The sequence below is a fragment of the Ruegeria sp. BHSB196 genome (assembly GCF_059613135.1).
Window position 1 is genome coordinate 1 of sequence record NZ_JBXWRY010000033.1, and the last position, 42851, is coordinate 42851.

Annotated in this window: 42 protein-coding genes; 22 read left to right on the forward strand and 20 right to left on the reverse strand. The window is 65.1% G+C overall.

Annotated elements, in window-relative coordinates:
- The 7 genes from thrC to coxB form a co-directional block, all read right to left on the reverse strand.
- Positions 1 to 984 (reverse strand): threonine synthase (gene thrC / locus AC2FNJ_RS15085; protein ID WP_496765384.1); only part of this gene is annotated, 984 nt, incomplete at its 3' end.
- A 5-nt stretch (positions 985 to 989) separates the two neighbouring features.
- Positions 990 to 1658, reverse strand: coding sequence for an SURF1 family protein (locus AC2FNJ_RS15090; protein ID WP_496765385.1), 669 nt, complete (start codon positions 1656 to 1658; stop codon positions 990 to 992).
- 174 nt (positions 1659 to 1832) lie between these two features.
- Entirely contained in the window at positions 1833 to 2648 is an 816-nt protein-coding gene (locus tag AC2FNJ_RS15095) for a cytochrome c oxidase subunit 3 (protein ID WP_496765387.1), read from the reverse strand.
- Between the two features lie 22 nt (positions 2649 to 2670).
- Positions 2671 to 3246 carry a cytochrome c oxidase assembly protein gene (locus AC2FNJ_RS15100; RefSeq protein ID WP_496765388.1) on the reverse strand — a complete coding sequence of 192 codons (576 nt, stop codon included), beginning with the start codon at positions 3244 to 3246 and terminating at the stop codon, positions 2671 to 2673.
- The gene (locus tag AC2FNJ_RS15105; protein WP_496765390.1) at positions 3246 to 3407 is read right to left on the reverse strand and encodes a cytochrome c oxidase system small membrane protein; all 162 of its coding nucleotides are present in this window, start codon (positions 3405 to 3407) and stop codon (positions 3246 to 3248) included. The genes AC2FNJ_RS15100 and AC2FNJ_RS15105 overlap by 1 nt, the downstream gene beginning before the upstream one ends.
- Entirely contained in the window at positions 3404 to 4348 is a 945-nt protein-coding gene (gene cyoE / locus AC2FNJ_RS15110) for a heme o synthase (RefSeq protein WP_496765392.1), read from the reverse strand. Before cyoE ends, AC2FNJ_RS15105 begins: the two co-directional genes overlap by 4 nt.
- An 89-nt stretch (positions 4349 to 4437) precedes the next feature.
- A complete protein-coding gene (gene coxB, locus AC2FNJ_RS15115) occupies positions 4438 to 5274 on the reverse strand; it encodes a cytochrome c oxidase subunit II (RefSeq protein WP_496765393.1) in 837 nt (278 codons plus the stop codon).
- A 177-nt stretch (positions 5275 to 5451) separates the two neighbouring features.
- On the opposite strand from coxB, the gene tldD reads away from it, so the two are divergent.
- From tldD to topA, 3 genes are all read left to right on the forward strand, one after another.
- Positions 5452 to 6873, forward strand: coding sequence for a metalloprotease TldD (gene tldD, locus AC2FNJ_RS15120; RefSeq protein WP_496765395.1), 1422 nt, complete (start codon positions 5452 to 5454; stop codon positions 6871 to 6873).
- A 240-nt stretch (positions 6874 to 7113) separates the two neighbouring features.
- Positions 7114 to 8268 (forward strand): DNA-processing protein DprA, encoded by a 1155-nt coding sequence (gene dprA / locus AC2FNJ_RS15125; protein ID WP_496765396.1) that lies wholly within the window; start codon positions 7114 to 7116, stop codon positions 8266 to 8268.
- A gap of 252 nt (positions 8269 to 8520) precedes the next feature.
- Positions 8521 to 11154, forward strand: a complete 2634-nt coding sequence (topA, locus tag AC2FNJ_RS15130; RefSeq protein WP_496765398.1) for a type I DNA topoisomerase — start codon at positions 8521 to 8523, stop codon at positions 11152 to 11154.
- On the opposite strand, the gene AC2FNJ_RS15135 is transcribed toward topA, so the two are convergent.
- On the reverse strand, positions 11151 to 11729 hold the full coding sequence (locus AC2FNJ_RS15135; RefSeq protein WP_496765400.1) for a TetR/AcrR family transcriptional regulator: 579 nt from the start codon (positions 11727 to 11729) through the stop codon (positions 11151 to 11153). The two genes, topA and AC2FNJ_RS15135, sit on opposite strands and share 4 nt — an antisense overlap.
- Positions 11730 to 11794: 65 nt before the next feature.
- On the opposite strand from AC2FNJ_RS15135, the gene AC2FNJ_RS15140 reads away from it, so the two are divergent.
- The 3 genes from AC2FNJ_RS15140 to AC2FNJ_RS15150 all read left to right on the forward strand — a co-directional run bounded on the left by AC2FNJ_RS15140 (position 11795) and on the right by AC2FNJ_RS15150 (position 13681).
- Complete coding sequence (locus AC2FNJ_RS15140; RefSeq protein WP_496765401.1) at positions 11795 to 12220, forward strand: VOC family protein; 426 nt, start codon at positions 11795 to 11797, stop codon at positions 12218 to 12220.
- Between the two features lie 126 nt (positions 12221 to 12346).
- Positions 12347 to 13051: a CoA transferase subunit A gene (locus AC2FNJ_RS15145; RefSeq protein ID WP_496765402.1), complete on the forward strand. Its 705-nt coding sequence runs from the start codon at positions 12347 to 12349 to the stop codon at positions 13049 to 13051.
- A 3-nt stretch (positions 13052 to 13054) separates the two neighbouring features.
- Positions 13055 to 13681, forward strand: a complete 627-nt coding sequence (locus AC2FNJ_RS15150) for a 3-oxoacid CoA-transferase subunit B (RefSeq protein ID WP_496765404.1) — start codon at positions 13055 to 13057, stop codon at positions 13679 to 13681.
- Positions 13682 to 13729: 48 nt separating this feature from the next.
- Here AC2FNJ_RS15150 and AC2FNJ_RS15155 read toward each other — a convergent pair whose 3' ends face one another.
- Positions 13730 to 14581: a lytic transglycosylase domain-containing protein gene (locus AC2FNJ_RS15155; protein ID WP_496765406.1), complete on the reverse strand. Its 852-nt coding sequence runs from the start codon at positions 14579 to 14581 to the stop codon at positions 13730 to 13732.
- A 352-nt stretch (positions 14582 to 14933) separates the two neighbouring features.
- Here AC2FNJ_RS15155 and AC2FNJ_RS15160 point away from each other — a divergent pair, with 352 nt between their 5' ends.
- The 16 genes from AC2FNJ_RS15160 (at position 14934) to pdeM (ending at position 30947) form a co-directional block, all read left to right on the forward strand.
- A complete protein-coding gene (locus AC2FNJ_RS15160; RefSeq protein ID WP_496765408.1) occupies positions 14934 to 15119 on the forward strand; it encodes a hypothetical protein in 186 nt (61 codons plus the stop codon).
- 97 nt (positions 15120 to 15216) lie between these two features.
- Entirely contained in the window at positions 15217 to 15408 is a 192-nt protein-coding gene (locus AC2FNJ_RS15165; protein WP_496765410.1) for a hypothetical protein, read from the forward strand.
- A gap of 167 nt (positions 15409 to 15575) precedes the next feature.
- Complete coding sequence (gene cpaB, locus AC2FNJ_RS15170) at positions 15576 to 16433, forward strand: Flp pilus assembly protein CpaB (protein WP_496765412.1); 858 nt, start codon at positions 15576 to 15578, stop codon at positions 16431 to 16433.
- A gap of 194 nt (positions 16434 to 16627) precedes the next feature.
- Complete coding sequence (locus tag AC2FNJ_RS15175; RefSeq protein WP_496765413.1) at positions 16628 to 18034, forward strand: type II and III secretion system protein family protein; 1407 nt, start codon at positions 16628 to 16630, stop codon at positions 18032 to 18034.
- Between the two features lie 16 nt (positions 18035 to 18050).
- Complete coding sequence (locus AC2FNJ_RS15180) at positions 18051 to 18683, forward strand: OmpA family protein (protein WP_496765414.1); 633 nt, start codon at positions 18051 to 18053, stop codon at positions 18681 to 18683.
- Between the two features lie 201 nt (positions 18684 to 18884).
- Positions 18885 to 20120: a CpaE/TadZ family protein gene (locus tag AC2FNJ_RS15185; protein ID WP_496765416.1), complete on the forward strand. Its 1236-nt coding sequence runs from the start codon at positions 18885 to 18887 to the stop codon at positions 20118 to 20120.
- A 23-nt stretch (positions 20121 to 20143) separates the two neighbouring features.
- A complete protein-coding gene (locus AC2FNJ_RS15190; RefSeq protein ID WP_496765418.1) occupies positions 20144 to 21589 on the forward strand; it encodes a TadA family conjugal transfer-associated ATPase in 1446 nt (481 codons plus the stop codon).
- Between the two features lie 10 nt (positions 21590 to 21599).
- The gene (locus tag AC2FNJ_RS15195; protein WP_496765419.1) at positions 21600 to 22568 is read left to right on the forward strand and encodes a type II secretion system F family protein; all 969 of its coding nucleotides are present in this window, start codon (positions 21600 to 21602) and stop codon (positions 22566 to 22568) included.
- A gap of 9 nt (positions 22569 to 22577) precedes the next feature.
- Complete coding sequence (locus AC2FNJ_RS15200; RefSeq protein WP_496765420.1) at positions 22578 to 23558, forward strand: type II secretion system F family protein; 981 nt, start codon at positions 22578 to 22580, stop codon at positions 23556 to 23558.
- Positions 23559 to 23560: 2 nt separating this feature from the next.
- A complete protein-coding gene (locus AC2FNJ_RS15205) occupies positions 23561 to 24139 on the forward strand; it encodes a tetratricopeptide repeat protein (RefSeq protein WP_496765422.1) in 579 nt (192 codons plus the stop codon).
- A 30-nt stretch (positions 24140 to 24169) separates the two neighbouring features.
- Positions 24170 to 25018, forward strand: a complete 849-nt coding sequence (locus AC2FNJ_RS15210) for a tetratricopeptide repeat protein (RefSeq protein WP_496765423.1) — start codon at positions 24170 to 24172, stop codon at positions 25016 to 25018.
- A 3-nt stretch (positions 25019 to 25021) separates the two neighbouring features.
- Positions 25022 to 25567 (forward strand): prepilin peptidase, encoded by a 546-nt coding sequence (locus tag AC2FNJ_RS15215; protein WP_496765425.1) that lies wholly within the window; start codon positions 25022 to 25024, stop codon positions 25565 to 25567.
- Between the two features lie 117 nt (positions 25568 to 25684).
- Positions 25685 to 26992 carry a DUF8689 domain-containing protein gene (locus AC2FNJ_RS15220; RefSeq protein WP_496765426.1) on the forward strand — a complete coding sequence of 436 codons (1308 nt, stop codon included), beginning with the start codon at positions 25685 to 25687 and terminating at the stop codon, positions 26990 to 26992.
- Positions 26989 to 27789 (forward strand): NAD(P)-dependent oxidoreductase, encoded by an 801-nt coding sequence (locus tag AC2FNJ_RS15225; RefSeq protein ID WP_496765427.1) that lies wholly within the window; start codon positions 26989 to 26991, stop codon positions 27787 to 27789. Before AC2FNJ_RS15220 ends, AC2FNJ_RS15225 begins: the two co-directional genes overlap by 4 nt.
- 32 nt (positions 27790 to 27821) lie before the next feature.
- Entirely contained in the window at positions 27822 to 30233 is a 2412-nt protein-coding gene (locus tag AC2FNJ_RS15230) for a ligase-associated DNA damage response DEXH box helicase (RefSeq protein ID WP_496765429.1), read from the forward strand.
- Positions 30234 to 30284: 51 nt separating this feature from the next.
- Entirely contained in the window at positions 30285 to 30947 is a 663-nt protein-coding gene (pdeM, locus tag AC2FNJ_RS15235; RefSeq protein ID WP_496765430.1) for a ligase-associated DNA damage response endonuclease PdeM, read from the forward strand.
- On the opposite strand, the gene AC2FNJ_RS15240 is transcribed toward pdeM, so the two are convergent.
- The 11 genes from AC2FNJ_RS15240 to tolA form a co-directional block, all read right to left on the reverse strand.
- Positions 30944 to 31705: a LytTR family DNA-binding domain-containing protein gene (locus AC2FNJ_RS15240; RefSeq protein ID WP_496765431.1), complete on the reverse strand. Its 762-nt coding sequence runs from the start codon at positions 31703 to 31705 to the stop codon at positions 30944 to 30946. The two genes, pdeM and AC2FNJ_RS15240, sit on opposite strands and share 4 nt — an antisense overlap.
- 176 nt (positions 31706 to 31881) lie before the next feature.
- Complete coding sequence (folD, locus tag AC2FNJ_RS15245; protein WP_496765432.1) at positions 31882 to 32772, reverse strand: bifunctional methylenetetrahydrofolate dehydrogenase/methenyltetrahydrofolate cyclohydrolase FolD; 891 nt, start codon at positions 32770 to 32772, stop codon at positions 31882 to 31884.
- Positions 32773 to 32825: 53 nt separating this feature from the next.
- Complete coding sequence (locus AC2FNJ_RS15250) at positions 32826 to 33131, reverse strand: chorismate mutase (RefSeq protein WP_496765433.1); 306 nt, start codon at positions 33129 to 33131, stop codon at positions 32826 to 32828.
- A gap of 54 nt (positions 33132 to 33185) precedes the next feature.
- The gene (locus tag AC2FNJ_RS15255) at positions 33186 to 34862 is read right to left on the reverse strand and encodes a formate--tetrahydrofolate ligase (protein ID WP_496765435.1); all 1677 of its coding nucleotides are present in this window, start codon (positions 34860 to 34862) and stop codon (positions 33186 to 33188) included.
- Positions 34863 to 35027: 165 nt separating this feature from the next.
- Positions 35028 to 35603 (reverse strand): MOSC domain-containing protein, encoded by a 576-nt coding sequence (locus tag AC2FNJ_RS15260; RefSeq protein ID WP_496765437.1) that lies wholly within the window; start codon positions 35601 to 35603, stop codon positions 35028 to 35030.
- A 170-nt stretch (positions 35604 to 35773) separates the two neighbouring features.
- Entirely contained in the window at positions 35774 to 37690 is a 1917-nt protein-coding gene (gene ftsH, locus AC2FNJ_RS15265) for an ATP-dependent zinc metalloprotease FtsH (RefSeq protein ID WP_496765438.1), read from the reverse strand.
- 76 nt (positions 37691 to 37766) lie between these two features.
- Complete coding sequence (gene tilS, locus AC2FNJ_RS15270; RefSeq protein WP_496765440.1) at positions 37767 to 39020, reverse strand: tRNA lysidine(34) synthetase TilS; 1254 nt, start codon at positions 39018 to 39020, stop codon at positions 37767 to 37769.
- Positions 39017 to 39841: a tol-pal system protein YbgF gene (gene ybgF / locus AC2FNJ_RS15275; protein ID WP_496765448.1), complete on the reverse strand. Its 825-nt coding sequence runs from the start codon at positions 39839 to 39841 to the stop codon at positions 39017 to 39019. The genes tilS and ybgF overlap by 4 nt, the downstream gene beginning before the upstream one ends.
- A gap of 4 nt (positions 39842 to 39845) precedes the next feature.
- Complete coding sequence (pal, locus tag AC2FNJ_RS15280) at positions 39846 to 40358, reverse strand: peptidoglycan-associated lipoprotein Pal (RefSeq protein WP_496765442.1); 513 nt, start codon at positions 40356 to 40358, stop codon at positions 39846 to 39848.
- Positions 40359 to 40446: 88 nt separating this feature from the next.
- Entirely contained in the window at positions 40447 to 41766 is a 1320-nt protein-coding gene (gene tolB, locus AC2FNJ_RS15285) for a Tol-Pal system beta propeller repeat protein TolB (RefSeq protein ID WP_496765444.1), read from the reverse strand.
- A partial coding sequence (tolA, locus tag AC2FNJ_RS15290; protein WP_496765446.1) for a cell envelope integrity protein TolA occupies positions 41763 to 42851 on the reverse strand: 1089 nt, incomplete at its 5' end. The genes tolB and tolA, both read right to left, overlap by 4 nt.

Sequence of the window (42851 nt, forward strand, 5' to 3'; positions counted from 1 at the left end):
GCCATCCTGACCATAGGCATAGTAGAGCGCGCGTTCGAAGTTCGAGCTGACCTGAATGTCCATGGACGGGCTGATCGACGGGATCGTGTCGCCCTTGAAATAGCCCTGCCCCGCCAGGCAGCGATGCAGGATGTCGTTCTGGTTGGTGGCCACCACCAGCCGGTCGATGGGCAGGCCCATGCGCTTGGCCAGATAGCCTGCGAAGATATCGCCGAAATTGCCCGTGGGCACCGTGAAGCTGACCTTGCGGTGCGGCGCGCCGAGGCTGGTGGCGGCCGAGAAATAATAGACGATCTGCGCCAGAACGCGGGCGAAATTGATCGAGTTCACGCCCGCCAGCTTCACACCGTCGCGAAAATCGAAATCGTTGAACATGTCCTTGAGTGCGGCCTGGCAATCATCGAAATCCCCGTCCACCGCCAGCGCGTGCACGTTGCTGTCGGCGGGCGTGGTCATCTGGCGGCGCTGCACCTCGGAGACGCGGCCATGCGGGAACAGGATGAACACATCGACCGCGTCCAGCCCCCGGAACGCCTCGATCGCGGCCGAGCCGGTGTCGCCGCTGGTGGCGCCGACGATGGTGACGCGCTCGCCCCGCCGTTTCAGGGCCACCTGGAACAGCTGGCCGATCAGCTGCATGGCGAAATCCTTGAAGGCCAGGGTCGGCCCGTGGAACAGCTCCAGCAGGAAGTGGTTTTCGTTCAGTTGCTTCAGAGGTGCACGGGCGGCATGGCCGAAGCCCGCATAGGCGCGGGCGATGATGGTGCGGAAGTCGTCCTCGGTGAAGGCGCCGCTGACATAGGGCCACATGACGCGGAAGGCGATCTCTTCATAGGGCAGCCCGGCCAGCGCGGCGATCTCGTCCCGGCTCAGCACCGGGATCTCGGCGGGCAGGTACAGGCCGCCGTCGCGGGCCAGACCGGTCAGCATCGCGTCGTCGAAGCTCAGCTCGGGCGCCTGCCCGCGGGTCGAGATGTATTTCATGGGCCTCAGCTTTCGGATCTGGCGCGGCCGCGCCACAGGAAATAGGCGGTCATGGCGGCCCAGACCAGGGCCAGGCCATACCAGGTGATGGCGTATTGCAGGTGGTCGTTGGGAATGCCGGCGGTATCCACCGGCAGCGGCGTCACGCCGGGGTCGGTCCGGCTGCGCGCGATCAGCAGGACCGGATCGGTTCCCAACTGCGCCGCCATGGCGGGCACGTCGCGGGCGAACCAGATGTTCGCGTTCGGGTCGGGCTCGGGCGTGAAGCCGTCGATCTCGTCCGGCCAGTGCAGGTTGCCGGTGATCTCCATTTCACCGGTGCTGCGGCGGGCCTGCTTGTCGGGGGTCGGCACGAACCCGCGATCCACCAGAATGGTCCGATCCCCCACCCGGAAGGGCGCGATGATGCGGTATCCGGGGCCGACCTGCTTGACCGAGACCAGAACGTGCAATTCGCCGGGCAGAACCTCGCCCGAGACCCGGACCGGCAGATAGCGGTCGCCCTCGGGGTCCGGCTGCGGCGGCAGGGCGACGGGCGCGCTGCCGATCCGCGCGTCGATATCGGCCAGCAGCGCCTCCTTCCAGGCCAGGCGCTGGACTTGCCAGGTGCCCAGCGCCAGCAGCACCGCCAGCCCGGCCAGGCCGAAGATCAGCAGGAACAGGAGGCGGCGCATGATCGGTCCATTTCTCGTTGATCGGAGGCTCGCGGCGAACCGGCGTCTTGTTACGGTCGGAACCCGCGGGATTGCAACCGTGCAATTGTATCGGTTGCAATGTTGCCGGTGCCGGGGAACGAAAAAAGCCGCCCGGAAGCGGCTTTTCCCGATTTCCGACCTGAAGACCGGCCGTCAGAGGAACGGGGCCTGGCCCCAGATGTAGACGGCGAAGAACAGGAACAGCCAGACGACATCGACGAAGTGCCAGTACCAGGCCGCCGCCTCGAAGCCGACGTGCTTTTCGGGCGTGAAGTCGCCGCGCATGGCGCGCAGCAGGCAGACGGTCAGGAAGATGGTCCCGATGATCACATGCGCGCCGTGGAAGCCGGTGGCCATGAAGAAGTTCGAATAGAACTGGTCGCCGCCGAATTCCCATCCGCCATGCGCCAGCAGTTCATAGTATTCGAACGCCTGCAGCGCCGTGAACAGGATCCCCAGAACGATCCCGATGGCCAGGCCGTTCACCAGCGCCTTGCGGTCGTTTTCGTGCACCAAGGCGTGGTGCGCCCAGGTCACGGCGCAGCCCGACAGCAGCAGGATCAGCGTGTTGATCAGCGGCAGGTGGAACGGGTCCACCGCGTGGATATCCGGCGCGACGTATTCCGTGCCCACGTAGTCCTGCATCGGATACATGCGATGCTTGAAGAAGGACCAGAACCAGGCGAAGAAGAACATCACCTCGGACATGATGAACAGGATGAAGCCGTAGCGCAGGCCGATGCGGACCACCGGCGTGTGATCGCCGGCGCGGCTTTCGGCCACGACATCCGACCACCAGGCGAACATGGTGTAGAGAACGGCCACCAGACCGGCCCAGAACATCCACGGCGTGATCCCGTGCATCCAGAGAACGGCTCCGAACAGCATCACGAAGCCGCCCACGGCGCCGATGAACGGCCAGATGGACGGGTTCAGAATGTGGTAGTCATGGTTTTTCGCGTGTGCCATCAGCGTCCCTCACCTACAGGCATTAGTTCGTGTTCGTTTCCGCCTGCGCGTCGAGGGCGGCATAGCCTTCGGGCAGGTCGATTTCGTAGAATGTATACGACAGCGTGATCGTATGCACATACTTGGCTTCGGGGTCTTCGACGATTTCGGGATCGACGAAGAAGGTCACGGGCATTTCGACCCGCTCGCCCGGTTGCAGCACCTGCTCTTCGAAGCAGAAGCACGCAATCTTCTGGAAATACCCACCGGCCGAATAGGGCGTCACGTTGTAGGACGCCTGGCCGGCAACCGGTTTGTCGGTGGGGTTGTACGCCTCGTAGAAGGCCAGCCCGGTATCCCCGATGCGCACCGTCATCTCGCGTTCGACGGGCGTGAACTCCCACGGCATCCCGCGTTCCTTCGAGGCGTCAAACCGCACGGTGATGGTCTGATCCAGCACCGTGTCCGACGCCTGTTCGGCCACGCCGGTGGTGCCGCCGAAACCGGTGACGCGGCAGAACCAGTTGTAGAAAGGCACCGCCGCCCAGGCGAGCGCGCCCATGACGACGACCACGCTCACCAGTTGCAGCACCGTCTTTTGCGGACCCTTGAGTGCCATCAGTACTGGACCTCTCCCCTTGGCGGCTCGAAATCGCCGCGTGTGACCTTGACCACGGTCAGACCGAAGATGATGACGATGAAGGCCGCCAGCGTCAGGGCCAGACCCAGGTTGCGGCCAAAGCGGCGCTGGTGCAGCTCATGTGTCTTGCGCAGGCTCATGCCCAGCCTCCCAGCCCGTAGGGCCTGAGCAGCGCCTCGGCCAGGATGGCGCCGAAATGCAGGAAGAGATAGAGCAGCGAGAGCTTGAAGAAGGTGCGTTCGGTCCTGAAATTGTCGGCCTCGGCATCCGCCTCGGTCCGGCGCGAGATCTTCCAGGCGCCGTGCAGGAACAGGCCGTTCATGACCAGCGCCACCGCGAGATAGACCGGCCCGCCGATATCCGAGAACGCGGTGCCCACGGCCAGCAGCGCCAGCAGCGCGGTATAGACCAGGATGTGCGTCCGGGTGGCGCGGCGGCCATGGGTGACTGTCAGCATCGGCACGCCGGCATCGTCGTAATCCGAGCGCATGAACAGGGCCAGCGCCCAGAAGTGCGGCGGCGTCCACATGAAGGTCAGGGCGAACATCAGCCAGGGTTCGACCGACATCGTGCCGGTGGCCGCGATCCATCCGATGACCGGCGGGAACGCCCCGGCCGCGCCGCCGATGACGATGTTCTGCGGCGTCGTCCGCTTGAGCCACATCGTGTAGACGACGACGTAGAAGAAGATCGTGAAGGCCAGGAACGCGCCCGCGAACCAGTTGGTCGCCAGCCCCAGCATGATCACCGAGAACCCCGACAGCGCCAGGCCCAGCGCCAGCGCCTCGCCCGGTTCGATCTTGCCGGCGGGAATCGGGCGGTTCCGGGTGCGCTTCATCACCTTGTCGATATCGGCGTCCCACCACATGTTCAGCGCGCCCGAGGCGCCGCCGCCCACTGCGATGAACAGGATGGCGCAGAACCCGATCACCGGATGCACCGGCACCGGCGCGGCCAGCAGGCCGACCAGCGCGGTGAACACCACCAGCGACATCACCCGCGGCTTCAGCAGGGCGAAGTAGTCGCCGAAACCGGCCTCGTCCGTCCGGACCGTGCTGGCATTGATGCTCGCGTCGCTCATCTTGCGTCCCTTGGCGGCGAAAGGTGCGCAGAGCCCGCGCACCCGACATCATCTTCACGCGGCGGGGACCGGCCCCGCCCTTCGTCAACTCAGTTCGACGCAACCCGGTAAGGCTGCGGAATCCCGGCGTATTCCTCTTTCGCCTGGGTCAGCCACTGGTCATACGCCTCTTCGCTCACGACCTTGACCGTGATCGGCATATAGGCGTGGTCCTTGCCGCACAGCTCGGAACACTGGCCGAAATAGATGCCTTCCTTGTCGGCCTTGAACCACAGTTCTGCCAGGCGGCCGGGCACGGCATCCTGCTTGACGCCGAAGGAGGGAATGGTCCAGGAGTGGATCACGTCCGCGCCTGTGACCTGCATCACCACGATCTTGCCCACCGGAACCACGACGGCGGTGTCTGTGGCCAGCAAGTATTCGTCGGGATTGTAGCCGTGTTCCGCGAGCGCGTCCTTTTCCAGCATGAAGCTTTCGAAGCCGAAGCCTTCATCGACATATTCATAGCCCCAGTACCACTGGTATCCCGTCACCTTGATGGTGACGTCGGCCTCGGGGATTTCCATCTGCTTGAACAGAACCGGCAGCGAGAAGGCGCCGATCAGCACGAGGATCATGATCGGGCCGACAGTCCAGGCGATCTCGACCGGCGTATAGTGCGAGAACTGCGCCGGATCGGGATTGGCGCGGCGGTTGTAGCGCACGATGCAGTAGAGCAGCAGAACGCCGACCAGGATGCAGATTGCGGTGATGATGACGAGGATCAGTCCGTCCAGCGACTGCAGGTCGCGCGCGAGCTCCGTCGCCGCCGGCTGGAAGCCCAGGCCGCCGGGAGTGGGTTTGCCGATGGTCTCAAGCTCCTGAGCCATGGCAGGCAGACTCGAAAGGGCTGCGAAAAGCCCCGAAAGCGTCAAAGCGTTCTTCATTTTCTGTCCTGATCGTTTGATCTTTGCGTCCCTGACAGGGGGACGTGAATCAGGTCACACCCCGCCCGTTGTCTTTGGCTGCGTTAGAAATCATATTCCGGGGACTAGATAAAGCAAAATGCTTGCGTCAAACGGACGCTATTTTTGATCTGGATCAAATCGGAAAGGCCTCGAACCATGCCCCAGGACCCGTTTCGCCCCTTCGAGACCGCGCTGCCGCAGGATGAGGCGCTGGCGATCCTGCGGTCGGCCACGGCCGGGGCGGAGGATGGCGAACTGTTCGTCGAGCGGCGCAAGTCCGAGGCGCTGGTCTTTGACGACGGGCGGCTGCGCAGCGCCTCTTACGACGCGTCCGAGGGATTCGGCCTGCGGGCGGTGCAGGGCGAGGTCTCGGGCTACGCCCATTCCACCGATGTCTCGATCCCGGCGCTGCGGCGCGCGGCCGAGACCGCGCGGCTGGCGGTCGGCGATGGCGGCGGCACCCTGGCGGAACCGCCGCGCGCCACCAACACCCGGCTGTACGGCGATGACGACCCGATCGAGTCGGCCAGATTTCCCGTCAAGATCGAGACCCTGCGCGCGATCGACGCCTTTGCCCGCGATCTGGATCCGCGGGTCGTGCAGGTCAGCGCGGTGCTGGCGGCAAGCCTGCAGGAGGTCGAGATCCTGCGCCCCGACGGCGTGCATGTGCGCGACGTGCGGCCGATGACGCGCCTGAACGTGTCGGTGATCGTCGAACAGGACGGCCGGCGCGAAAGCGGCTCGGCCGGCGGGGGCGGCCGCGTCGGGCTGGACGGGCTGATCGATCCGGCCGACTGGCAGGCCAAGGCCCGCGAGGCGCTGCGGATCGCGCTGGTCAATCTCGATGCCGTTCCCGCTCCGGCCGGGGTGATGGAAGTGGCGCTTGGCCCCGGCTGGCCCGGCATCCTGCTGCACGAGGCGATCGGGCACGGGCTGGAGGGGGATTTCAACCGCAAGGGCAGTTCGGCCTTTGCCGGGCTGATGGGGCAGCGCATCGCGTCCAAGGGGGTGACGGTTCTGGATGACGGCACGATCCCGGACCGGCGCGGGTCGATCACGGTGGATGACGAGGGCACGCCCGGCGCGCGCACGGTGCTGATCGAGGACGGCATCCTGACCGGGTACATGCAGGACCGCCAGAACGCGCGGCTGATGGGCACCGCCCCGACCGGCAACGGCCGCCGCCAGAGCCATGCCCATGCGCCGATGCCGCGCATGACCAACACGATCATGCTGGGCGGCGATGCCGATCCGGCGGAGCTGGTGGCCGACATCAAGGACGGCATCTGGGCGGTGGGATTCGGCGGCGGACAGGTGGACATCACCAACGGCAAGTTCGTGTTTTCCTGCACCGAAGCCTATCGAGTCCAGAACGGCAGGATCGGCGCCCCGGTCAAGGGGGCGACGCTGATCGGGGACGGTCCCTCGGCCTTGCAGCGGATTCGCGGGCTCGGCAACGACATGGCGCTGGACCCCGGCATGGGCAATTGCGGCAAGGACGGCCAGTGGGTGCCGGTGGGCGTGGGCCAGCCGACCGTGCTGATGGACGGGCTGACGGTCGGCGGATCGGCGGCCTGACCGGTCCGGCGGGCCGCGACTCGGGTGGCGCAGGGTTAACCGCGGCGGGCTCGATTCGCGGAGCGGCCGAGGGACGGCGGGGGTGCGGCGGCGGGGATCAGGCTTGTTTTACCATTATTTGTCAGTCATTTAACGGGAGCCTCCACGCGAGACCCGTAGAAACCGCAACAAATTCTTCTCGATTCACCGGCTGTTAACGCCGCGGCGCGTAAACCAGTTTTGCAACTGGCGGAGCGACGGATGACCGAGGAGCAGCTTTCTTCCAATCACCCCCCACTCCCACCCACCACGGAAGAGGATCGGTTTTCGTGGCTCCGTCTTTTGCGCTCGCGCAGGGTCGGGCCGGCAACGTTCCGGCGTCTGATGAGCGAGCATGGCACGGCGCAGAACGCGCTGGCCGCGTTGCCCGAAGTGGCGCGCGCTGCCGGGGTCGAGGGGTATGAAACATGCCCGCCCGGCGTGATCGAGGCAGAGCTCAAGGCCGCAAAAGCCGTCAACGCGCGGCTTTTGTGCCTGGGCGAAGCCGGCTATCCCAAGGCGCTTTGCGATCTGCCGGACGCGCCGCCGGTTCTGTGGACCATCGGCGAGACCGACCTGCTGACCCGGCCGATGATCGCCATGGTCGGGGCGCGCAACTGTTCCTCGCTGGGCACCCGCATGGCGCGGGGGCTGGCCCACGATCTGGGCGCCGAGGGGTTCGTGGTGGTCTCGGGGCTGGCCCGCGGAATCGACACGGCGGCGCATGTCGCGGCGCTGGCGACCGGAACGGTGGCCGTCATGGCGGGCGGGGTCGATGTGGTCTATCCGGCGGACAACGCCGGTCTCGCCGCCGATATCGCGCAACGGGGCCTGAGGCTGTCCGAACAGCCGCTGCGCACCACACCGCAGGCGCGCCACTTTCCGCGCCGCAACCGCATCATTTCCGGCCTGGCCCAGGCGGTCGTCGTGGTCGAGGCGGCGGCGAAATCCGGCAGCTTGATCACCGCGCAGGACGCGCTGGATCAGGGGCGCGAGGTTCTGGCGGTGCCCGGCCATCCGTTCGACGCTCGCGCGGCGGGCTGCAACCTGCTGATCCGCGACGGCGCTCATCTGGTCCGCAACGCGCAGGACGTGATCGACGCCCTGCCCAAACCGGTGGCCATGGAACCGCAAAAGCCGCTGAAGGATCTGCTGGCGGATCTGCCGCCCCCGCCGCCGCAGAAACGCGGGCTGCGGGAAACGGCGCATCTGCACATGCAGATCCTGAACCGTCTCGGCCCCTCCCCGCTTGCCGAGGATCAGCTGATCCGCGACCTGTCGGCCAGCGCCGGCGAGGTCGGCCCGGCCCTGGTGGATCTGGAGCTGGACGGCAAGATCCAGCGTCAGGCGGGCGGGCTCCTGTCGCGGATCGGATGATCGGCCGGGGACGAACCCAAGGCGAACACGGACTGCCCGGCGGCAGCGAGTCCGGGGGCGACGACGCCCCGCAATGCACGCGGGACTCGGGCTGGGGCGCGGCAAGACGCGGCTGAAATCCGGGCCCGGACCCGGTGGTCCCGCCGACCTTCGGCCGCGTCAAAACGGAACGGATTGACATTCGCCCCTTGTGCTCCACATGTTGCACCGCCATAGAAAGCGGCACGCCGGACGAATGAGGTTTTCATTTAAATGCCTGTAGTTGTTGTAGAATCCCCTGCCAAGGCAAAAACGATCAACAAATACCTCGGCCCCGACTACACGGTTCTGGCGTCCTATGGCCATGTGCGCGACCTGCCGGCCAAGGACGGTTCGGTCGATCCCGACCACGATTTCGCCATGACCTGGGAGGTGAGCTCGGACAGCCGCAAACACGTCAAGGCGATCGCCGATGCGCTCGCGGAGGACAATGCGCTGATCCTCGCCACCGACCCCGACCGCGAGGGCGAAGCGATCAGCTGGCACCTGCAGGAGGCGCTGACGAAACGGCGCTCGATCAGGAAGGATACCGAGGTCCGGCGCGTCACCTTCAACGCGATCACGCGCGATGCCGTGGCCGAGGCGATGAAGAACCCGCGTCAGGTGGACATGCCGCTGGTCGAAGCCTATCTGGCGCGGCGGGCTCTGGACTATCTGGTCGGCTTCAACCTGAGCCCGGTGCTGTGGCGCAAGCTGCCCGGCGCCAGATCGGCGGGGCGGGTCCAGTCGGTCTGCCTGCGGCTGATCGTCGAGCGCGAGATGGAGATCGAGGCCTTCAAGCCGGTCGAATACTGGTCGGTCAAGGCGCTGTTCGAAACGCCGCGCGGCCAGACCTATGAGGCGCGGCTGGTCACGCTGGCCGGCAAGAAGCTGGACAAGCACGACATCGCCAATGCAACCCAGGCCGAACTGGCAGTGCAGGCCATCACCAGCCGCGCGCTGAGCGTGACCTCGGTCGAGGCGAAACCGGCCGCGCGCAACCCCAGCGCGCCGTTCATGACATCGACCCTGCAGCAGGAGGCCAGCCGCAAGTTCGGCATGGGCACGCGCCAGACCATGAGCGTGGCGCAGCGGCTCTATGAGGCCGGGCACATCACCTACATGCGGACCGACGGCATCGACATGGCGCCCGAGGCGGTGATGGCAACGCGGGATGCGATCCGGGACCGGTTCGGCGCGGACTACGTGCCGGACAGCCCGCGCATGTACAAGAACAAGGCCAAGAACGCGCAGGAAGCGCATGAATGCATCCGTCCCACAGACATGACGCGCGATGCCAAGGCGCTGAAACTGACCGACGAGGATCAGCGCAAGCTGTACGACCTGATCTGGAAGCGCACCATCGCCTGCCAGATGGCGGCGGCGCGGCTGGAGCGCACCACGGTCGAAATCGGCAGCGACGATGGCCAGGTCGGCCTGCGCGCGACCGGTCAGGTCGTGCTGTTCGACGGGTTCATGCGGGTCTACGAGGAAGGCCGGGACGACGTTGCCGACGAGGACGACAAGCGCCTGCCGCAGATCATGCAGGGAGAAAAGGCGGTGTTCGCCCGCGAGTCGCTGGCGGATCAGTTCGCCAAGGCGACCGGCGAGGTGCAGGTGACCGAGGGCGCCAAGGTGGCGAAGTCGGCGATCCTGTCCGAGAACGAAGCCGTTCTGGCCCTGCAGCACCACACCCAACCGCCGCCGCGCTACACCGAGGCGACTCTGGTCAAGCGGATGGAAGAGCTCGGGATCGGCCGCCCGTCGACCTATGCCTCGATCGTGACCACGATCCAGGACCGCGGCTATGTCCGCAAGGAGAAGAACCGGCTCATCCCCGAGGAAAAGGGGCGGATCGTCACGATCTTTCTGCTCAACTTCTTCCGGCAATATGTCGGGTACGAGTTCACCGCCAATCTGGAGGAACAGCTCGACGACGTGAGCGCCGGAAGCCGCGACTACAAGGATCTGCTCGCCGGGTTCTGGCGCGATTTTTCGGCGGCGATCGGCGAAACCTCGGAACTGCGGATCTCGGAGGTTCTGGAGAAGCTGGACGAGGCGCTGGCGCCGCAACTCTACCCGCCGCGCGAGGACGGGTCGGACCCGCGGATCTGCCCGAAATGCGGCGTCGGGCGTCTGCATCTGAAAACCTCGCGCACCGGCGGGTTCGTCGGCTGCGGCAACTATCCCGAATGCACCTATACCCGCCCCATCGCCGGCGAGGGCGCCGAGGGCGAGGACCGGCTGCTCGGCACCGATGCGGGCGACGAGATCTGGCTGAAATCCGGCCGTTTCGGCCCGTATGTCCAGCGCGGCGAAGCGACGCCCGAGAACAAGAAGCCGCCGCGGGCGTCGCTGCCGCGCGGCTGGGACAGGGACGACATGGACCTGGCCAAGGCGCTGACCCTGCTCAGCCTGCCGCGCCAGATCGGAGAGCATCCCGAGGGCGGCATGATCAGCGCGAATTTCGGGCGGTTCGGGCCGTATATCATGCACCAGCTGCCGGACGAGGCGAAACCGGTCTATGCCAATCTCAAGGATCCGAACGACGTGTTCGAGATCGGGATGAACCGGGCGGTCGAATTGCTGGCCGAAAAACGCGCCAGCCCCGGCGGGCGCGGCCGGGCGGCGGCGAAACCGCTCAAGGAACTGGGCGAGCATCCCGACGGCGGCCCGGTCAACGTGATGGATGGCCGCTATGGCCCCTACGTGAAGTGGCAGAAGATCAACGCCACCCTGCCGAAGGGTGTCGAGCCCGCCGATGTCACGCTGGAGATGGCGCTGGAACTGGTCGCGGAGAAGGCGGCCAAGAAGGGCGGCCGGAAAAAGGCGGCCGCCAAAAAGAAGGTCGCGTCAAAAAGCGATTAGTCCGAACGGACCGCCGCAATCAGCCGCGCCATGGCCCGGACATAGGGCCTGGGGTCGCCGCCCTGGGCAATGGCCAGCGCCGCGCGGTCATAGGCGGCCGACAGCGCATCTGACAGAGCATCCAGTTCGGCCGGATCCAGCCCCGGCGCTGCGGCCGAAAGACCGTCGCGCAGCGCGCGCCGCCCGCCTCCGGCATCGATCCGGGCCATTTCGTCCAAACCCAGAACCGCAGGGCCATCGATCAGCAGCAGCCGGGCGCGGCCCGGTACGGACATGGCGCGGAAGAAGGCGTCGCTGCCGGCGGTCATGGCATCCGGGCCGGCCGTCTGCGCGTCCTGCTCGATGGTTCGGGCCAGCGCCTCGGCCTCGGCCGCGACCACCGCGCGAAACAGATCCTGCTTGTCCTGAAAATGGTGATACAGCGCCCCCCGCGTCACCTTGGCGGCGCGCACGATTTCGGGCGTCGAAGTGTCCGCATAGCCCTTGGTCACGAACAGGGTGCGCGCGCATTCGATCAGCCGCGCGCGCATCGCGGCGCTGCGGTCGGCATTCGGAACGGGTTTTTTCTCTTGCATACATACAGCCTGTATGTTTATATCCACTTACATACACTCTGTATGTTTATTGAAGGACGCGCAAGATGCAAACGACACAGTATTATCCCGTCATACAGACCGCCGACGTTGAAGGCACCGCCGCCTTCTATCAGGCGCATTTCGGGTTCCGGCCCGCATTTGCGGCGGACTGGTACATACACCTGCAATCCGAATCCGACCCGTCCGTGAACCTTGCGATCCTGGATGCGGGGCACGAGACAATTCCGGCCGAGGCGCGCGCAACGGCCCGAGGCATCATCCTGAACTTCGAGGTCGCCGACGCCGCCGCCGAGTATGACCGCTTGAAATCCGCCGGGCTGCCGATGCTCAAACCGCTGTGCGACGAGGGTTTCGGGCAACGCCACTTCATCACGCGCGATCCGAACGGGGTTCTGATCGACGTGATCACCCCGATCCCCCCAAGCGCCGAGTTCGCGGCGCAATACAGCGCCGACGCCCTTCCGGCGTGAAACCGGACGGGGCGGCGCCCGGCCGCCCCCATCCGTAGAAATACCTGCCCCCCACCGGTTTCATTGACTTCGCCGTGACGCGGCGGCACAACCGGCGCAATCATCAGGTCATTGGGGGAGTTTTCCATGAAGAAAGTCTATGCCAATGCCGCCGAGGCCCTGGATGGGGTGCTGTCGGACGGCATGCTGATCGCGGCGGGCGGGTTCGGCCTGTGCGGCATTCCCGAACTGCTGCTGGAAGCGATCCGGGAGTCGGGCGTCAAAGACCTGACCTTTGCGTCCAACAACGCCGGCGTGGACGATTTCGGCATCGGCATTCTGCTGCAGACCCGGCAGGTCAAAAAGATGATCAGCTCCTACGTCGGAGAGAACGCCGAATTCATGCGCCAGTATCTGAGCGGCGAGTTGGAGCTGGAATTCAACCCGCAGGGCACCCTGGCCGAGCGCATGCGCGCCGGCGGCGCGGGCATCCCCGGATTCTACACCAAGACCGGCGTCGGCACGGTGATCGCGGAAGGCAAGGAACACAAGGAGTTCAACGGCGAGACCTATATCCTGGAGGAAGGGATCTTTGCCGACCTGGCCATCGTCAAGGCATGGAAGGCCGACGACACCGGCAACCTGGTGTTCCGCAAGACCGCGCGCAACTTCAACGTGCCTGCGGCGACCTGCGGCAGGATCTGCGTGGCCGAGGTCGAGGAAATCGTGCCGCGCGGGTCGCTGGACCCCGACTGCATCCACCTGCCCGGCATCTACGTGCATCGCATCATTCAGGGCGAGCACGAAAAGCGCATCGAACAGCGCACCACCCGCAAACGTGAGGAGGCTTGATCCATGCCCTGGGACCGCAATCAGATGGCCGCGCGCGCGGCGGAGGAACTGGAAGACGGCATGTATGTGAATCTCGGGATCGGGATTCCGACGCTGGTGGCGAACTATGTGGGCGACAAGGACATCACCCTGCAGTCGGAAAACGGCATGCTGGGCATGGGCCCCTTTCCCTATGAGGGCGAGGAAGACCCCGACCTGATCAACGCAGGCAAGCAGACGATCACCGAACTGGCCCGGACGGCCTATTTCGACAGCGCGACCTCGTTCGCGATGATCCGCGGCGGCAAGATCGCGGCGGCGATCCTGGGCGCGATGGAAGTGGATGAAAAGGGCGATCTGGCCAACTGGATGATCCCCGGCAAGCTGGTCAAGGGCATGGGCGGCGCGATGGACCTGGTGGCCGGCGTCGGCCGCGTCATCGTGGTGATGGACCACACCAACAAGCACGGCGACTCGAAGGTGCTGAAGGAATGCACCCTGCCGCTGACCGGCAAGGGCGTGGTGGACCGCATCATCACCAACCTGGGGGTGCTGGACGTGGTCGAGGGCGGTCTGAAGATCGTGGAACTGGCCGACGGCGTCTCCGAAGCGGAGATGCGCGCCGCGACCGAGGCGACCATCGTCGGCTGATCGCGCCAAACCGAAGGAAGGGCCCGCACATCGATTGCGGGCCTTTTTCTATTGCATGGCGGCAAACACGCAGCCGTCCGAGATCAACTCGGGCGGCGTGGCGCACAATCCACGGGCGATCTGGAACGCCGCCAGCACTTTCGGAACATAGTCGCGGGTTTCGGAATAGGGCGGCACGCCCTGATGCTTGCGCACCGCGCCTTCGCCGGCGTTGTAGCCGGCCAGTACCATGATCGGATCGTGGCCGAACTCTTCCATCAGCCAGTTCAGATACTTGACGCCGCCGGCGATGTTCTGGGCCGGCGAAAGGCTGTCGCTGACGCCGAATCTCTTGGCGGTCGCGGGCATGAGCTGCATCAGACCCTGTGCCCCGGCACTGCTGACCGCATCGGGGCGGCCCGAGGACTCGACCGAAATCACCGCCAGCACCAGCGCCGGAGAGACATTGGTGCCGACGGTGGAGCGCAGGATGTCGATGCCCCGTTCCTTCGCGATGTCCTGAAGCGTCTGCAGCCGCGGTCCCGACACGCCGATGCTGGCCAGGGCGAGGAACGCCTCGTCGAGCCGCCCGGCCCCGGCCTTGGCCAGGTCCGGCGACACCTTTTCCCAGAAGCGGTTGTAGCGGCCCGCCTTGCTGGGCGGTTTCACGTCGGGGGCCGGCTCGGCTCGGGCGATGACCGCGGGCACGTCCAGGGTCGTCCCGGTGCTTCGGGCATAGGGGGCGGTGGCGTGCTCCTCGGGCGTGATCTGCACGGTGACTTTCGGGCGCGCGCCCGGTGGCGGCGCCTTGATTCTCTTGAAACCGGCGCCCGCGGAGGTATCGGCCGCAGCCGCCGGTACGGCCACGGATATCGCGACCGCCAGCGCGCCCGCGCATGACATTGCTGTCCGAAGGTTCATCTGCCTGCCTCACGTGTTCTTTTTTCAGGGATTTTTCCACCGGAGCCCGCGGAAAGGCCAGAAAAACATGGTGAATTGGGGCGTTTTTGCCCCATTTGATACCAAATTGCATCTGGCCGGGATTGCGCGGTGACGGGCGCAAAAATTTTTTTCATTGAAAATTCGATGGTTACGGTAAAAGTGACCGAAAAGTTAAGCCCTATGCAAAAAAATCCCGATTTGGCCCAATTCCTGCCACGGGCCACAGGCAAATATATTCCCATACCGCGACGGACATGGACCGACGAGAGAGACAGGTTCTGATACGACGCCGAGGTAGTTTGTAGTTTTGGATCCTTAGGAGGGACATATCATGATCAAGTTCATCAAGAACTTCCGCAAAGACGAAGACGGCGCCGTGACGGTTGACTGGGTCGTTCTGACCGCAGCCGTGGTTGCCCTGGCAGCAGTTGCCTACACCCAGATCGAAACCGGCACCAGCGCCATCGCCGGCAACGTGAGCACCGCTCTGTCGACCGAGTCGGTTTCGCTCGACTAAGCCACGAAGCCTTTTCTGGCTGAGTATTGTGAAGGCCGTGTCTCTCAGTGCAGGCACGGCCTTTCTATTTCAAGTGTCCCATCCTGGAGGTGGTTCAATGTTTAAGGTTGCAGATAGGTTTTTCAAAGACGAAAGCGGTGCCGTGACCGTCGACTGGGTCGTTCTGACCGCGGCGATCGTGGGCCTGGCCGGGCTGGTCATCGCGACAATCAACGGCCCGACGGGAAGCGTCGCCACGGCAGTCAGCGAGAAGATCGCGGATACCGACGTGGAAACCGGATTTGATTGAAGCCGGAGTTTCCGGCTACTTGTTATTGCTGGTCTTCTCATGTGATTGATCTCAATCTCACGGTTTTTGTCCCTGATTTCGACACAATTGCGGATTAACTATTGGTGTTGCCGGGGCGGCGTCGTTTTTGATCCTGCTCGTGGCCACGAGGAATAAGAGGTGCAAACATGCGGGTTGTCTTTGGGCTTGTCCTGATCGTCGGAGTCGCACTGGCTGGCGGTGCCGTCATGATGGCAAAAAAATACATCGCGGAATATCAAGCCGAACTGGAGCGGGAGCGCCAGGCCCGCGCGCTCATCGTCCCGACCAAAGATGTGATCGTCGCGAACAAACCGCTCAGATACGGCCAGCGCCTGACCAAAGAGGACGTGCGCATCGTCAAATGGCCGGAAAACGCGATTCCCGAAGGCACTTTCACAGACCCCGCCGTGCTGTTTCCGGAAAAGGCCGAAGACAACCGTTTTGTTCTTCGGGCGATGGAAACGGACGAGGCGATCATGGCCGTCAAGGTCACCAAACCCGGCGAGGAGGCCGGACTTACATCACAACTGGAACGCGGCAAGCGCGCCTTTGCGATCCGGGTCGATGTGGCATCGGGCGTTTCGGGGTTCCTGCGGCCCGGTGACTTCGTGGACGTATACTGGACCGGGAGCTTGGGCGGTGCCATCGAGGGCGCAAGCGGCGAGATCACGCGACTCATCCAGCCCAACATCGAGTTGATTGCGGTGGACCAGATCGCCGGCAGCGACGTGACCGGCGCGACGATCGCCCGAACGGTCACGGTCGCGGCGACACCCGAACAGATCGCGGCCCTGGCGCAGGCCCAGAACACCGGACGGATGTCGCTGGCTCTGGTCGGGGCCAATGACGATACCGTCGCAGCGGCCATCGAAGTGAACCAGCGCAGCCTGCTGGGGCTTGGGGAAATCGAAGCCGCGCCGCAGGTCGAGGAAGAAGAGGTCTGCACCATCCGCACCCGCCGCGGAGCCGAGGTGGCGGTGATCCCGATCCCCTGCACAAACTGACCGAATTCCAATGCCTTAACCCTTGGAAAACCGCGCACCCGCGCGGTTTTCGCGTTTTGGTTGTTGCCGATTCCCCACATAAAGTTCCGACCGGAAACCATTGATTATTGCAATAAATCCGGAACTCCCGCACAGTACAAAAAAAGCGTGGGCACAAGACCCAAAAACGAGGCGTGATCGGAAAGGCAGGTCACATGACATTCAGTTCCTGGATCAAACCAGCCCTGCTGGGGTTGGCTCTTGTGGTGAGTCCAGTCGGGGAATCCGCATGGGCTCAGAATCTTAGCGTGGTCAAGAAGGGGGCGGCAGAAACGCTGGAAGTCCCCATGAACCGCGCCATCGTGGTGGACAGCGAGGAGCCCTTTGCCGAGCTCAGCATCGCCAACGCCGGAATTGCGGACATCTCGTCGTTGTCGGATCGCACGATCTATGTTCTGGGCAAGTCGCCCGGCCTGACGACCCTGTCGCTGTTCGACGCCGGCGGCCAGCTCATCACCAATGTGAACGTGCGCGTCGCGCCGGATGTCACAGAATTCAAGGAACGGCTGCGGCAGATCCTGCCCGGCGAGCGGATCGAGGTCAGAACCGCGAATGACGGCATCGTGCTGTCGGGAACGGTTTCCAGCTCGGCCCGGCTGGCCCGTGCGCTGGAACTGGCGGAACGCTATGCGCCGGAGCGGGTGTCGAACCTGATGAGCGTCGGCGGTGTGCAGCAGGTCATGCTGAAGGTCCGGTTCGCCGAAATGCAGCGTTCGGTCCGCAAGGCGCTCGGGGCATCCTGGGGCTTTGGCGGCAGCGATGTGAACGGCGGTACCGGCACCCTGAACAACCTTGGCGCCTTGGCCAATGCATTGAACAACAACATCCCGATCACGCAGACGAATACGGGTGCCATCCTGTTCGGGTTCGGGGCCGGATCGACTCAGGTTCGGCTGCTGATCGAAGCCCTGGAACAAAAAGGCGTCGTGCGCACTCTGGCCGAACCGAATCTCTCTGCCCTGTCCGGCCAGGAGGCCAACTTCCTCGCCGGCGGCGAATATCCGATCCCGGTTCAGCAGGAAGAAGGTGTGACCACCATCGAATACAAGCCCTTCGGCGTCGAAATGAAATTCGTGCCGCGGGTTGTCGATGGCGATCTGATCAATCTGGAAATGGTGGCGGGTGTTTCGGCGCTCGATCCGAACAACTCCATCACGATCAGCGGCTTCAACATCCAGGCTTTCATCAAGCGCGAAACGGCAACGACCGTGGAGCTTCGCGATGGCGAAAGCTTTGCCATCGCCGGCCTGATTTCGGACGATTTTCAGGACAATGTGAACCAACTGCCTTGGATCGGTGACGTGCCGGTGCTTGGGTCGCTGTTCCGCAGCGCCGACTACCAGCGCAACCAGACGGAACTGGTGATCATCGTGACGGCGCATCTCGTGACTCCGACGGTGGGCGAGGCGCTGACGCTGCCGACCGACCGTGTCAAGCCGCCGAGCGAAGCCGACCTGTTCTGGAACGGCCACACCACGCGCACTGTGCGCGCGGGCAGCGGCGCGGCGTCGGAAGTCGCCAAACAGGACTTCACCGGCTCGTATGGCTACGTGCTGGATTGATTGGAGGATGGGACCGATGCGAAACACGGTACTCACGTTGGGCCTGACGATCGCCGTCGCCGCCTGCGGACGCGAAGCAGGATACGATGTCGACACTGGCACATTCGGAAATGCGACGCTGAACAACGTTCAGATCATGAATGGCGAGCGCAGCTACTCGCAGATCCTGGCCGAGCGGTTTGCGCGGGAAGTGCCAGACCAGATCAACTTTGCCTTTGACAGCGCCCAGCTGGACGGCACCGCGCAGCAGATCCTGCTGGAGCAGGCGGCCTGGATCAAGCAGTTCCCCGAGGTGCGGTTCCGGGTCTACGGCCACACCGACGCCGTCGGATCACCGGCCTACAACAAGCGCCTCGGTCTGCGCCGGGCACAGGCGGTGGTGGCCTTCTTTGAACGGCAGGGCATCTCGCGCTCGCGCGTCGAAGCCGTTGTTTCCTTTGGAGAAACCCGGCCGTTGATCCAAACGCCGGATCGCGAGCGGCGCAATCGCCGGACCGTCACCGAGGTGGCCGGGTTCTTTGGCCGTCACCCGACGGTGCTGGACGGCAAATATGCCGAAGTGATCTATCGCGAATACATCAGGAGCGCGGAACCGGCATCGCCGATCCGCACCGGCAGCTACACCGAAGGTGTCGAAGCCACCGAGTAACAATAAGCGGAATTGGGCGGCATCGTCGCCCAATTCCCTACAATTGGTTTCTTTCGGCCCAAATCTCGCCCAACTTCCCGGCAAAATTGTCAGCAATTGGTGATCTGCGGGCGGGATTCGACCGCAATCGGGCGATCTCAGGCCAGAACAGTCGAAACGCTGATCCTCTGACCTGCGCTCACGCAACAAGGGATCTGGGATATGAGCAGCGTTACGCCGCAATCCGAAGACAACGCACTCCTCGCCTGCACCGTTAGCCGCGACATTCAGAACTTCGATCTGCTGATCGAGGACATGGAAGCCGTCATGGGCACGAATTGGGGCGATCTCGGCTTTGCCGAGGCGCTGGCCTTTTTCACGCAGCCCGAGGCGGAAACGCTGGAATTCATTGCCCTGGCCATCGACGGCGAGGATGAGAACGATCTGGAACAGATGGGCGAAATCATCGTCCAGGCCAAGGCGCGCAAGATCAAGGTGGTCCTGATCGCCGAGGATGTGACCCCGGCGGCGCTGCATCAGCTGCTGCGCAAGGGCGCCGATGAATTCGTCCCCTACCCCCTGCCCGAGAAGGAGCTGCAGGAGGCCGTCGAGCGGCTGCGTCAGCCCGAACCGGCGGCCGTGGCCCATCGCGCCGCCCCGCAACTCGACTCGGGCCCGTCGAAAGAGGGCGCGCTGCTCGTCGTGCACGGCCTGGCCGGGGGCGTCGGCGCCACGACGCTGGCGGTTAATCTGGCCTGGGAACTGGCGACCGTGACGAAAAAGGACGCCCCCAGCGTCTGCCTGATCGATCTGGACCTGCAATTCGGCACCGTCTCCACCTATCTGGACCTTCCGCGCCGCGAGGCCGTGTTCGAGATGCTGTCCGACACCGGCTCGATGGACGAAGAGGTGTTCGGCCAGGCGCTGCAGAGCTTCGAGGACAAGCTGCAGGTTCTTACCGCGCCCGCCGATCTGGTCCCACTCGACATCATCACGCAGGAAGACGTGCAACGGGTCATCAACATGGCCCGCGCGCATTTCGACTATGTGGTCGTGGACATGCCGACGACCCTGGTGCATTGGTCGGAAACCGTGCTGCAGGCCGCGCATGTCTATTTCGCGCTCATCGAACTGGACATGCGGTCGGCTCAGAACGCGTTGCGCCTGAAGCGGGCGCTGCAATCCGAGGATCTGCCGTTCAACAAGCTGCGCTTTGCGCTGAACCGGGCACCCAAGTTCACCGATCTGACGGGCAAGAGCCGCGTCAAGCGGATGGGCGAGAGCCTGGGCATTTCCATCGACCTGCAGCTGCCCGATGGCGGCAAGGCGGTCCTGCACGGCGGCGATCACGGTCTTCCGCTGGCCTCGTCCGCTGCCAAGAACCCGTTGCGCAAGGAAATTTCGAAGCTGGCGCAATCTCTGCACGCGCTTGGAAACGACGATGCTGAAGCGGCCTGACAACAACCTTAGGGGGATCGAACGTGTTTTCTAGGTACAAGAAGCAGCCGGCGGCTGTACCGGTCGGCACCAAGGACAAGGCCCCCGAGCCCGAAGCGGCCAAGGTCGTGCAGCCCGATGCCAAACCCACAGCCGCGATTCGCAAGCCGATCCAGCTGCGCCCGGCCGAGGCGGCCTCGGCCGACCGCGACCGCAAACGCAAGGAACGGCTGGGCGAACTCAAGGTCGAGTTGCACCGCGAGTTGCTGGAAAACCTGAATCTTGGCGCGCTCGAGCGCGCGTCCGAGGCCGAGCTGCGCGCGGAAATCGGTACCATCGCCAGCGAAATCCTCGAGCAGCGCGGCGTGGTGCTCAACCGCGAGGACCGGGCACAGCTCAACAAGGAACTGTATGACGAAGTCACCGGCCTGGGGCCGTTGGAGACGCTCCTGCAGGACGACTCGGTCAGCGACATCCTCGTGAACGGTCCGCAGCAGATCTTCGTGGAGCGCCACGGCAAGCTGGAAATGAGCGACATCACGTTCAAGGACGAAAAGCACCTGATGCGGATCATCGACAAGATCGTGTCCGCCGTGGGCCGCCGTGTCGATGAATCCAACCCCTATGTCGACGCCCGCCTGGCCGACGGGTCGCGCTTCAACGCCATGGTGCCGCCGATCGCCGTCGATGGTTCGCTGGTGTCGATCCGGAAATTCAAGAAGGACAAGCTGAGCATCGACGACCTGGTGAATTTCGGCGCCTTCACCGAAGAAATGGCTGCCTATCTCCAGGCCGCGGTCGCCACCCGCCTGAACATCATCGTGTCGGGCGGGACGGGCTCGGGTAAGACGACGACGCTCAATGCCCTGTCCAGTTTCATCGACAATTCCGAGCGCATCCTGACCATCGAGGACACGGCGGAACTCCAGCTGCAGCAGACCCATGTGGGCCGGATGGAAAGCCGCCCGCCCAACGTCGAAGGCAAGGGCGAGGTCAGCCCGCGCGACTGTCTGAAAAACGCCCTGCGGATGCGTCCCGACCGGATCATCGTCGGCGAGACGCGCGGCGCCGAGGTGATCGACATGCTGCAGGCCATGAACACCGGCCACGACGGATCGATGACCACGATCCACGCCAACTCGGCCCGCGACGGTATCTCGCGACTGGAAAACATGATCGCGATGGCCGGGATCGAGATGCCGATCAAGGCCGTGCGCAGCCAGATCGCCAGCGCCGTGAACCTGATCGTGCAGGCCAGCCGCCTGCAGGACGGTTCGCGCCGGATGACCTCTGTGACCGAGATCACCGGCATGGAAGGCGACGTGATCTCGATGCAGGAGATTTTCCGGTTCCAGCGCGTCGGCCTGACGCCGGACAACAAGATCATCGGCCATTTCACCGCCACGGGCGTCCGCAGCCACTATTCCGAGCGGTTCCGCCTGTGGGGCTACGATCTGCCGCCGTCCATCTACGAACCCACGACGATGTAAGGAACACGCGATGGAACTCAGCCTCGAGCCGCTCATCTATGGCGCAATCTTCGTGGGCGTTCTGCTGCTGGTGGAAGGCATCTATCTGGTCGCCTTCGGCAAGTCGATCAGCCTGAACAGCCGCGTCAACCGGCGACTGGACATGCTCGACAAGGGCCAGGGCCGCGAACAGGTGCTGGAACAGCTGCGCAAGGAAATGCAGCAGCACATGAAAACCAAGTCGATTCCGCTCTACTCCCTCCTGGCGGAAAAGGCGCAGAAGGCGGCCATCGCCTTCACCCCTTCGCAGCTGATCATGATCATGGCGCTGGTCTCGGTCATGGCCTTTGTCGGGCTCAGCGTGGGGACCAACACCGAAACGCCGCTGCGCATAGCGATCTCGGTCGCGATCGGCATCGGCGCGGTCTACACGTGGGTCAATCACAAGGCCAAGAAACGCATGTCCATGATCGAGGAGCAGTTGCCCGATGCCGTCGAACTGATGGTTCGGTCGCTGCGGGTCGGGCATCCGTTCGTTTCCGCCATTCAGATCGTGGCGAAGGAGGTCGATGATCCGATCGCCACCGAATTCGGCATCATCGCGGATGAAAGCGCCTATGGTCGCGATGTCGGCGAGGCGCTCAAGGAAATGGCGCAGCGGCTCGACATGCAGGATCTGCGGTTCCTTGCGGTCGCCGTGGCCATCCAGCAGCAGTCGGGCGGCAACCTGGCCGAGATCCTGGCCGGCCTGGCCAAGGTGATCCGCGCGCGGTTCCGGCTGTTCCGGCGCGTCAAGGCGATCACCGCCGAGGCGCAGTGGTCGGGCAAGTTCCTGTCGGCATTCCCCGTGGTCTGCCTGCTCGTGATCATGGTCAACGACCCCAACTATTATGACGGCGTCGTCGATCATCCGTGGTTCATTCCGGCCTGCTTCGTGGTGGGGATCATGCTGACGCTGAACCTGATCGTGATGCGCGCGCTCACCAACATCAAAGTCTGAGGGGCCAAGATGGAATATCTGACCAAGATCAACGATTTCCTCACCGAGCATCTCGGTGAGTTCGGCCCCCTCATCGTCGTGGGCATCCTCGGGTTGTTCATGATCCTGCTGACGATCCCGGCGCTGATGAACCAGCGCGAAGACCCGCTGAAAAAGCTTAAGCGGGATGCCGCGCCGAAGGCGAAGTCGAAAAGCAAGAAGGAACAGCTGCGTCAGGCCGGACGGAACGAACAGCTCGAGAAATTCGCCGGGTTCCTCGAACCCAAGGATGTCGAGGAGCTTTCGGCGATGCAGCTCAAGCTGCGCCAGGCCGGCTATCGCTCGAAGGACGCCGTGCGGTTCTTTCATTTTGCCCAGTTCGCCCTCGGGATTCTCGGCCTGATCCTGGGCGTGCTCTTCGTGACCGTGCTTTCGGGCGGGCAGGATTTCGACGGGCAGCAGATCGCCATCCGCGTGATCGTGCCGGCCGTGGCCGGGTATTTCCTGCCGAAGTACTGGATCACCCGCCGGATCGAGACCCGTCGCGAGAACATCACCGCCGGGTTCCCGGACGCGCTCGACATGATGCTGGTCTGCGTCGAAGCGGGCCAGTCGCTGGATCAGTCCATCGTCCGGGTGGCGGCGGAACTGCGCACCTCGTATCCCGACATCGCCGAGGAATTCGAGATCGTCGCGCATGAGATGAAGGCAGGCAAGGAAAAGGACAAGGTGCTTCGCGACATGGGCACGCGATGCGCGGTCCAGGACGTATCGTCCTTCGTGACCGTGATGATCCAGTCGGCGACTTTCGGCACATCGATCGCCGAAGCCCTGCGGGTCTACGCCAGCGAGATGCGCGACAAGCGCGTGATGCGGGCGGAAGAAGCCGCAAACAAGTTGCCAACCAAAATGACCCTCGCCACAATGATGCTTACGGTGCCGCCGCTGTTGATCATCCTTGTGGGACCATCGGCAAAGGGCATCGCGGATCTCGGGAAGATGAGCAACTGAACATGTCCAAGTCGGGTACGAGCAGACCCGCGCAACTGACCACCACGATCAAGGCCATCGCCGTTCTTGCGGCGGTGGCCTCTTGCACGTCCAACGACCTGCCGGACTCGCCCTACCCGCCCGGCCTCGACCCGCGCGGCGAAGACGTGGATCCGCTGCTGGTGGCGCATCGCCTGATGGAATCCGGGGAATACGAACTGGCCCTCACCGCCTTCACCCGCGCGGCACTGGTTCACGGCATGACGCCCGAAGTCGTCACCGGCATGGGCACGGCCAATCTGGGCCTGGGACGTTTGGGGCAGTCCGAAGAACTGCTCAGACGGGCCGTCGAGGAGGAACCGGACTGGCCCGAAGCCTGGAACAATCTCGGCGTGCTCCTGATGGAACAGGAAGAATATCCGGAAGCCGCGCTGGTGTTCCGCAAGGCATTCGCGCTGGACAATGGCGAAAGTGACGCAATACGGGACAATCTTCAGTTAGCTCTCGCAAAAATGGAAAATCCTGTTACCATCCCCGACAAAGCAGAATTCAAATTGGTGCAGCGGGGACATGGCGATTTTGTCCTGCGCAGAACACCATGACAGAGGCAAGAGCAGTAAAGGACGCAAAAAATGCGCCACACTTTCCTGATTCCGGCAATGCTGTGCTGTGGTCTGGCACTGACCGCCTGCAGCGAGGATGGCGAAGAAACCGTCGATCGTGCATTCCAGGACGTGAACGTCATCGACGAAACCAACCTGAACGACGTGATGCTGAGCGTGGCGGACCCGAACGAGGCCGTCGCCTATTTTCAGCGCGCCTCCAGCGAAAACCCCGACCGGGCCGACCTCCAGCGCGGGCTGGCCTATTCGCTGACCCGCGCCAAGCGCAACCCCGAGGCGGTCGCGGCCTGGTCCAAGCTGGTCAAGATGGGCGGCTCGACCACCGAGGACAAGGTGGCCTTTGCCGACGCCCTGATCCGCAACGGCGAATGGAAGCGCGCCGAGGAAATCCTGGATTCGATCCCGCCCACGCATGAGACCTTCCGGCGCTACCGGCTTGAAGCGATGGTGGCCGACGCCAACAAGGACTGGAAGCGGGCCGACACCTTTTACGAGACCGCGGTCGGGCTGACCACACGGCCGGCCGGCGTCATGAACAACTGGGGCTACTCCAAGCTGACGCGCGGCGACTACGCCGAGGCGGAACGGCTGTTCACCGAGGCGATAAAGCACGACAAGTCGCTGTTCACCGCCAAGAACAACCTGGTGCTGGCCCGCGGCGCGCAGCGCAACTATACCATCCCCGTCGTCCCGATGGACCAGACCGAGCGGGCGCTGCTGCTGCACACCATGGCGCTGTCGGCGATCAAGCAGGGTGATGTCGAGACCGGCAAGACGCTGCTGCGCGACGCCGTTTCGACGCATCCGCAGCATTTCGAAGAAGCCGTGAGATCGCTGGAAGCCCTGGAGAGCGCGTAAGGCATGGCGATTCCGGCCTCGGCGGCGCTGTGGTTTCTGCCTTTTGTGCTGCCCATATGCTTTTACGTCGCGTTCACCGATCTGCGCGAGATGAAGATCAAGAACCAGGCCGTGATGGCCCTGGCGCTGGTCTATGTGACCGTCGGTCTTGTCGCCCTGCCCCCCTGGGCCGGCGACTGGCCGGCCGGCAAGATCGGCCCGGTTTCGGTGTCGCTGCCGGTCTATGGCTGGCAGCTGCTGCATCTGGTCGTCATTCTGATCATCGGGTTTCTGCTGAACTACGGCGGCGCGGTCGGGGCCGGCGACGCGAAATTCGCGGCGGCCGCGGCCCCTTTCGTGTGGACGGCCGACCTCCGCCTGGTCCTGGCCATTCTCGCGGCGGGGCTGCTGGGGGCGTTCTGTGCGCATCGGCTGGCAAAACACACAGGCCTGCGCCGGATTGCCCCCGACTGGAAAAGCTGGGAGATGGGAAAGCTGTTTCCCATGGGGCTCACCCTAGCGGGAAGCCTGTTCATCTATTTGATTTTGGGAGCATTTCTGGGAACCTGAGAGATCACCGGCGCGCCCCGGCTCTGCCTTTGTGATGCCACATTGCTGAGCCAGTTTTACCGTCAGAAATCCGTAGAGCTGAATTTTTCCGGCGATCCAGAACGAACGAGCAACGCCATGAACATGCAGACCACCACCGTGATGGCCCCGCCCGCCCCCAAGGGGTTGGCCGAGATGCGCTTGCCGCTGGTCATGATGCGGGACATCCTTCTCAAGACCATCTTCCGGAAAAACGCGAACTTGGTCAGCGAGATTGCCGAGGCGATCTGTCTGCCCTCGTCGGTCACGCAGGAACTGGTGGACATCGCACGTGAACAGAAACTGCTGGAGGCGACGGGCACGCTCAACGCCAACAGCGGCAACGAGATGGGCTATCAGCTGACCGACGCGGGCAAGGCGCGGGCGCTCGACGCGCTGAGCCAGTCCGAGTATTTCGGCGCCATGCCGGTGCCGCTGGACGTCTACAGCGAACAGGTCAAACGCCAGTCGATCCGCAACATCCAGGTCACGCGCAGCCAGCTCATCAACGCCATGGGGCATCTGGTGCTGCCGGACAGCCTGCTGGATCACCTTGGGCCCGCCGTCAGCGCCGGGCGCTCGATCCTGATGTACGGCCCGCCGGGCAACGGGAAATCCTCGATCTCGAACGGCATCCGTGACGCGCTGGGCGATCACGTCTACGTGCCGCGCGCCATCGAATACGCCGGACAGGTCATCACCGTCTATGACCCGATCGTGCACAACAGGATCGAGCAGGAACCGGACGATCCCAACAGCCTGCGCCGCCGCAAGCGGTTCGACACCCGTTACGTGATGTGCGAGCGCCCGACGGTGATCACCGGCGGGGAACTGTCGCTGTCGATGCTCGACCTGGTCTACAACCCGACGGCCCGCACCTATCAGGCGCCGCTGCAGCTGAAATCGACCGGCGGCATCTTCATCGTGGACGACCTTGGCCGCCAGGCCGAACCGCCGCAGGCCCTGATCAACCGCTGGATCGTGCCGCTGGAAGAAGGCAAGGACATCCTGGGCCTGCAGTCGGGCGAGAAGTTCGAGGTGCCCTTTGACACGCTGGTGATCTTTTCGACCAACTTCCACCCGAACGAGATCTTCGACCAGGCGGCGCTGCGCCGGATCTTCTTCAAGATCAAGATCGACGGCCCGAACCAGGAGAACTTCCTCAAGATCTTCGCCATGGTCGCCCGCAAGCGCGGCATTCCGCTGGACGAGTCGGCGCTGGTGCATCTGCTCAAGGTCAAGTACCCGACCATCAACAACGTCTATGCGAATTATCAGCCGATCTTCCTGATCGACCAGATGATCTCGATCTGCGAGTTCGAGGGCATTCCCTATCAGATGAGCCCCGAACTGATCGACCGGGCCTGGGCCAACATGTTCGTGAGGGACGAAGAGATCGTCAGATGATCGGTCTTGCCGGATGCGGCCGCATGGGTGCGCCGATGCTGGCCGCCCTGCGCCGCGCCGGAATCGATGCCCGCGGGTTCGACATCCGCCCGCCTGCCGAGTTCGGCGCGTTGCAGCCCTTCGTGACCGACGATCCCGACGGCTTTGCCGAACCGCTGGAAACCCTGATCACGGTGGTGCGCGACGTTCCGCAGACCGAGGATGTCCTGTTCGAGGCGCAGGGGTTTGCCAAGGCCAAGACCCTGCGCCGCGTCATTTTGTGTTCGACCCTTTCGCCGCGCTATGTCCACGCGCTGCGGGAACGCATCCCCGAACGGATCGTCCTGATCGACGCCCCGATGTCCGGCGCGCAGATCGCCGCGCAGGAGGCGCGGCTGTCGTTCATGCTGGGCGGCCGTACCGAGGATCTCGATGCGGCCCAACCCCTGTTCGACGCCATTGGCGCGCACTTTCACCGGATGGGGGGCTTCGGCGCGGGGATGCAGGCCAAGGTCTTGAACAACCTTCTGGCGGCCGCGAACACGGCCATCACCCGGCTGGTGCTGGACTGGGCGCGGCAGGCCGGGCTGGACGAACGAAGGCTGCTCGACCTGATCCACACGAGCTCGGGCCAGAACTGGTTTGCATCCGGGTTCGACCGGATCGAATTCGCCCGGGACGGGTATGGTGAAGACAACACCATCGGCATTCTGGTCAAGGATGTGGCAAGCGCCCTGGACGCCGCGCCGGAAGGGGCGGAGACCGAAGTGTTCAAGGCGGTTCAGCGGATGTTGCGGACCCTGCCGCCGCGTCCCTAGAGACCGCCCGAAAGGCGGGATACTCTGGCCGCATGACGACGATTCCCGCGCCGATCCGCAACTGGTTTGCCGCCAGGGGCTGGTCCATCCACCCCCACCAGGCCACGCTGTTCGAGCGCGCGCGCGACCCGGCCACCCTGCTGATCGCGCCGACGGGCGGCGGCAAGACCATGGCCGGGTTTCTGCCGACGCTGGCGGAACTGGCCGACGGCCAGCATCAAGGCTTGCACACGCTCTATGTCTCGCCGCTCAAGGCGCTGGCGGCGGACATCAAGCGCAACCTGCGCACGCCCGTCGAAGAGATCGGGCTGCCGATCCGCATTGAAGACCGCACCGGCGATACGTCCCAGACCCGCAAGAAACGCCAACGCGCGGACCCTCCGCATATCCTTTTGACCACGCCGGAGAGTCTGGCGCTGCTGACCTCCTATGAAGACGCCCCGCGCATGTTTGCCGGTCTGGAACGGGTGATCGTCGATGAAATCCACGCGCTGGCCGAAAGCAAGCGGGGCGATCAGCTGATGCTGGCGCTGGCGCGGCTCCAGACCTTGCGCCCTGCCCTGCGGCGCGTCGGATTGTCGGCCACGGTGGAAGACCCCGAAGCGATCGCCGGGTTCCTCGCGCGCCATCCCGACCCCTGCGAGATCGTGCTGGCCGATCCCGGCCCCGACCCGGACATCGCCATGCTTCAGACCGAAGACATGCCGCCCTGGGCCGGCGGCGGCGCGACCTATGCAATTCCGGCGGTGCTGGATGAGATCCGCAAGCACCGGACCACGCTGATCTTTCACAACACGCGGGCGCAGGCCGAGATTTTCTTTCACAACCTGTGGCTTGCCAATGATGACGGCCTGCCGATCGGCATACACCACGGCAGCCTGGACCGGGAACGGCGCGAAAGGGTCGAGGCGGCCATGGTGCGCGGCGAGTTGCGCGCGATCGTGTGCACCGGCTCGCTGGATCTGGGCATCGACTGGGGCGATGTGGACCTGGTGATCCAGATCGGCGCGCCCAAGAACGTCAAGCGTCTGGTCCAGCGGATCGGCCGCGCCAACCACCGCTACAACGCGCCCTCCAAGGCGCTGCTGGTGCCCGCCAACCGCTTCGAAGTGGTCGAATGCGTCGCCGCGCTGGAGGCCGTCAAGGCCCATGCGCTGGATGGCGAGCCGCGCGGGCCGGGGCCGCGCGACGTGCTGTGCCAGCACATCCTGATCGCCGCCGCCGCCGGGCCGTTCCACGCCGATGCGCTGTTTGACGAAATGACCAGCGCCGGCCCGTTCGCCGCACTGACCCGGGCCGAGTTCGACGCCTGCCTCGATTTCTGCGCCACCGGCGGCTATGCCCTGCGCGCCTATGACCGCTGGCAGCGGCTGCAGCAGGGGCCGGACGGGCGGTGGCAGTTGCGCGACCCCCGCGCCGCGCAGAGAATACGGATGAACATCGGCACGATCCAGGACACCGACACGCTCAAGGTCCGGCTCAAGCGCAACCGGGGCGGCAAGCCGCTGGGCGAGGTCGAGGAAGGTTTCGCCGCTTCGCTCACCCCCGGCGACACGTTCCTGATCGGGGGGCAGATCGTCCGCTATGAGGGTCTGCGCGAGATGGTCGTCGAGGTGACGCGCCGCGCCGACCGAAAGCCCAAGATCGCAGTGTTTTCCGGCACCAAATTCGCGACTTCCACGCAACTCTGCGCCCGCATCCTCGACATGTTCGCGCAACCCGACTGGCCGCAGCTGCCGCCGCACACCGCCGACTGGCTGGCGCTGCAGCGCGCGGTGTCGCGGCTGCCCGAGCGGGGGCGCCTGCTGATCGAGAGCTTTCCCAGCGACGGGCGCGAACACATCTGCGTCTACGGGTTCGCCGGGCGCAACGGCCAGCAGACCCTGGGCCTGCTGCTGACGAAACGCATGGAAGAACAGGGGCTTGCGCCGCTGGGATTCGTGGCCACCGATTATGCGACGTTGATCTGGGGACTGGACGAGGTGAGCGACCCGCGATCCCTTCTGGACATCGACGCGCTGCGCGACGGGCTCGACCGGTGGCTTGCCGGCAATGCCGTGATGAAACGCACGTTCCGCGCCAGCGCGACGATCGCCGGGCTGATCGAGCGGAACGTCGGCGGCCAGCGCAGGACCGGGCGGCAGGCGACGTTTTCCTCGGACATCCTGTATGACACGCTGCTCAAATACGACCCCGATCACCTGCTCATGCAGATCACCCGCGAGGAAACCATGCGCGGCTTGGTGGATTTCGGCCGGATCGAAGAAATGATCGGGAGGGTCGGGAACCGGGTCGATCTGGTGCGGCTCGACCGGGTCTCGCCGCTCGCCGCGCCGCTGTTTCTGGAGGTGGGCAAGGTACCGGTACATGGCGAGGCCGAGGAACGGATTCTGGCCGAGGAAAGCGCGAAACTGCTGCGCGAAGCGGGGCTCGCGCCGCTCTGACGCCGCGATTGCGGGTTGCAACCGGCCCGCGCATCGGCCAAAGAACAGATCATGAACGGGTATGCGTTTTCCTTCTTCGGCGAACGGCTGACGGCCCTGGGCTCCGGCGCCCTGTGGTGGCCGGGCCGGGATCTGCTCTGCGTGTCGGACCTCCATCTTGGCAAGTCCGAGCGCCTGGCCCGGCGCGGCGGTGCAGTGCTGCCCCCCTATGACAGCCGGGACACGCTGAACCGGCTGGCCGCCGACATCGAGCGGACCGGCGCCAGGATCGTCGTCTGCCTGGGTGACAGTTTCGACGATCTGGGCGCGGCGCGGCATCTGCCCGAGGCCGACCGACTGGAAATCGCGACCCTGCAGGCTGGGCGGCGGTGGATCTGGATCGAGGGGAATCACGATCCGGGACCGGTAGAAATGGGCGGCGCGCATCTGGACTCCTGGGCCTTCGGGCCGCTGACCTTCCGGCACATCGCCAAACCGGGGGCCAAGGCCGAGATCTCGGGCCACTATCACCCCAAGGCCCGGCTCTGCGCGCGCGGGCGCAGCGTGACGCGGCCGGCCTTTCTGGTGGATCGCGCGCGCCTGATCCTGCCCGCCTATGGCACCTATACCGGCGGTCTGCGCAGCGAGGACCGGGCGCTGAACGCGCTGTTCGGGCCGGATGCGCTGGCCATCGTGACCGGACCCGATCCCCGTCCGATACCGATGCCGCGCTAGATGACGCCGGCCTCCTCCAGCCCCGGGCGGTACCTGCGGCTCACCGGAATCCGGTCGCCGTTGCTCAGGCGCAGAAAGACCTTGCCGCCTTCCCGTTCCGCGCCCTGGATGGCAGCCGCGGCGACCCAGTGAGAGCGGTGGGTGCAAAAACCCGCGACCGGCTCGACCTCGTCGATCGCGTCCCCGAACCGCATCCGGATCGTGAAGACCCCCTCGCTCGTAACCACATCGACGTTGTGATCCCGCACGGTCAGCCGCAGGATCTCGCCCGAAAACCCGTCCGGCAGGCGGCGCAGCAGTCGGGCGCGAACCGGTGCGTTATGGCCCGGTGTGGCCGGGGCCAGATCAGGCAGGCCATGACGGACCGTCAGCAGCCCCGTCGCGAACAGGGCGCCCCACGGCGCCAGCGTGGACAGGTCCGGCGCTGCCGCGCCGCCCGACGCGAAGGAAAGTCGGGTCAGGAGCCACAGGGCCGGCGTGAACAGGGCCGTGATCAGAGCGATGATGGCCACATCCCCGGCTACCCGTCCGGTCGCGCTCCAGCGGGTTCGCACCAGGCCGAGGACGAGTCGCGCCACCGCGATGGCAAGAACGAGCAGGCCCAAACCGAACAGCAAGCGCCTGGGCCAGGGCAGCGCGGCGCCGTGGATCGAGTCGAACACCAAGGCCAGCAGAAGAACGAAGAGAGCGGCAGGGACGACCTGCCACGCCTGGCCGCTCCGGCAGTACTGCGCCACTCGCTCCAACAAAACCCGCATACCCCTCAAGCCACAGATGTCGACCCCGATCGCGAAAAGCAGCACACTTATCGCAGGCCGATTGAAGGGGAACAAACTGAATTTTCGCTTAACCGCCTATGAATACGCCAAAAAGATCGCGCGACGCCCGTCTGGTCGCGCGATCCCCGGTCCAAAGGCCCCGGCGGTGGATGGACCTAGGCCGTCAGCCCCTCGGGTTCCGCCAGCCCGTTGGCGCGGCAGCAGGCGGTCAGGGTGTTGGCAAGCAGGCAGGCAATGGTCATCGGCCCCACGCCGCCGGGAACCGGCGTGATCGCGCCCGCGACCTGCGATGCGCTGGCATAGTCAACGTCGCCCACAAGCCTGGTCTTGCCGTCCCGCTCGATCCGGTTGATGCCCACGTCGATCACGGTGGCGCCGGGTTTGATCCAGTCGCCCGGCACCATTTCCGGCCGCCCGACGGCGGCCACCACGATGTCGGCCCGGCGGACGACTCCGGGCAGATCCTTGGTACGTGAATGGGCGATGGTCACGGTGCAGCTGTCGCCCAGCAGCAGTTGCGCCATCGGCTTGCCGACGATGTTCGAGCGACCGATGACAACTGAATCCATACCGGACAGCGACCCGTGATGGTCCCGCAGCATCATCAGGCAGCCCAGCGGCGTGCAGGGCACCATCGACTTCTGCCCCGTGCCCAGCAGGCCCACATTCGAGATGTGAAACCCATCGACATCCTTGGCGGGGTCGATGGCGTTGATCACCAGATCCTCGTTCATGTGCCTAGGCAGCGGCAGTTGCACGAGGATGCCATGCACGGCGGGATCGTTGTTGAGCTTGTCGATCAGCGCCAGCAGTTCTTCTTCCGGCGTGTCGGCTTCCAGCTTGTGCTCATAGGAGTTCATGCCGACCTCGACGGTCTGCTTGCCCTTTGAGCGGACGTAGACCTGGCTCGCCGGGTCTTCGCCCACCAGAACCACCGCCAGACCGGGGGTGATGTCATGCTCCTGCTTCAGCCGGGCCACATGCTCGGCGACCTGCCCGCGGACCTTCGCGGCAAAGGCTTTTCCGTCGATGATTTGCGCGACCATATTCGATCCCTTCCCTCACTCTCCGCCCGGGTCCATCGACCGCGACCGGCCTTTCATTCAACGCCGATCACGCCTTCTTCGCGGGCGATCGACCAGTCGATCAGAATGCGCCACACCCGCTCGGCCAGATCGGGGTCCAGCCCCTGCCGGCCGGCGCTGACGCGGACGTTCCGGACCACCTCTTCCACCCGGGCCGGTATGCGCGCGGGCAGGCTTTCACCCGGCTTCAGCTCGGCGGCGCGGTCGATGTACCGCGCGCGCCTGACCAGCATTCCGATCAACTCTCGGTCGAGCTTGTCGATCTGCTCCCGCAACTCGCGCATCGTGGCGCAGTCCTGCGGCGGCGTCAGAGGGGTCATTGGAATCTCCTGTGGCCCGGCGTGTCCCGGGCCACGGATGGCTCATTTGGCGGCCTAGAACAAGCCCTCGATCTGACCTGCGTCATTGAGGCGGATCGTCTCGGCGGCGGGTTTGCGCGGCAGGCCGGGCATGGTCATGATTTCGCCGCAGACCACCACGATGAACCCGGCGCCGGCGCTCAGCCGCACTTCGCGCACCGGCACCGAGTGGCCGGTCGGCGCGCCGCGCAGGGTCGGATCGGTCGAGAAGGAATACTGGGTCTTGGCCATGCAGACCGGCAGGTTGCCGTATCCGGCGGCTTCCCAGTCCTTCAGCTGGTTGCGGATCTTCGCATCGGCCAGAACCTCGTCGGCGCGGTAGATGCGCTTGGCGATGGTCTCGATCTTCTGGAACAGCGGCATGTCGTCCGGATAGATCGGCGAGAAATTCGCGGTGCCGGCATCCGCGATCTCGACCACTTTGCGGGCCAGATCCTCGGACCCTTCCGAACCCAGCTCCCAGTGCCGCGAAAGCACCGCTTCGACCCCGTGCTCGGCGCAGTAATCCTTGACCGTCTGGATTTCCGCGTCGGTGTCGGTCACGAAGTGGTTGATGGCGACCACGACCGGCACGCCGAAGGATTTCACGTTCTCGATATGGCGGCCCAGGTTGGCGCAGCCGGAGTTCACGGCCTCGACATTCTCGGCGCCCAGATCGGCCTTGGCCACGCCGCCATTCATCTTCATCGCGCGCACGGTGGCCACGATCACCACCGCCGAGGGCGCGATGCCCGCCTTGCGGCACTTGATGTTCATGAACTTCTCGGCCCCCAGGTCGGCCCCGAAACCGGCTTCGGTCACGACATAGTCGGCGACCTTCAGGGCGGTCTTGGTGGCGATGACCGAGTTGCAGCCATGCGCGATGTTGGCGAACGGGCCGCCGTGCACGAAGGCAGGGTTGTTTTCCAGCGTCTGCACCAGGTTCGGCTGCATCGCGTCCTTGAGCAGCACGGTCATCGCGCCCTCGGCCTTGATGTCGCGGCAATAGACCGGCGACTTGTCACGGCGATAGGCCACGATGATGTCGCCCAGACGCTTCTCCAGATCCTTCAGGTCGGAGGCCAGGCAGAGGATGGCCATGACCTCGGAGGCCACGGTGATGTCATATCCGGCCTCGCGCGGGAAACCGTTCGACACGCCGCCCAGCGAGCAGGTGATCTGCCGCAGCGCCCGGTCGTTCATGTCCACCACCCGCCGCCACACGACGCGGCGCGTGTCGATCTCGCATTCGTTGCCCCAGTAGATGTGGTTGTCGATCATCGCCGACAGCAGCGAATGGGCCGAGGTGATGGCATGGAAATCGCCGGTGAAGTGCAGGTTCATGTCCTCCATCGGCACCACCTGCGCATAACCGCCGCCCGCAGCGCCCCCCTTCATGCCGAAGTTCGGACCCAACGAGGCTTCGCGGATGCAGATCATCGCGTTCTTGCCGATGCGGTTCAGACCGTCGCCCAGGCCCACGGTGGTGGTGGTCTTGCCCTCGCCCGCCGGGGTCGGGTTGATCGCGGTCACGAGGATCAGCTTGCCGTCTTCGCGGTCCTGAACCGAGTCGATGAAGCTCTGGCTGACCTTGGCCTTGTCGTGGCCATAGGGCAGCAGGTCGTCGCTGGCGATCCCCAGCTTGGCGCCGATTTCGAGGATCGGCTTCTTTTCCGCCTCGCGGGCAATTTCGATGTCGGATTTGTAGGCCATTGGGCAAGATCCCTGATTGAAGTCCGTTCGAAACCGACGCCGGGCGTCGGTGCTGCGCAACCCATACCGTCGTGTACCGCCGGGTTAGATATGGATTCCGACATAATCGCGCCACGAAGCGGCGTGGCCCCCGAACTCGGGTATCTGATCGGAAACGGGACCGGTTCAGGGCGCCCAGGGGCGCTGAGCCGGCACGAACAGCCGCATGCGGTCGCCCAGCGCGATCTCGCCCGGCCGCTCGACCCATGCGGTCACGCCGCGACGGTCCTCCGCGGCCGGTTTGAAGGCGGCACCGTGGCCCGGTTCCTCGACCTCGATCTCGCGCCCCGGCAGCACGCAGGGCCGGTTTTCCATGTCCACGGTCAGCGTCAGCCCGCTTGGCCCCTGCAGGCGCGAGGAAGGCGGGACGTGGGTGAAATCCGGGATGCCCTTGACGACGATGCTGGCCCCCAGCAATGCCGGGTCGAGCCGGTCCAGACCCATGTCGCCCGCGATCCCGGCCAACTCCTCGTCCGACAGGATCGTCAGTTGCCGGACGTTGCGGATTTCGGTGCCCCTTTCGTACAGGTCCGTGACCCGTGAACAGGATGGCCGCGTCAGCCCCTCGTGCCGCGCGCCCGCATCCCCGGCAAAGCTTAGCTGCAGCCGGTCCACCGGCCGGGCGCGCAGCGAACCGCCCGCCGCGACATGGCCCAGCCAGACGATCTCACCCACATGGCTGGTTGCGCGCAATGTCGGCATTTCCGCCCCTTCCCGACCGTGACCTGACGTTGTTTCCGGTCACACTAGCGGTCTCGTCGGCAGATGCCAGCCTGAATGCACTGCCCCCGTCACCGACCATCGACGGACCAAGGAAAACCCCGGAACCAGAGGCTGGTTCCGGGGTCCGATCCATCGGGCCTTGCCGGCGCTCAGGCGCTCGGTTCCGGCTCCAAGCCGCCGTCGGGCGGCGTCTTCTTGGGTTTGGTCTTGGGGATCGCGGTGACGCTCGGCGCGCTGCCCTGATCGGGGCTGTCGCTTTCGTCGTCATTCTCGAAGGGCGACTCACCCCTCATCACCCGCTTGATCTCGTCGCCGGTCAGGGTTTCGTATTCCAGAAGCCCCTGTGCCAGACGCTCCCATTCCTCGCTGCGTTCGGTAAGGATCTTGTGGGCGGTCTCATAGCCTTCCTGGATGAAGTGCTTGACCTCTTCCTCGATCAGTTCCTTGGTATGCGCCGACACCGAGAACCCGGCGGCGTTGCCCTGATAGCCCTCATGCGCCTCGGCATAGTCGATATTGCCGACCTTGTCGGACATGCCCCAGCGCATCACCATGGCGCGCGCCAGCTGGCTGGCCTGCATGATGTCGCCGGCCGGACCGTTGGAAACGTGATCCTCGCCGTACTTGATCACCTCGGCGGCCTTGCCGGCCATGGTCATCGCGAGCTTCTGCTTGCACTCGTCCCGGTGATAGTTCAGCCGGTCCATTTCCGGCAGGCTGACCACCATGCCCAGCGCGCCGCCTCGGGGAATGATCGTCGCCTTGTAGACCGGATCGCAGAGCGGCAGGGTCAACCCGACCACCGCATGACCGGCCTCGTGATAGGCGGTCTTTTCCTTCTGGTCGTTGGTCAGCACCATCGAGCGGCGCTCGGCCCCCATCATGACCTTGTCCTTGGCGTTCTCGAAATCTTCCATCGTCACGAAGCGCCGGCCCACGCGGGCGGCCATCAGCGCCGCCTCGTTCACCAGGTTTGCCAGATCGGCGCCCGAGAATCCCGGCGTGCCGCGCGCGATGATGCGCAGATCGACATCCGGCCCCAGCGGGGTCTTGCGGGCATGCACGCCCAGAATCTTCTCGCGGCCCTTGATGTCTGGGTTGGCCACTGTCACCTGCCGGTCGAACCGGCCCGGGCGCAGCAGCGCCGGGTCCAGCACGTCCTTGCGGTTGGTCGCGGCCAGGATGATCACGCCTTCATTGGCCTCGAAGCCGTCCATCTCGACCAGCAGCTGGTTCAGCGTCTGCTCGCGTTCGTCGTTGCCACCACCATAGCCGGCGCCGCGATGGCGGCCCACGGCGTCGATCTCGTCGATGAAGACGATGCAGGGCGCGTTCTTCTTTGCCTGTTCGAACATGTCGCGCACGCGGGATGCACCGACACCGACGAACATTTCCACGAAGTCCGAGCCCGAGATGGTGAAGAACGGCACACCCGCCTCACCCGCGATCGCGCGGGCCAGCAGCGTCTTGCCGGTGCCCGGAGGGCCGACCAGCAGCGCGCCCTTGGGGATCTTGCCGCCGAGGCGCGAGAATTTCTGCGGGTTGCGCAGGAACTCGACGATCTCTTCCAGTTCTTCCTTGGCCTCGTCGATGCCCGCCACGTCGTCGAAGGTCACGCGGCCATGTTTCTCGGTCAGCATCTTGGCCTTGGATTTGCCAAAGCCCATCGCACCGCCTTTGCCGCCGCCCTGCATCCGGTTCATGAAATAGACCCAGACACCGATCAGCAGCAGGAAGGGCAGCAGCGTGATCAGGAAGGACTGGAACCCGGACTGCTGCTGTTTCTCGGCGCGGACGGGGATGTCCTTTCCGATCAGCAGTTGGGTCACTTCGGCGTCGCCGGGCTTGATGGTCACATAGTCGCGCCCGTCATTCGTCCGGTACCTGATCTGCTCGCCATCCAGCGTCACCCGGCTCACGTCGCCCGCTTCTACGGCGGTGACGAATTCGGAATAGGTCTTCTCGTGGCTCTGCAGCGTTCCGCCCGGCCCGCTGAACAGGTTGAAGAGCGCCAGAATCAACAGGAAAAGGACGACCCAGAAGGCGATGTTACGAGCGTTGCCCAAGGAAATACTCCCAAATCATTCGGCAGTGGAGAAGATTGCCAGCTAGACCACTAAAATAGAGATGATTGGCATATGTTCAATGCGATAAAAGGGATGTGTCGAAGTCTTTCGCGCCCGCGCGCAATTCCGCCTGCCAACCGTTGGAGTATCCCGCGAGCGGCGCCGCCAGCAGGTCCGTGCCCCGCCACACGGCGGGCGTGCCCGGCAACGCGGCGCGCGGTCGGCCCGTGGACCGCCAGTCGGGCACCTGGTCGAGCCCGGCTTCGCCCAGGGCGCGCACCTCGGCGCCCTGCTCTGCCGCTCCGGTGACGATCCAGCGCCGGTCCCAGGGCTGCCCGATCGGCGCCGAGATATCGCGGACGGCGTTGTATTCACGGCAGAAACGGGTTGCCGAACCATCCGGCACGTACAGGCATCCGCCCAGAACGCCGGGTGCGCGCGCGGTCACGGCCTCTGTCACCGATTGCACCGCGCCGCGCCGGGGTGGATATGTTCCGCCGCCGATCCAGCGGATGATACCGACGACCAGCCGTCGCTTGATTTCCTCCGGCAACGCCGAGAATCCGCCCCGGTCCACCAACACGTCGCCGCCGTCGAGACGGGTCAGCCGGGCCGCTTCTTGCCGGGTGTAGTGGTCCAGCGCGTCACGGGCTTGTGCCATGTTTTGTGCGACCTCGGCCAATGTCTCGGCCGAAATCCCCAAGGGTTCGAGGCCGGTCAGAGCCTCACGGGCCTTGATGCGGTCGAAGCGGCGGTCCTGATTCGACGGATCCTCGATCCAGTCCAGCCCCCGGTCGCGCAGATACTGTCGCAGGCGCGCCCGGGTGACGCCGAGCATCGGGCGAAGCACCTGCACGCCGTCCTGCTCGCGCGCCATGGGCATCGCGGCCAGGCCGGTCACGCCCGAGGCGCGCGCCAGCCGCATCAGGACCGTTTCCGCCTGATCGTCGGCCGTGTGGCCCAGAACCAGCGCAGGCACCTCGTGCCTTCGCGCCCAGTCGATCAGCAGGCCATACCGCGCCTGCCGGGCCTGATCCTGCAGGTTGCCCGCGCCATCCCAACCCGTCCAGGTCAGGGTTTCGTGCCGCACGCCCAGCCTGGCGCACATCTCGCCCACGAACCGGGCCTCGGCGGCCGATCCCGCCCGCAGGCCGTGATCGACCGTCAGCGCCGTCAAGGCGGTGCCGGTGCCCCCGAGCATGTCGGACAGGATGTGCAGCAAGGCCATCGAGTCGCCGCCGCCGGACACGGCGACCCCCAGGCGCTGCGGCAGCGCGGGCGGCAACCCGGCGCGGATCTGGGCGCAAAGGTCGTCGGAATCCGGGGTCAAGAACAGCCCAGCGCCGCCATCTCCTGGCCGGCATCCGCCACTGCGGTCGAGGATGGAAACCGGACGCCGACCTCGCCCAGCGTGATGCAGGCCTGTTCGGTCTGTCCCAGCCGGCCCAGCGCCGCGCCCAGTTCGAACAAGGCCTCGGGCGCGACCGGCCCCTCGGAATCGCCGGTGAAACTGGCCAGAAAGGCGCGCGCGGCTTCGCGGGTGTCGCCCAGCCCCTCCAGCGCCTGCCCGCGCAGCAGATGCGCTTCGGCCGCCAGGGGGCTGCCGGGATAGTTGATGTCGAAATTGGCCAGCAGATCGGCGGCCTTCTGGTAGTCGCCCTCGCCGAGCGCCTGCGACGCCGCGTCGAATTCGGCCCGTTCACCGATGGCCAGTTCCTCGTCCTGCGCCGGTTCCCGTGGTGCCGGCACGGCGGCGGCCGCCGTGTCCGTCCCGGTGTCGCCGCCCAGCGTGGTCGTCTCGCCCAGTGCGCTCAGATCGCCACCCTCCAGTTCCACCAGACGGAACTCGAGATCACCGATCCGGTTCGTGCCGTCCGCCACGATGGCTTCGATCCGCGCGTTCAGCCGCTCGGTCTGCCGGGTCAGCCGCTGCAACTCGGCCTCGATGGCATCGACCCGCTCCAGCACCGAAGTGCCCGCCAGATTGGGCGAAGGCGATCCGGTGGTCGAGAATTCCCGCTTGAGCCGCTGGATCTCCACATGCAGCACGGTCAGCTCCTGCCGGATATCCGCCAGGGTCTGCTGATCCTGCGCCCCGGCCATACCCGCCGTGGAAACCGCCGCCGCCAGAACCAAAGCCGCAATGCGCATCATCTTACCCCGTGGTCGAACCGGTGAGCACCGTGACGGCGCGGCGGTTCTTGGAATAGCACGCCTCGTCGCTGCAGATCTCGATCGGCCGTTCCTTGCCGTATGAGATCGTGGTCAGCCGGTTGCCCGCAACCCCGCGCGAGATCAGGAACTCGCGCGCGGCGTTGGCGCGGCGCGCGCCCAATGCCAGGTTGTATTCACGTGTGCCCTGTTCGTCCGCATGACCTTCGATATTCGCGGTGAAGTCGGGGTTGGCCATCAGCCATTCCGCCTGCGCCTGCAGCGTGGCCTGCGCCTGCGGCGTCAGCGTCGATTGATCGACGGCGAACAGCACACGGTCGCCCACCGCCTGCTGGAAATAGGCCGGTGAGCGCGGATCGCTGACCGATCCGGGCGCCAGGGCGCCGCCCGCGCCGCCGGCCCCCGCGCCGTTGCCCCAGGACGAGGGGTCGTTGTTGCTGCAGGCGGCCACAAGCGCCACCGCACCCAAAGCCAGGATTTTGCCCAGTATGTTCATTCCAGTTGCCTCATGGTTCCGATTGTTCTTTGCCTTCTTTGTATCACACCGCCCGATCCATGTGAACGCGAACGGGCGGGAATCGCGCCTATTTCTGAAGCGGCGACCATGTGGGGTCGCTGCCCCCGTCCGGGGTGCGGACGGGCTTGAGATTGCGCCCGGAAATGTCCACCGAATAGAGCGAGGACCGCCCCCCCTCGCCCTGCGTTTCCCGCGTGAACATGATGACGCGGCCATTGGGCGCCCAGGTCGGCCCCTCGTCGAGGAACGAGGCGGTCAGCAGACGCTCCTCGCTGCCGTCCACGCGCATCACGCCGATATGGAACCGGCCCTTGTTCTGCTTGGTGAAGGCGATCAGGTCGCCGCGCGGCGACCAGACCGGCGTGCCGTACCGGCCCTGGCCGAAACTGATGCGCTTGGCCTCTCCGCCGCTGGCCGGCATGATGTAGAGCTGCGGCGTGCCCGAGCGGTCGCTTTCGAACACGATCTGGCTGCCGTCCGGGGAAAAGCTGGGCGCGGTCTCGATCGACGGCGCGCTGGTCAGGCGCGCGCTGTTGCCGGTGGTGATGTCCATCTTCCACAGATCGGTGTTGCCGCCCTGCGCCAGGGAATAGAGAACCGTCTGGCCATCCGGCGAGAACCGCGGCGCAAAGCTCATGGTGCCTTCCTGCGTCGGCAGCACCCGGCGTTGCACCTGATTGACATCGAGCACATAGATGCGCGGCGACCCGCTTTCGTAGCTGGTATACAGCAGGCGGTCGCCGGTGGGCGAAAACCGCGGGGCCAGCACGATGGCGGCGCTGTCGGTCAGGTACTGCACGTTCGCGCCGTCGTAATCCATGATCGCCAGCCGCTTGCGCCGCTGGTCCTTGGGCCCGCTTTCCGAGACGAAAGCCACCCGGCTGTCGAAATAGCCGCCTTCGCCGGTGATCCGGCTGTAGACCTGATCGGCCACCTTGTGCGCCATCCGGCGCCAGCCATCGGTGGTGCCGGCGAATTGCAGGCCGTCGCCCAGTTCGGCGCCGGAGAACACGTCCCACACCCGGAACCGGACCGTCAGGCGGTCGCCGGACACGTTGACCGCCCCGGTCACCAGGGCCTGGGCGTTGATGGCCTTCCAGTCGGCGAACTGCACCGGGGCCTCGAAACTCGCCACACGGCTGATATAGGCGTCCGACGGGATCTCGCGGAACAGCCCGGTCCCCGTGAGATCCGCCGCCACCACGCGGGCGATCTGGGTCGCATAGTCGGCCGCCGCCGGGGTGTCGGGCACGAAATCGGGCACCGCGAAGGGCAGCGGCTCGATCACCCCTTCGGTGATCTCGATCCTGAGCGGCGGGTTCTGCGCAAAGGCGGGCATCGCAAGCACCGCCGCACCCAGCAGGAGGCTGGTCAGGTATCTCATCATTTGATCCGCATCCTCTCGGGGTTGAATGTAATCTCGATATTCTGCCACTGGCCATATTTGTCCACCGGCAGGTCGTAGCCGTTCCCGCCGCAGCGGATGATCGCACGCCGGGCGGCGTCGAACGCTTGCCTCGCCGATCCGTCCGAGCCGCCGGAACTGTCCAGCAGGCGGATGCTGTCGCTGACCGGTCTTCCGTCCGGCTGCATCGCCACCGCGACCACGACGGTGGTCTTGAGCGCCTCGGTGGACAGCGATCCGACGTTCCAGCATTTCGACACCGCGATGCGCAGCGCCTCCTTTTCGCCGCCCGTCAAGGGCGGTCCGCTGGGCACCGGGGCGCTTTCCTGGCCGGCCGCCAGCGCCTCGGCCAGGGCGTCGTTGACCGCGGACTCCGTGTTTGCGGCTGCGGGCGGACTGTCGCTCGGCGGCGCGGGCTCGTCCGCCTCGGCCACCTGCTCGGTCGGCCGCGGACGCCGCGACGGCGGGCGCGGCGAGCGGTCGGGGGCCATATCGCGGCTTTGCTCCGCCTCGGTCACGATCTGGTCGGTCGCCTCTTCCGGTGCGGTCTGTTCCTGCTGCTCCTGCGGCGTCTCGGCGCCTTCGTCCTGCGCGACGGGCGGCGTTTCCACGTCGTCCGGCTTGGCTTCGGGCGGCGGCGGCGCGACCGGCTGGGGCGCAACCTTGTCGGCCGGGCGGGGTTTCGGCTTGGGTCCGGGCGGCACCGGCAGCGCGGCCAGTTCCGGTTCGGGTTCGACCAGGGTCGGCGCCACCTCGGTCACTTCCGGGTCGGGCGTGGCCAGCACCGCCTCGGGCTTGCTCTCCGCCTGCGGTTCCGGCGGCGCCACCGGCTCGGGGCGGGCCTGTTCGACCTCGGGCTTTTCGGGAAGGACGGCCTGCTGGTCCGGCTGCTCGGGCTGCTGCAGCGCCGCCGGCGCTTCGGACACGTCCGGAGCCTGGATCGGCGCGGACAGCGCCGCGAATTCCTCGGCCGTGATCACCGACACATCCTGCACCTCAAACGGCAACGGTTCGGATCGGAACGTGCCGCCGAACAAGGCCCATCCGATCAATGTCACATGGGCAAT

Excerpts from the sequence above, each read along its gene's own strand:
- AC2FNJ_RS15090 (WP_496765385.1), bottom strand. The coding sequence starts at position 1,658 with ATGCGCCGCCTCCTGTTCCTGCTGATCTTCGGCCTGGCCGGGCTGGCG.
- AC2FNJ_RS15095 (WP_496765387.1), bottom strand. The coding sequence starts at position 2,648 with ATGGCACACGCGAAAAACCATGACTACCACATTCTGAACCCGTCCATC.
- AC2FNJ_RS15100 (WP_496765388.1), bottom strand. The coding sequence starts at position 3,246 with ATGGCACTCAAGGGTCCGCAAAAGACGGTGCTGCAACTGGTGAGCGTG.
- AC2FNJ_RS15105 (WP_496765390.1), bottom strand. The coding sequence starts at position 3,407 with ATGAGCCTGCGCAAGACACATGAGCTGCACCAGCGCCGCTTTGGCCGC.
- cyoE (WP_496765392.1), bottom strand. The coding sequence starts at position 4,348 with ATGAGCGACGCGAGCATCAATGCCAGCACGGTCCGGACGGACGAGGCC.
- coxB (WP_496765393.1), bottom strand. The coding sequence starts at position 5,274 with ATGAAGAACGCTTTGACGCTTTCGGGGCTTTTCGCAGCCCTTTCGAGT.
- tldD (WP_496765395.1), top strand. The coding sequence starts at position 5,452 with ATGCCCCAGGACCCGTTTCGCCCCTTCGAGACCGCGCTGCCGCAGGAT.
- dprA (WP_496765396.1), top strand. The coding sequence starts at position 7,114 with ATGACCGAGGAGCAGCTTTCTTCCAATCACCCCCCACTCCCACCCACC.
- topA (WP_496765398.1), top strand. The coding sequence starts at position 8,521 with ATGCCTGTAGTTGTTGTAGAATCCCCTGCCAAGGCAAAAACGATCAAC.
- AC2FNJ_RS15135 (WP_496765400.1), bottom strand. The coding sequence starts at position 11,729 with ATGCAAGAGAAAAAACCCGTTCCGAATGCCGACCGCAGCGCCGCGATG.
- AC2FNJ_RS15140 (WP_496765401.1), top strand. The coding sequence starts at position 11,795 with ATGCAAACGACACAGTATTATCCCGTCATACAGACCGCCGACGTTGAA.
- AC2FNJ_RS15145 (WP_496765402.1), top strand. The coding sequence starts at position 12,347 with ATGAAGAAAGTCTATGCCAATGCCGCCGAGGCCCTGGATGGGGTGCTG.
- AC2FNJ_RS15150 (WP_496765404.1), top strand. The coding sequence starts at position 13,055 with ATGCCCTGGGACCGCAATCAGATGGCCGCGCGCGCGGCGGAGGAACTG.
- AC2FNJ_RS15155 (WP_496765406.1), bottom strand. The coding sequence starts at position 14,581 with ATGAACCTTCGGACAGCAATGTCATGCGCGGGCGCGCTGGCGGTCGCG.
- AC2FNJ_RS15160 (WP_496765408.1), top strand. The coding sequence starts at position 14,934 with ATGATCAAGTTCATCAAGAACTTCCGCAAAGACGAAGACGGCGCCGTG.
- AC2FNJ_RS15165 (WP_496765410.1), top strand. The coding sequence starts at position 15,217 with ATGTTTAAGGTTGCAGATAGGTTTTTCAAAGACGAAAGCGGTGCCGTG.
- cpaB (WP_496765412.1), top strand. The coding sequence starts at position 15,576 with ATGCGGGTTGTCTTTGGGCTTGTCCTGATCGTCGGAGTCGCACTGGCT.
- AC2FNJ_RS15175 (WP_496765413.1), top strand. The coding sequence starts at position 16,628 with ATGACATTCAGTTCCTGGATCAAACCAGCCCTGCTGGGGTTGGCTCTT.
- AC2FNJ_RS15180 (WP_496765414.1), top strand. The coding sequence starts at position 18,051 with ATGCGAAACACGGTACTCACGTTGGGCCTGACGATCGCCGTCGCCGCC.
- AC2FNJ_RS15185 (WP_496765416.1), top strand. The coding sequence starts at position 18,885 with ATGAGCAGCGTTACGCCGCAATCCGAAGACAACGCACTCCTCGCCTGC.
- AC2FNJ_RS15195 (WP_496765419.1), top strand. The coding sequence starts at position 21,600 with ATGGAACTCAGCCTCGAGCCGCTCATCTATGGCGCAATCTTCGTGGGC.
- AC2FNJ_RS15200 (WP_496765420.1), top strand. The coding sequence starts at position 22,578 with ATGGAATATCTGACCAAGATCAACGATTTCCTCACCGAGCATCTCGGT.
- AC2FNJ_RS15205 (WP_496765422.1), top strand. The coding sequence starts at position 23,561 with ATGTCCAAGTCGGGTACGAGCAGACCCGCGCAACTGACCACCACGATC.
- AC2FNJ_RS15210 (WP_496765423.1), top strand. The coding sequence starts at position 24,170 with ATGCGCCACACTTTCCTGATTCCGGCAATGCTGTGCTGTGGTCTGGCA.
- AC2FNJ_RS15215 (WP_496765425.1), top strand. The coding sequence starts at position 25,022 with ATGGCGATTCCGGCCTCGGCGGCGCTGTGGTTTCTGCCTTTTGTGCTG.
- AC2FNJ_RS15220 (WP_496765426.1), top strand. The coding sequence starts at position 25,685 with ATGAACATGCAGACCACCACCGTGATGGCCCCGCCCGCCCCCAAGGGG.
- AC2FNJ_RS15225 (WP_496765427.1), top strand. The coding sequence starts at position 26,989 with ATGATCGGTCTTGCCGGATGCGGCCGCATGGGTGCGCCGATGCTGGCC.
- AC2FNJ_RS15230 (WP_496765429.1), top strand. The coding sequence starts at position 27,822 with ATGACGACGATTCCCGCGCCGATCCGCAACTGGTTTGCCGCCAGGGGC.
- pdeM (WP_496765430.1), top strand. The coding sequence starts at position 30,285 with ATGAACGGGTATGCGTTTTCCTTCTTCGGCGAACGGCTGACGGCCCTG.
- AC2FNJ_RS15240 (WP_496765431.1), bottom strand. The coding sequence starts at position 31,705 with ATGCGGGTTTTGTTGGAGCGAGTGGCGCAGTACTGCCGGAGCGGCCAG.
- folD (WP_496765432.1), bottom strand. The coding sequence starts at position 32,772 with ATGGTCGCGCAAATCATCGACGGAAAAGCCTTTGCCGCGAAGGTCCGC.
- AC2FNJ_RS15250 (WP_496765433.1), bottom strand. The coding sequence starts at position 33,131 with ATGACCCCTCTGACGCCGCCGCAGGACTGCGCCACGATGCGCGAGTTG.
- AC2FNJ_RS15255 (WP_496765435.1), bottom strand. The coding sequence starts at position 34,862 with ATGGCCTACAAATCCGACATCGAAATTGCCCGCGAGGCGGAAAAGAAG.
- AC2FNJ_RS15260 (WP_496765437.1), bottom strand. The coding sequence starts at position 35,603 with ATGCCGACATTGCGCGCAACCAGCCATGTGGGTGAGATCGTCTGGCTG.
- ybgF (WP_496765448.1), bottom strand. The coding sequence starts at position 39,841 with ATGCGCATTGCGGCTTTGGTTCTGGCGGCGGCGGTTTCCACGGCGGGT.
- pal (WP_496765442.1), bottom strand. The coding sequence starts at position 40,358 with ATGAACATACTGGGCAAAATCCTGGCTTTGGGTGCGGTGGCGCTTGTG.
- tolB (WP_496765444.1), bottom strand. The coding sequence starts at position 41,766 with ATGATGAGATACCTGACCAGCCTCCTGCTGGGTGCGGCGGTGCTTGCG.